46 protein-coding genes (2 of these 46 only partly in view) are annotated in these 57,671 nt (G+C 44.2%); 22 read left to right on the top strand and 24 right to left on the bottom strand.

Going from position 1 to position 57,671, the window contains the following annotated elements; all coding sequences use genetic code 11:
• Both IRJ18_RS18470 and IRJ18_RS18465 read left to right on the top strand, forming a co-directional pair.
• Positions 1 to 2,067: the 3' portion of an alpha-N-acetylglucosaminidase gene (locus IRJ18_RS18470; protein WP_228072943.1), read on the top strand. 144 nt of this gene lie to the left of the window's left edge; only the last 2,067 of its 2,211 coding nucleotides appear in the window; the start codon falls outside the window, past its left edge; its stop codon occupies positions 2,065 to 2,067.
• Between the two features lie 177 nt (positions 2,068 to 2,244).
• Positions 2,245 to 4,470: a PAS domain S-box protein gene (locus tag IRJ18_RS18465; protein WP_194107767.1), complete on the top strand. Its 2,226-nt coding sequence runs from the start codon at positions 2,245 to 2,247 to the stop codon at positions 4,468 to 4,470.
• Positions 4,471 to 4,538: 68 nt separating this feature from the next.
• Here IRJ18_RS18465 and IRJ18_RS18460 read toward each other — a convergent pair whose 3' ends face one another.
• Both IRJ18_RS18460 and IRJ18_RS18455 read right to left on the bottom strand, forming a co-directional pair.
• Positions 4,539 to 7,589 carry a glycoside hydrolase domain-containing protein gene (locus IRJ18_RS18460; RefSeq protein WP_228072942.1) on the bottom strand — a complete coding sequence of 1,017 codons (3,051 nt, stop codon included), beginning with the start codon at positions 7,587 to 7,589 and terminating at the stop codon, positions 4,539 to 4,541.
• A 22-nt stretch (positions 7,590 to 7,611) separates the two neighbouring features.
• Entirely contained in the window at positions 7,612 to 8,661 is a 1,050-nt protein-coding gene (locus IRJ18_RS18455) for a phosphotransferase enzyme family protein (protein ID WP_194107766.1), read from the bottom strand.
• 167 nt (positions 8,662 to 8,828) lie between these two features.
• Between IRJ18_RS18455 and IRJ18_RS18450 the strand changes: the two genes are divergently transcribed.
• On the top strand, positions 8,829 to 9,524 hold the full coding sequence (locus IRJ18_RS18450; RefSeq protein ID WP_194107765.1) for a VIT1/CCC1 transporter family protein: 696 nt from the start codon (positions 8,829 to 8,831) through the stop codon (positions 9,522 to 9,524).
• Between the two features lie 2 nt (positions 9,525 to 9,526).
• Here the strand turns inward: IRJ18_RS18450 and IRJ18_RS18445 are convergent, their stop codons facing one another.
• From IRJ18_RS18445 to dapF, 3 genes are all read right to left on the bottom strand, one after another.
• Positions 9,527 to 10,198, bottom strand: coding sequence for a cytochrome b/b6 domain-containing protein (locus tag IRJ18_RS18445; RefSeq protein WP_194107764.1), 672 nt, complete (start codon positions 10,196 to 10,198; stop codon positions 9,527 to 9,529).
• Positions 10,199 to 10,290: 92 nt separating this feature from the next.
• Positions 10,291 to 12,267, bottom strand: coding sequence for an alpha-L-arabinofuranosidase C-terminal domain-containing protein (locus IRJ18_RS18440; protein WP_194107763.1), 1,977 nt, complete (start codon positions 12,265 to 12,267; stop codon positions 10,291 to 10,293).
• Positions 12,268 to 12,378: 111 nt separating this feature from the next.
• Positions 12,379 to 13,167, bottom strand: a complete 789-nt coding sequence (gene dapF, locus IRJ18_RS18435) for a diaminopimelate epimerase (RefSeq protein WP_194107762.1) — start codon at positions 13,165 to 13,167, stop codon at positions 12,379 to 12,381.
• A gap of 197 nt (positions 13,168 to 13,364) precedes the next feature.
• Between dapF and IRJ18_RS18430 the strand changes: the two genes are divergently transcribed.
• Both IRJ18_RS18430 and IRJ18_RS18425 read left to right on the top strand, forming a co-directional pair.
• Positions 13,365 to 14,918, top strand: coding sequence for a Do family serine endopeptidase (locus IRJ18_RS18430; RefSeq protein WP_194107761.1), 1,554 nt, complete (start codon positions 13,365 to 13,367; stop codon positions 14,916 to 14,918).
• 135 nt (positions 14,919 to 15,053) lie between these two features.
• A complete protein-coding gene (locus IRJ18_RS18425) occupies positions 15,054 to 16,670 on the top strand; it encodes an ATP-dependent DNA ligase (RefSeq protein ID WP_194107760.1) in 1,617 nt (538 codons plus the stop codon).
• Positions 16,671 to 16,715: 45 nt separating this feature from the next.
• Here IRJ18_RS18425 and IRJ18_RS18420 read toward each other — a convergent pair whose 3' ends face one another.
• Positions 16,716 to 17,192, bottom strand: a complete 477-nt coding sequence (locus tag IRJ18_RS18420) for an Lrp/AsnC ligand binding domain-containing protein (protein WP_194107759.1) — start codon at positions 17,190 to 17,192, stop codon at positions 16,716 to 16,718.
• Positions 17,193 to 17,574: 382 nt separating this feature from the next.
• On the opposite strand from IRJ18_RS18420, the gene IRJ18_RS18415 reads away from it, so the two are divergent.
• The 4 genes from IRJ18_RS18415 to infB all read left to right on the top strand — a co-directional run bounded on the left by IRJ18_RS18415 (position 17,575) and on the right by infB (position 22,802).
• Entirely contained in the window at positions 17,575 to 17,991 is a 417-nt protein-coding gene (locus IRJ18_RS18415; protein WP_194107758.1) for a hypothetical protein, read from the top strand.
• A gap of 93 nt (positions 17,992 to 18,084) precedes the next feature.
• The gene (locus IRJ18_RS18410; protein WP_194107757.1) at positions 18,085 to 18,558 is read left to right on the top strand and encodes a ribosome maturation factor RimP; all 474 of its coding nucleotides are present in this window, start codon (positions 18,085 to 18,087) and stop codon (positions 18,556 to 18,558) included.
• 3 nt (positions 18,559 to 18,561) lie between these two features.
• On the top strand, positions 18,562 to 19,797 hold the full coding sequence (gene nusA / locus IRJ18_RS18405; protein WP_194107756.1) for a transcription termination factor NusA: 1,236 nt from the start codon (positions 18,562 to 18,564) through the stop codon (positions 19,795 to 19,797).
• 59 nt (positions 19,798 to 19,856) lie between these two features.
• Complete coding sequence (gene infB, locus IRJ18_RS18400; protein ID WP_194107755.1) at positions 19,857 to 22,802, top strand: translation initiation factor IF-2; 2,946 nt, start codon at positions 19,857 to 19,859, stop codon at positions 22,800 to 22,802.
• A 452-nt stretch (positions 22,803 to 23,254) separates the two neighbouring features.
• On the opposite strand, the gene IRJ18_RS18395 is transcribed toward infB, so the two are convergent.
• From IRJ18_RS18395 to ileS, 3 genes are read right to left on the bottom strand one after another with little or no spacing between them, the layout of a single operon-like run.
• Complete coding sequence (locus IRJ18_RS18395) at positions 23,255 to 23,860, bottom strand: lipoprotein signal peptidase (protein ID WP_194107754.1); 606 nt, start codon at positions 23,858 to 23,860, stop codon at positions 23,255 to 23,257.
• Complete coding sequence (locus IRJ18_RS18390; RefSeq protein WP_194107753.1) at positions 23,861 to 24,247, bottom strand: TraR/DksA family transcriptional regulator; 387 nt, start codon at positions 24,245 to 24,247, stop codon at positions 23,861 to 23,863.
• Positions 24,247 to 27,648, bottom strand: coding sequence for an isoleucine--tRNA ligase (gene ileS / locus IRJ18_RS18385; protein WP_194107752.1), 3,402 nt, complete (start codon positions 27,646 to 27,648; stop codon positions 24,247 to 24,249). Before ileS ends, IRJ18_RS18390 begins: the two co-directional genes overlap by 1 nt.
• 175 nt (positions 27,649 to 27,823) lie before the next feature.
• On the opposite strand from ileS, the gene IRJ18_RS18380 reads away from it, so the two are divergent.
• On the top strand, positions 27,824 to 28,006 hold the full coding sequence (locus tag IRJ18_RS18380; RefSeq protein ID WP_194107751.1) for a hypothetical protein: 183 nt from the start codon (positions 27,824 to 27,826) through the stop codon (positions 28,004 to 28,006).
• A gap of 65 nt (positions 28,007 to 28,071) precedes the next feature.
• Here the strand turns inward: IRJ18_RS18380 and IRJ18_RS18375 are convergent, their stop codons facing one another.
• Genes IRJ18_RS18375 through IRJ18_RS18355 form a run of 5 tightly spaced genes read right to left on the bottom strand, consistent with a single transcriptional unit; the run spans position 28,072 to position 31,208 of the window.
• Complete coding sequence (locus IRJ18_RS18375; RefSeq protein ID WP_194107750.1) at positions 28,072 to 28,848, bottom strand: SDR family oxidoreductase; 777 nt, start codon at positions 28,846 to 28,848, stop codon at positions 28,072 to 28,074.
• Positions 28,849 to 28,885: 37 nt separating this feature from the next.
• A complete protein-coding gene (locus IRJ18_RS18370; protein ID WP_194107749.1) occupies positions 28,886 to 29,362 on the bottom strand; it encodes a hypothetical protein in 477 nt (158 codons plus the stop codon).
• Positions 29,363 to 29,364: 2 nt separating this feature from the next.
• Entirely contained in the window at positions 29,365 to 29,826 is a 462-nt protein-coding gene (locus IRJ18_RS18365; RefSeq protein WP_194107748.1) for an SRPBCC family protein, read from the bottom strand.
• Between the two features lies 1 nt (position 29,827).
• A complete protein-coding gene (locus IRJ18_RS18360; RefSeq protein WP_194107747.1) occupies positions 29,828 to 30,646 on the bottom strand; it encodes a thiol-disulfide oxidoreductase DCC family protein in 819 nt (272 codons plus the stop codon).
• Positions 30,647 to 30,701: 55 nt separating this feature from the next.
• Positions 30,702 to 31,208, bottom strand: coding sequence for a GbsR/MarR family transcriptional regulator (locus IRJ18_RS18355; protein ID WP_194107746.1), 507 nt, complete (start codon positions 31,206 to 31,208; stop codon positions 30,702 to 30,704).
• Positions 31,209 to 31,429: 221 nt separating this feature from the next.
• Here IRJ18_RS18355 and IRJ18_RS18350 point away from each other — a divergent pair, with 221 nt between their 5' ends.
• The 8 genes from IRJ18_RS18350 (at position 31,430) to IRJ18_RS18315 (ending at position 41,776) form a co-directional block, all read left to right on the top strand.
• On the top strand, positions 31,430 to 33,292 hold the full coding sequence (locus IRJ18_RS18350) for a M61 family metallopeptidase (protein ID WP_194107745.1): 1,863 nt from the start codon (positions 31,430 to 31,432) through the stop codon (positions 33,290 to 33,292).
• Positions 33,293 to 33,296: 4 nt separating this feature from the next.
• Positions 33,297 to 34,589, top strand: a complete 1,293-nt coding sequence (locus IRJ18_RS18345) for a M20/M25/M40 family metallo-hydrolase (protein ID WP_228072940.1) — start codon at positions 33,297 to 33,299, stop codon at positions 34,587 to 34,589.
• 351 nt (positions 34,590 to 34,940) lie between these two features.
• A complete protein-coding gene (gene pdeM / locus IRJ18_RS18340; protein WP_228072938.1) occupies positions 34,941 to 35,606 on the top strand; it encodes a ligase-associated DNA damage response endonuclease PdeM in 666 nt (221 codons plus the stop codon).
• Between the two features lie 228 nt (positions 35,607 to 35,834).
• Entirely contained in the window at positions 35,835 to 36,614 is a 780-nt protein-coding gene (locus IRJ18_RS18335; RefSeq protein ID WP_194107744.1) for a succinate dehydrogenase cytochrome b subunit, read from the top strand.
• A gap of 31 nt (positions 36,615 to 36,645) precedes the next feature.
• Positions 36,646 to 38,580: a fumarate reductase/succinate dehydrogenase flavoprotein subunit gene (locus IRJ18_RS18330; RefSeq protein ID WP_194107743.1), complete on the top strand. Its 1,935-nt coding sequence runs from the start codon at positions 36,646 to 36,648 to the stop codon at positions 38,578 to 38,580.
• A gap of 88 nt (positions 38,581 to 38,668) precedes the next feature.
• Positions 38,669 to 39,451, top strand: coding sequence for a succinate dehydrogenase/fumarate reductase iron-sulfur subunit (locus IRJ18_RS18325; RefSeq protein ID WP_194107742.1), 783 nt, complete (start codon positions 38,669 to 38,671; stop codon positions 39,449 to 39,451).
• A gap of 412 nt (positions 39,452 to 39,863) precedes the next feature.
• On the top strand, positions 39,864 to 41,252 hold the full coding sequence (locus IRJ18_RS18320) for a LutB/LldF family L-lactate oxidation iron-sulfur protein (RefSeq protein WP_194107741.1): 1,389 nt from the start codon (positions 39,864 to 39,866) through the stop codon (positions 41,250 to 41,252).
• Positions 41,249 to 41,776 carry a dihydrofolate reductase family protein gene (locus tag IRJ18_RS18315; protein WP_194107740.1) on the top strand — a complete coding sequence of 176 codons (528 nt, stop codon included), beginning with the start codon at positions 41,249 to 41,251 and terminating at the stop codon, positions 41,774 to 41,776. The genes IRJ18_RS18320 and IRJ18_RS18315 overlap by 4 nt, the downstream gene beginning before the upstream one ends.
• Positions 41,777 to 41,778: 2 nt before the next feature.
• On the opposite strand, the gene IRJ18_RS18310 is transcribed toward IRJ18_RS18315, so the two are convergent.
• The 3 genes from IRJ18_RS18310 to uvrA all read right to left on the bottom strand — a co-directional run bounded on the left by IRJ18_RS18310 (position 41,779) and on the right by uvrA (position 47,710).
• Positions 41,779 to 43,287 (bottom strand): NAD(P)H-hydrate dehydratase, encoded by a 1,509-nt coding sequence (locus IRJ18_RS18310; RefSeq protein WP_194107739.1) that lies wholly within the window; start codon positions 43,285 to 43,287, stop codon positions 41,779 to 41,781.
• Between the two features lie 57 nt (positions 43,288 to 43,344).
• Complete coding sequence (locus IRJ18_RS18305; protein WP_194107738.1) at positions 43,345 to 44,670, bottom strand: TPR end-of-group domain-containing protein; 1,326 nt, start codon at positions 44,668 to 44,670, stop codon at positions 43,345 to 43,347.
• A 196-nt stretch (positions 44,671 to 44,866) separates the two neighbouring features.
• The gene (gene uvrA, locus IRJ18_RS18300) at positions 44,867 to 47,710 is read right to left on the bottom strand and encodes an excinuclease ABC subunit UvrA (RefSeq protein WP_194108279.1); all 2,844 of its coding nucleotides are present in this window, start codon (positions 47,708 to 47,710) and stop codon (positions 44,867 to 44,869) included.
• Positions 47,711 to 48,027: 317 nt separating this feature from the next.
• On the opposite strand from uvrA, the gene IRJ18_RS18295 reads away from it, so the two are divergent.
• Positions 48,028 to 48,849 carry an alpha/beta hydrolase gene (locus IRJ18_RS18295; protein ID WP_194107737.1) on the top strand — a complete coding sequence of 274 codons (822 nt, stop codon included), beginning with the start codon at positions 48,028 to 48,030 and terminating at the stop codon, positions 48,847 to 48,849.
• A gap of 16 nt (positions 48,850 to 48,865) precedes the next feature.
• Here the strand turns inward: IRJ18_RS18295 and tatC are convergent, their stop codons facing one another.
• The 7 genes from tatC to IRJ18_RS18260 form a co-directional block, all read right to left on the bottom strand.
• On the bottom strand, positions 48,866 to 49,726 hold the full coding sequence (gene tatC / locus IRJ18_RS18290) for a twin-arginine translocase subunit TatC (RefSeq protein WP_194107736.1): 861 nt from the start codon (positions 49,724 to 49,726) through the stop codon (positions 48,866 to 48,868).
• 54 nt (positions 49,727 to 49,780) lie between these two features.
• Positions 49,781 to 51,121 (bottom strand): acetyl-CoA carboxylase biotin carboxylase subunit, encoded by a 1,341-nt coding sequence (gene accC, locus IRJ18_RS18285; protein ID WP_194107735.1) that lies wholly within the window; start codon positions 51,119 to 51,121, stop codon positions 49,781 to 49,783.
• Positions 51,122 to 51,227: 106 nt separating this feature from the next.
• Positions 51,228 to 51,704: an acetyl-CoA carboxylase biotin carboxyl carrier protein gene (accB, locus tag IRJ18_RS18280; protein WP_194107734.1), complete on the bottom strand. Its 477-nt coding sequence runs from the start codon at positions 51,702 to 51,704 to the stop codon at positions 51,228 to 51,230.
• 240 nt (positions 51,705 to 51,944) lie between these two features.
• On the bottom strand, positions 51,945 to 52,934 hold the full coding sequence (locus tag IRJ18_RS18275) for a beta-ketoacyl-ACP synthase III (RefSeq protein ID WP_194107733.1): 990 nt from the start codon (positions 52,932 to 52,934) through the stop codon (positions 51,945 to 51,947).
• A 12-nt stretch (positions 52,935 to 52,946) separates the two neighbouring features.
• The gene (gene plsX / locus IRJ18_RS18270) at positions 52,947 to 53,885 is read right to left on the bottom strand and encodes a phosphate acyltransferase PlsX (RefSeq protein ID WP_194107732.1); all 939 of its coding nucleotides are present in this window, start codon (positions 53,883 to 53,885) and stop codon (positions 52,947 to 52,949) included.
• A 16-nt stretch (positions 53,886 to 53,901) separates the two neighbouring features.
• Positions 53,902 to 54,093 (bottom strand): 50S ribosomal protein L32, encoded by a 192-nt coding sequence (rpmF, locus tag IRJ18_RS18265; protein WP_194107731.1) that lies wholly within the window; start codon positions 54,091 to 54,093, stop codon positions 53,902 to 53,904.
• A gap of 20 nt (positions 54,094 to 54,113) precedes the next feature.
• A complete protein-coding gene (locus IRJ18_RS18260; RefSeq protein ID WP_194107730.1) occupies positions 54,114 to 54,638 on the bottom strand; it encodes a YceD family protein in 525 nt (174 codons plus the stop codon).
• Between the two features lie 183 nt (positions 54,639 to 54,821).
• Between IRJ18_RS18260 and IRJ18_RS18255 the strand changes: the two genes are divergently transcribed.
• The 3 genes in view from IRJ18_RS18255 to IRJ18_RS18245 are tightly spaced (each overlapping or abutting the next) and all read left to right on the top strand, a layout consistent with a single transcriptional unit that may run on beyond the window.
• On the top strand, positions 54,822 to 56,891 hold the full coding sequence (locus IRJ18_RS18255) for a hypothetical protein (RefSeq protein WP_194107729.1): 2,070 nt from the start codon (positions 54,822 to 54,824) through the stop codon (positions 56,889 to 56,891).
• A complete protein-coding gene (locus tag IRJ18_RS18250) occupies positions 56,891 to 57,628 on the top strand; it encodes an Imm49 family immunity protein (protein WP_194107728.1) in 738 nt (245 codons plus the stop codon). Before IRJ18_RS18255 ends, IRJ18_RS18250 begins: the two co-directional genes overlap by 1 nt.
• Positions 57,625 to 57,671, top strand: partial view of a hypothetical protein gene (locus IRJ18_RS18245; protein WP_194107727.1) — the start only. Its footprint extends 655 nt past the window's final position; the window shows 47 of its 702 coding nt (coding positions 1-47); the start codon lies at positions 57,625 to 57,627; its stop codon lies beyond the right edge, outside the window. Before IRJ18_RS18250 ends, IRJ18_RS18245 begins: the two co-directional genes overlap by 4 nt.

Below are 57,671 nucleotides of genomic sequence, written 5' to 3'. Positions count from 1 at the left end.
GCACAGCATCCCGATGCTTTTGAGTTAGAAAGCCGTGATCATAAAATTATTTTAAGAGGCAATAATGGCGTCGCCATAGCCTCGGCCCTTTATTATTATTTAACCGAATATTGCCATTGCCAGGTTACCTGGAACGGCACCAACCTTAAATTGCCGCGGGTATTACCCCAGGTAAAAGTCAAAATCAGGAAAGAAAGCCCTTATCAGTACCGGTATTATCTTAACTACTGCACATTTAATTATAGTATGAGCTGGTGGGATTGGGCACGTTGGGAAAAGGAAATTGACTGGATGGCCCTGCATGGCATAAATATGCCACTGGCGATAACGGGAGAAGAATATACCTGGTACCTGATATATAAAGAGCTTGGATTTACAGATGCGGACTTGAAAGGTTTTTTTACAGGGCCTTCTTATTTTTCGTGGTTTTGGATGGGAAATATGGATGGCTGGGGAGGCCCCTTGCCAGTACAGTGGATGAAAGATCACTTTGAACTGCAAAAGAAAATAATACAACGGGAAAGGGAACTGGGGATGAAACCTGTATTGCCTGCATTTACAGGCCATGTACCTGCTATTTTTAAAAACAAATTTCCCGGTGCGAAGCTTAAAGCCACTAACTGGAAAAATGGCTTCGCCGATACTTATATACTTGATTCTGCAGATCCTATGTTTGCCCGTATAGGTAAACTTTTTTTGCAAAAACAAACGGCATTACTGGGCACCGACCATTTATATTCGGCGGATACCTTTAATGAAAATGAACCACCATCTGATGCCCCTGAATACCTGGAAAAACTTAGCGCGCAGGTTTATGAGGGCATGCGCCAGGCTGATACGGCAGCTGTGTGGGTAATGCAGGGCTGGCTATTTTATAGTGACCGTAAGTTTTGGAAAGACGAACAGACCCGGGCTTTATTAAAAGCTATACCAAATGATAAAATGATCATATTAGACCTTGCCGCTGAAATTGAGCCCGTGTGGAAACGTACCGGTGCATTTTATGGCAAGCCCTGGATATGGAATATGTTGAACAACTTTGGGGCTAATACCAACTTGTTTGGCAGAATGGATGCGGCAGCGCATGCCCCGGCAGAGGCTTATAGCGACCCCAAAAGCGGCAACATGAAGGGTATCGGTTTAACAATGGAAGGCATTGAACAAAATCCGGTATTATATGAGCTGCAAACCGATAATACCTGGCGAAACCAACCTATAAACGTGGACACCTGGTTGCCACAGTATGTGCTGAACCGTTACGGTAAAAAGAATGAGCAAGCCTTACTTGCATGGGATATATTAAGAAAAACGGTTTATAGCGTACCTGCCGAGCGGTACATTCGTGATGGCGCCGAATCCATTATCCAGGGCAGGCCTACTACCGATAGTTTGACCCGGTGGGCCCGCACAACATTAAACTACCGGGCCCAGGACCTGCTGCCTGCCTGGAAAGCTATGGTAAATGCAACCGCCTACCTATCAGCGAGTGATGGTTTCAGGTTTGACCTGGTTGATGTAACCCGGCAGGTATTAGCTAATTATGCCCTGCCACTACAACGCAAAGCGGTATTAGCTTACCATCAAAAAAACAAGTCGCAGTTTAAACAATATAGCGGCGAATTTATTGAGCTGATACAAGACATGGATAAACTGCTTGCTACACGTAAAGAGTTTTTGCTTGGGCCATGGATTGCCGACGCACGGCGCTGGGGCCGGACACCAAATGAAAAGGCCCTTTATGAATTGAATGCCAAAGACCTGATTACCCTTTGGGGCGACAAAGATTGCCCGCTGAACGAATATGCATGTAAACAATGGAGCGGCCTGTTCAATGATTTTTACAAGCCCCGTTGGGAGCAATTTTTTACTGCAATGGAATTAGACCTGGCCGGCAAAAAAAAGTTAGACAGGGATGCATTTACCCGTCAAATTAAAAACTGGGAATGGGCATGGGTAAATACCCGGAAAGATTACCCCGTAAAGCCCGTGGGCGATGCTGTGGTAACCACCAGGTTGCTTTACCACAAATACTGGGAGAAAGCAAACAAACTGCTTACTGATTATTAACTGGCGCCTAAAGAATAATAGGTTCAAAAACCGCAATTTAGGATAACGAAATTAAGTGTGATGAAATTATTTTATATAATATGAAAACCCTATGAGGGAGCCCACCGTATAAACCTCTACTGGAATGATTTTTGTATCCTTGACAAGGATATTTTTATTAACTTCCTTTTTTCCAAAATGGGCACTCTTTCCGCATCGTTACAAAATATTATTGCTGTTTCTTCATTGCCTGTGGCGATCGTAGACACCCATATGCGCTATCTGGCTGTTTCAGAAAAATGGATCACGTATTATGGCCTTGAAAACGTTCCGCTTATTGGAAGGTCTCATTATGAGGTGTTTCCTGAAATTGAGGAACGCTGGAAAAAGATCCACGCCGAATGCCTGAGCGGAAAAGATCAAAAATGCGATAACGACCGCTTTGAACGTGCCGACGGCAGTGTAATGTGGTTGCAATGGGAAGTAAGGCATTGGCGTACAGATGACGGAAAAATCGGTGGGATGATGATGACCAGTGAAGATGTGAGTTATAAAACCCGCATATTTATGAACGAAAAGCGTTTTCAGCTTTTTATGGACGAACTCCCCGGGCTTTGCTGGATCACCGATCACAAAAATGTTCTTAAATATGCCAATAAATGCTTTTACGATACTTTCCATTTAACAGATGGGGTAATTGGTAAAAGCAGTAAAGAGATATTTGGTCAGGAAATTGCCAGACATTTTCAGGAAAATAATGAACTGGTATTAAATTCCGGGGAGGGGAAAAATTTCCACCAAACCATTAGGGATAACCAGGGGCACCCACAAGTTTATAAAACATATAAATTTCCGTTCACGGATGCTGAAGGTAACATGGTTGGGGCTGTGGCATTTAATATTACCCGGAACAAGCTTTTAGAGGAGGAACTATTTCAAAGCGAGACACAGTTTAAACTGGCCTTTGAACATTCCCTTATCGGCATGGCTTTAATTACGCCGGATGGTAAATGGAAAAGGGTAAACAAGAGCCTTTGTCAGATGCTTGGCTATTCCGAGAAGGACATGAAAAAAATGACAGTGCAGTCGATCACCCATCCGGATGACCTGGCCAATACCATAACCACGCTGAACGATCTGCGCGCCGGAAGGATAGAAAAGATTAAGCACGAAAAACGCTACCTGCATAAAGATGGTAAAACTATTTGGGTGGTAATTGCTGCAACTATGCTTTACGATAGTTCAGGGAAACCGCTTTATTACGTCTCACAAATAGAAGACATTACCAAAAGAAAGGAAATTGAAAACGACCTGGTGCTTAGCGAGAAAAAGTACCGCACCATTTTTGAAAATGTGCAGGATGTATTTTACCAGACCGACCAGAATGGTTTGGTAACTGAGATCAGCCCTTCTATCGAAAAATATTCCGGTTACCGGCGTAGTGAGATTATTGGTCAGCCGGTTGCAAACTTCTATTTTTATGTGCAGGACCGCGAGCGTATCATTGAAAGTTTGCGCACACAGGGATTTGTGATAGACTTTGAAGCACGGTTGAAAACCAAAGACGGCCAGTTACGCTACGCATCGGTTAATGCCCGGCTTGTCATTGAAAACGGGGTTATTATTTCCACCGAAGGCAGTATGAGGGACGTAACAACCAGGAAGTTCCACGAGAATGAACTTAAGGCCTTAAATACGCAGCTTACCGCATCCAACGAACAAAAAAATAATCTGCTCTCTATTATTGGCCACGATCTGAAAAACCCGATATCGGGCAGCCTGCAGTTATTGGACCATACTTTAACCGACTTTGAGTCGAGCTCTGCGGATGAAGTACATGCCTATCTGTCCCTGATGAAGCAGGAACTATCTAACGCCAACAACCTGTTGGAAGATTTGCTTACCTGGGCCAAATCGCAGTTTAATGCGGTTAGTTTTAATCCCGTAAAAATTGATGATGTAGCCGCTGTAGTTTATAAATGCATGCAGACTGTGCAGCCCATGGCCGTGAAGAAAAAGATATCCATTACTTCGCAAGTGCCTGATGGGTTAAGCCTAACGGCCGATATAGGCATGCTGGAAACCATTATTCGAAACCTGCTCTCCAATGCGGTTAAATTTACAAATAGTGGCGGCAAGATCGTCGTAGCCGCTATAGTCGATGGAAAAGACATCTTATTTTCTGTAACGGATGATGGCTGTGGCATACCCCAGGATAAAATTGGCGAACTATTCAATAAAAACACCAACTATACCACCTATGGAACCGCTGGCGAAAAAGGTACCGGCTTAGGGTTGAACCTCTGTCATGACTTTGCATTAAAACACGGCGGAAACCTTTGGGTTGACAGTAAGGAAAATGTAGGCAGTACCTTTTACTTTACCATACCTGTTTCGTTAAACGTATTAGACGCTACTGTTTAATTTTTGCGGGCCACACTGATGCGATCGATCTAATCTCTTGGCAGGTGAACGAAAAATTACAATACAGCCTACTTCACTACCAATATCCAGCCTTTTCCTTTAGGTACCCTTATCTCATCGTCAACGCCAAATCTCTTTGCCGGTTGGAAGTTGCTGATGCCGGGCGCGGTAATAGTTGCCTTCGCCCTATCAATACCTAAAGCTTTCCAGTCGATAGTTAGTTTGATAGACGTATCGTTATCGGCCCAGCTGGCAATGGCTATCATAGCTTTGCCTTGTTTTTTATAAACGGTAGCCAGCACTTTAGGATTATTTGTTTTTACAGGATTGCTATCTACCCAATAACCTATCATTTTAGTACCCTGCATGCCAAAGTTATCCCAGGCTTTCCATATAGGGCGTGGATCGGCGTTGTCACTCCAGGGCATGCGGTTGGTCATGCCGAATATCATGCCGCGCCATGGATTGCCACCGCCTTGCAGCATTTCGCCCATCAGGCCAAACGGAATACCCGAAACCTCGGTTAAAAAGAAATCAGGACTGTTTTTTTCATAATCAAAATACTCGCCAAACCATAGGCGGTTCAGGTAAGGGAAGTGCTCCATGTACAGGTTGGCGCTGTTGTTAAACCCATCGCTTTTATTGTATTGGTTAGCCGAATGCAGGTCGATAATACCCGGGTGACCGTTTTGCGTCAGTACGCGTTTAACTCGTTTCATGGTAATACGATCGAATGCTACATCATCCAGGTATATACCATCAATGCCTACGTTCTGTACCAGCCAGTTCATGCCTTCCACGTAATAGTTGTGCCAGCGGCTCATGCCGCTATTCACAATTGCAGCATCCTTAATTTCAGGGACGTACCAGGCAGCAATATAATCGTCACCCAAATGTTCCTGCAGCCACGAGTAACCACCGCCCTTTCCGGCAGAATAGATCTCGTGCCCAAGGCTGCGCATGGGGAAGGTTTCATAAGCGCTGTTGCTCAGTTCGCGCACGGTATTATATATTTTAACCTTTAGCCCTTTTTGATGCGCCTGGGTAATGTAGGCTTTCATAGCATCGTGCGCAATAAATGGATAGTTAATATAAGGGTTGATGGGCGTAGCATGATGAATGTTTACCACAGTGGCACCTGTAGCCTTAATGGTATCCAGGTTGTTGTATTTATGATAAAAGCGCGTTGCCCATTGGAAATCGGTATTGAGGGTATGGAAAGGCGTAACCAGTAAGGTGAAGTTGTAATATAGTACATCGCCCTTTTTCATGCTGCGCGGCCCGGTATAAGTTTCGGATAGCATGGTTTTCCCCTTAACGGTAACTATCATACCGCCCTTGCCGCCGTTCCCCCACGATGTGGGCAGCACCAAAGGTTTTTGCAGGTAAAAGTTGGTGTTTAGTGGCCGTACGTAATGCTCGTCGCGTAGGGAATATTGCAGCCCGGCATTTACCTCGCCAATCCATGCGCCGTCCTGATTTTTAGTAGCTACATCCCATTTCCATTTCACGGTATCAGGGCGCAAGCCTCCTTTTTGACCTAAGCCCATCAGGTATTTTGATGCGTTTTTATCAAAAGGGATATGGAATTTGGTGTCGTCAAGGTCTACATCTTCTAAAGCTTTTAATCTAACTGTATAAGTCATATAGCCATCAAACTCGATGCTACCGCTAACAAACATCTCAAGTTCTTTAGATTTACTTATGGCGTTCCAGGTAACCGTTCCAGGTGTTTTTTCCTGGAAAATAAAGCCATTTTTCATCGTATCAACACGAATGATATGACCACCCCCATCAAACCTAAAAACAGGTTCATCTGCGCCCTTTAACGCTATGTCCTTGTGTGTTTTAGCACTGACAATGTGAAAGTGAATATTTTCACCAAGTATATTCTTAGCCGTGTCGGACATACCTGTCATTTCCTGGTTAAAGAAGGATTGGATCTTATCCGGGAAACCGCTATTGGCCAATATTACTTTACGCCCCAACAGGCTGATCGTCTTGCCGTTAACTGTTAATGGTGTATATGGCGCTATCACATCGTTTTTTTGCGCCAGGGTGCTGTTTAACCAGGTTAAACGGGTTTGCTTTTGCGGCTCGTTCACCCCACCTTTTACAGCCATTTGCGGTTTTACAACTATGGTAATTTTAATGATAGTTGGGGGGGCATTATCAGCTTTAACATTTACTATACCGGTATAAGTACCAGCAACTGCTTGCATTGGTACATTAACCAGGCACCATAGTGCCTGTACATCACCTTTGCTTATGTTCACTGTATTACTTAGTGGTGTACCGTCGTACTTAGTTCCATCAGTATTCAAGCAACTCACACCTGCTGGTGGTATGGCATGGCCTTTATTATCGCTTAAAGGGTAAAAGGTTAATTTCACATTTTGCAGGTCCTGTTTGCTGGCATACACACCTAATTGATAACTGAAGTTTTCGCCTCTGAGCGCTGTACCTGTAAAACTCCCGGTGACACCTTTGGTAATCCAGCGCTGCGGCAGATCGTGCGGCATTTTAATGGGATGTTCGCGGTCTTCGGTGAAAACTAAGTAGGGTTTGTCCTGGTTCAGCGCTGTAATTTTTTGCACCTCGCGTGCGTTAGCAATCACTTCCATGGGATAAAAGCTATTCATAGCGTTTACCGATTCAAGATAAGTAACTGATGCCTGCCGTGCCTGCCCGGTTTTAGCCAACCATTCAGACGATGCAGTATTTTGCATTTTAGCGTAAATGGCATTGGGATAGTTAGACCCGGCCTTTACCTTGTAGGGCATATAATAAATATAGTACTTGCCTATACCCGATGTCGGTTCGAAATAAACTGTTCCGTTTTCACGGGATATATTTTCGGTTTTGACATTCAGTACGCGCTTATTAGTTTTCGCGTCAACCACAATAATGGCCTTGTCGGCCGGGTTGTCCCTGCGGCGCCAGTCTATTACTACTTTGGCAGCGGGCCCTTGCGCCTGTACATTCACTACGGCACGGTGGTTGCCCAGCGAGTCGGGGTTCCAGCTGTTATGGCCCGATATATATTTTTCCTGTGCAAATGTTGCCGTAGTTATTATACAAAAACTAAAAGCAAAAAGAAGGTTGATTAAACGGGCCATTATTATCTGTTATTATTTATTTTTATTTGATATTGATCAGTTTCTTAAATTTTTCTTCGGATTGTATATACCGCTCAAGCAGGGTTAGCTGGTTTTGCGCCCGTACTAAATTATGCCCCTGATAGTTGGTTGGATAATAAATGTCGCCGTTTAAAAAATCGGTTAAAAAGCGCAGCGCCTGCATATATATCATAAACTTACCGGCGTAAATAAACAGGCCTTTTTCGGCATCGGTCAATACATCGCCCATTTCCTGCATATAGCCTTTGTAAATAGCCGCGAAATTGGCCTCGTTAATTTGCACAAGATCTAAATCGCGTTCTTCTTCGGTCACGGGCGATAAATAAGTACGCATCATATCGCCTAGATCGCTAATAAAATATCCGGGCATTACCGTATCAAGGTCTATCACACACAAGCCTTCACCTTTATCATTAAATAATACGTTGCTTATCTTAGTATCATGGTGAATTACACGCAGGGGGATTTGCTTGTCTTGTACTATCCGGCGATAGGTTTCCGCGATATCGGCATTTACCGCTATGGCCTTAACCTCCTCAATTGTTTGACTTAACCTATCGGCCGGGGCATTTTGTAAGGCGGCATTGAATTGATCTACCCTTAAATTAAGATTGTGAAAATCGGGTAGCGTATATTGTAATTGCCCTGCATCAAAACCATTAAGCAACCGCGAGAATTTACCAAATTGTTTAGCCGCTTCAAATGCCTGTTCCGGGAATTCAAGAGCATCAACAGTATGTGAATTTTTGATAAAAGGTGACAACCGGTAATACTCCTCATCAATCACAGCCAGGTATTGCTTATTAATTGCGGGTAAAGGGGCAACAAAAAGATAATCAGGGTAATTGGTCTCGAAATACTTTCCCAACAGTACTAAGTTATGGGCAATGGCCTGCGGCGATTTAAACACATTTTTGTTAATGCGCTGCAGAATGTAAACATTATGCTTCCCGCTTACTTTCCAGGTATAATTAATCAGGCCCGAGCCAAATGGTTGTACGGAATAATCGGCGGGGGTTAAACCAAACGCAATTAATATAGCTGTTAGCATAGGTGTATAAAATTCAAACTTAATAATTCCTTTTAAAGCCAGAGGGGTTAGATTTAAACTATTTTCATTCGGGTAAGAAAGATTTGGGTTAATATCTATAACTTCAAGTCCATATAAGTAGTTAATAAATTAGTTTAGATTTATAATAGCATATTACAAGAGCAATAATGAGTACCCATCACGAACACCATGTAACCAGTTCAGAAACTATCAGGGATATTGTTATCGGTATGTCCGATGGTTTAACGGTACCTTTCGCATTGGCGGCAGGCTTAAGCGGGGCTATCAGTTCATCGGGCATTGTGGTTACGGCAGGTATTGCCGAAATTGTTGCCGGTTCAATAGCCATGGGGCTGGGCGGGTTTTTGGCCGGACGTACCGAGGTAGATCATTATAATTCTGAACTGAAACGTGAATATGAGGAAGTAGAGCGTGTGCCTGAACAGGAAAAACTGGAAGTTAAAGAAGTATTTGCCGAATTTGGCTTGTCAGAATCGCTTCAACAGCAAATAGCCGATGAAATGGCTAAGGACAAAAAAAAGTGGGTTGATTTTATGATGCGGTATGAGTTAGGGCTTGAAGAGCCTCATGCTAACCGGGCCACAAAAAGCGCTTTCACTATCGGGGCATCGTATATTGTGGGTGGCATTATCCCATTATCTCCCTACATTTTTATAGACCACGCGCCAACTGCCTTAAATTACTCGTGCATATTAACCATTATCTGCCTGTTTATATTTGGCTATTTCAAAAGTAAAATGACGGGGCAGCCAGCTTTAAGCGGGGCATTAAAGGTGGTGATAATAGGTGCATTAGCCGCCGGTGCAGCATTCGGGATGGCTAAACTGATCAACGGAAGATAATATTATTCTTTGCCTCCGTGGATCATATCGGATACGATGCCTTTACTTTCATTGCGTTCGGCCAAAAACACCCCAATTAAATGGATGGTAATAAATGCCAGCACAATATACATGCAAAAGTTATGCACCTCTTTAACGCTGTGCCTTATAGCTTTATAAGGGGCCATCAAATCTTCAAACGCTAAGAACAGCCCTGTAATAACCATGATAAAAAGCACGATATAGAATAAAACATATATCGCCTTAACTGTAAACTCGTGACGGGCGATCTCGCGGTTCTTTTTAGTGATTAAAAACTGCGTGTAGGCTAATTTTATCTTCCTGATAAATTTCTGATCGGCCAGCTGAAAAAACTCTAGTATTATCCGGAATAATAATAAAGCGGCCAGGCAATAGCCAAAATAAATGTGTATTTCCCAAACTTTATCTTCCAGTGCATGGCTTACGCCTTTGGCCTGTTCTACACTTACGGCTGCCCCACCTTTATTAAGCTCGCTTAACACAACAGGCGTTACGGTTTCGCGGGTAATTAATGTGGAATTGATAAGCACTGTAATAAGTGACCCGCAGATAACAATGGTGTTTAGCCAATGCCATAAACGCAGCGATGAAGAATTTTTTTTAATATGCTGTGGATGGGCAATGTCCTTGCGGGTGGGTTCAATAGCTGTCATTTTTATTTAATGTTAGATATTTAATAAAGCTATAAATAAAATAATTAACAACTTGTTTTGAACCCACTTTATAAAAACGGCAAAGCAACCAACTATTTTATCTTCAGCTTCAGCACATTTACCGAGTAGGCATCTATTTCCCTGTTAAAGTTTTTTGTCACCGCCGTAATTTCCTGTTTTACAGGGATAATTTTTTCCGGTTCATTTATTGAATTTGTATCCTGCGGCCCGCTGCCCTTTAAAACGGTCAAAGTAGCGCTGCTGTTAATTGCACCTGCCCCTTTAATATCAAGGTTAACTGTTTGGGCCTTGCCCGAGGCATTTACAATTTTGACATATAATATCCCATTTTTAGTATCCTGCGTAGCCACATAAAACATGGCTGGGATGGGCTTAGGCATCACGTTCCTTGCGCTGTCGCGCTTGTTGGGCGCACGGGTTTGCGTTGGGATGTTTTCACCCTGCATAGGTACTACCTTATCGCCCACATTGGTACTGAACATTTGTTGCGCGTAATACGATGGCGAACCATAGCTATTCAAAGCATTATACCCGATCAGGTCTGAACTCCATTGCATGGCGCCGGGGTTTACATTAACAAACAGCGGTGCATAGCACGACATGATCACATGGTCTGAATTACGTTCCATGCCAGTCATCCAGGCGGCATCGCCAAGGGCGGCATTCATATTAGGTGTTGGCGAACCTTCACGCGTTGCCCATTCGCCCACAAAAATTTTAGGGCTTTTACGGTCGTAATCATCATAATGCGCGGCATCTTCTTCCATCTCCCAGGCATTACGGTAGTAATGCTCATCATAAGCCTGCGGCACACGCGATTTGATGGGTGTACGCCTGCCCAGGCCATCTTTTCCACCTACGGTTGATATCAGTTGCAGTTGCGGGTATTTGGCTTTTATCGCATCGTAAAACTGGGTAAAGCGGCCGTCGTAACTGTGCGAAACGTCGAAGCCGTCCTCATTGCCAATTTCCACATATCTTAGTTTAAACGGCGCGGGGTGACCGTCTTTTGCGCGCACTGCGCCCCACTTGGTATTAACGCCACCGGTTACATATTCTATTTCTTCTAACGCCTCGTCAACAAAAGGTTTCAGGAAGGGCCCGGCATCCATATGGTCACCCTTTAAGGTGTAACCAGCGTAAACGGCCAATAAAGGTTCCATTTTCAAATCTTCGCACCATTCTAAAAATTCCAGCAGCCCCATCCCGTCAGATGCGCGGTATTTCCAGCAGCCGGGATGTCCCGGCCTGTTTTCCAGCGGGCCAAGTGTTTCTTTCCACGGGAAGCGGGTGGCAAACAAATCGCCCTCCAAAAAATTACCGCCGGGGAAACGCAGGAATTTAGGCTGCATATCGGCCATTTTTTGCATAATATCTATCCGGTTGCCATTGGGGCGGTTATTGTAAGTTGGCGGGAATAATGAAATCAGGTTAAACCAATAACTGCCCGCGTGCGAAGCGGTAATTACAAAGCGTGCGTCTGTAGTAGGTTTTGCGCTGGCCGTGGTGCTTAGCTTTAACGTATATTTTTTCCAGCCTCCTTTTATCAACGTGGTTGATGCTGTTGCATAAATAATGTTGCCATTATTGCTTTCAATAGCCGCGGTTAACTTGCCTTCTGCATCGTCACTCCGGGCGTAAAACGATGCAGTGTAGGTAGTTTGTGGTTTTACCGGAATACCCCAATAGCCACTGTTGGCTATACCTGCTTTGCCATTGGCATTGGTCACTACCAATTTAAGGCAGGTGGTTAACGCTTTATTGATGGGTTGTTTGCTGTCAAGTTCTATAGTAGCCCTGGCACCTCCGCTTTCCACTGCTGACCAGTTAGCAGGCTGTTTTGGGTCGTCTTTAAAAATGCGATTGCTAATTAGTTCGGCATATAAACCTCCGTCGTAGGAGTGGTTGATCTCTTCGGTCATTAAACCATATAACCGCGGACTGACATTTACGCCGGGTTTGGTCATATCAACAGTAAGCTTTACCTGTGCTTTTGCAATAGTAGCCACTACAAGGCATAAGGATAATATCCCGGCAAATTTTTTCATGATGGTTTACTTTGGTTTATAATTGTGTTTTTGACAATTATTATTTTTTACGAATTTATACAAAAAACAGAATTGTCCAAACAAAAAAATTAACGGAAAGGCATACGGGGATTATATTTCTATTTCGCCTTTAAAAACCTGCGTGGCGGGGCCTTCCAGATAAATATTAGTGAATTGATCGCCATTGCGGTCAAAGCGGATCTGCATGTGGCCACCCAGGGCTTTTATTGGGGTGGTGATATGCCCGGTTTGGTTATAATGCTTGGCCATAGCCAGTGCTACGGCTGTTACACCGGTACCGCAGGCAAAGGTTTCGTCCTCAACACCACGCTCAAAAGTGCGCACAAAGTAGCCGCCTTTTTCCATTGGTTCAACAAAATTTACGTTAATGCCTTTGGCTTTATAAGTATCGTTATTGCGGATGGCCTGCCCATCGTGGTAAACGTTTTTATTTTCTAAACCACCTGTCAGTTGCACATAATGCGGCGAACCGGTATTCAATACATAGGCTTCAGCGTCCCTGTCAATAGTATCTACATCTATCATTTGCAGGCTTACCCAGTTGCCTTCTTCTGAAATTCTGGCATAATGCGGGCCATCAACCGCCAAAAATTCAGTTTCGGAATCAATTACGCCTAAAAATTTAGCGAAGGCTACAATGCACCGCCCGCCATTTCCGCACATGCTGCTGGGTTGGCCGTCAGAGTTGTAATAAACCATTTCAAAATCAAAGCCTTCTTTGTTTTGCAGAAACATCATTCCATCGCCGCCAATTCCAAACCGGCGGTCGCATAAACGGGCAATCAAAGCCGGATCGTTATGATTTACAGTGCTTTGACGATTATCTACCAGCACAAAATCGTTGCCGGCCCCCTGGTATTTATAGAATGACAGTTTCACAATTCAATATTAAACAATTATCCGCTTTTGCGGAACACCGGGGGCTATAAACAGGTATAAATGACAGTTAGCTGGTTTTTTAACATTTTTTAACTAAATGAGGCTTAACTTATTGTTGACGATATAGTCTTATTGGTATTAAATTTGAACTATAAAACTGAGACCGATAAACTAAGTAAAGAAAAGGAATTTTAAATATGAAAAAATTTGGTTTAACTCTGTTAACCGCCTTTGCTGGCGGTGCACTGGCCATAGGGGCCTACAAAATTATGGAGAACAGGTACAATGATGGCCTGAGCTTTGAAGACAAACAAAAAGTTTATTTTACAAGTAACCCGTTATCATCTAATATTACCTCATCGGCGGGCGAAGTTGATTTTACGCAGGCTGCAGCAGTAGTGACGCCTGCTGTGGTTTATATCCGTACCACGTACGCGGCTTCACAAAGTGGTAGCGCTATGGAGGACATGTTTGGCCAGTTATTTGGTCAGCGTATGCCCCGGGGACAAAGACAACAGCGCGCGCCACAGGCTTCAGGCTCCGGTGTGATCATCTCTCCTGATGGTTATATTGTGACCAACAATCACGTGGTTGATAAAGCCGAAAAAATACAGGTGACCACGAATGACCATCGTGTTTTAGAAGCGAAAGTTATTGGCCGCGACCCTAATACCGACCTTGCTTTAATTAAAGTGAGCGCCAGCAACCTGCCAATTGTAAAATTAGGTAATAGTGATGATGTGCGCGTAGGCGAATGGGTATTGGCTGTGGGTAATCCATTTAACCTTACATCAACCGTTACGGCGGGTATTGTGAGTGCTAAAGGCCGTGGTATTGGCATTATAGGTACACAAAATGATGACGACGACAACCCTTTCTTTTCGCCATCACGTAATGCGCCTAAAAAACCTACCACCAATTCGGGTATCGAATCGTTCATTCAAACAGATGCGGCTATTAACCCCGGTAACAGCGGTGGCGCATTGGTAAACACCAAAGGCGAACTGATTGGTATTAACTCGGCTATTGCTTCGCATACCGGTTCATACGAAGGGTATGGCTTTGCTATCCCAATTAACCTGGCTAAAAAAGTATTAAATGATATTAAACAATACGGTTCGGTTAAACGCGGTTATCTTGGTGTAACTTATGTCGACCTGAGCAATAGCGACCAGGCTGAACTGGTAGGTGTAAAAGATAAAACCATTGGTTTATATGTAGATAAAGTATCTACCGGTGGTGGCGCCGAAGCTGCAGGTATCAAGTCTGGCGATATTATTACCAAAGTTGATGGCAACCTGGTAACCGAATCGTCTGATTTGACCGAGCATGTTGGCCGTATGCAGCCAGGTGATAAAGTAAAGATCACCGTTAGCCGCGATAACCAGGAGAAAAACTTTGTGGTTACGCTTAAAAGCGACCCGGGTACTATTAACAACGCCTTAGCCGCCACAAACCATCAGGAGTTTTTTGATAAAATGGGGGCTAACTTCCGTCCGTTAACACAGGCGCAAAAAGATCAGCACCATGTTAAATCAGGTGTAATGGTTACCGGTGTTACCCAGGGCGGCATGTTTGATGAATTAGGCGTAGCTTCAGGCTCTATTATTACCAGCGTTAACAAAACCCCGGTAAACAGCATTGAAGATATTGATAAAGCACTGGATGCCAGCAACCGCAGAGGTATACTGGTACTATCAGGTATTAATCCCGATGGCAGCACATTTAACAATGCGTTCCAGTTGCAGTAAATAAACACTATTGATTACAAATTTTGAAAGCCTTCCGGTTTACCGGGGGGCTTTTTTACTTTTTGTATGTCGGGAAACAAGTTCAGGGTGATGGTGCCATAAAACATATTTCCTACCAATTTGCTTTATATTAACATGAAAGCCTTTGCCCAGCTATTTCAGTCGCTTGATGAAACAAATAAGACCAACGAAAAGGTAGCCATATTAAAAGGCTATTTCAATTGCGTACCCGACGACGATAAAATGAATATGCTGGCGCTTTTTACCGGGCGCAAACCTAAGCGACCTATTAATTCAACATTAGTGCGCAACTGGGCTTTAGAGGCTTCGGGTATCCCCGCCTGGTTGTTTGAAGAAAGTTATCACGTAGTGGGCGATTTAGCCGAAACCATGGCCTTACTAATGCCCGCAGGTGAAAACAGCAGTAATAAAACGCTTACCGAATGGATAAACGAGATCAATAACCTGGGCGATAAAAGCGAAGAAGAACGCAAGGAGTGGCTTATCAATTCGTGGGCGATGCTGGATACGCAGGAACGCTTTGTGTTTAACAAACTGTTAACGGGCAGTTTCCGTGTAGGGGTGTCGCAAAACCTGGTTATAAAAGCTTTGGCAGATATTACGGGTATTGAAGCCCCCGCGCTCACCCACCGCTTAATGGGCAAATGGATGCCGGATACTTATACCTATAAACAGTTAACAGAAGCACAGCAGGCGGGGGACGATATATCGCGGCCGTACCCGTTCTTTCTGGCTTACCCGATACAGGAGACTTCTATCGTGCAAAAATCGGCAGATGAATTACAGTCGGCTTTAGGCGATGCAGCAAATTGGCAGGCCGAATGGAAATGGGATGGCATCAGGGCACAGCTGATCAAACGGAATGGCGAGATCTTTATTTGGAGCCGGGGCGAAGACCTGGCGACGGATAAGTTCCCCGAGCTGCACCCGTTTTTAAAAGAACTACCCGATGGAACGGTGTTGGATGGCGAGATATTAAGCTTTCGCGATGGCTTGCCATTGCCTTTTGGGATATTGCAAACACGTATTGGCCGCAAAAACCTCAGCAAAAAAATACTGGAAGATAGCCCGGTAGCACTTATTGTATACGATTGCCTGGAACATACTGGCGAAGATATCCGCCTGAAAACACAGACAGAACGACGGGAAATACTGGAGCGCTTACAGGCGGCAACATCATACCCGGAATTGTTTCGCATCTCGCCGGTAATAACTTTTTACGATTGGGAGGAATTGGCTGCGATACGTGCGCAATCGCGCGAAATGGTAGCGGAAGGTATTATGTTGAAACGTAAAGACGCTACCTACCAGGTTGGCCGCCGCAGGGGCGATTGGTGGAAGTGGAAGATCGACCCGCTATCTGTCGATGCTGTAATGATCTATGCGCAAAAAGGCCATGGCCGCCGGGCCGACCTGTATACCGATTATACGTTTGCCGTTTGGGATGGTGATAAACTGGTGCCATTCGCAAAAGCCTATTCGGGTTTAACCGATGCGGAAATAAACAAGGTAGATTATTTCATTAAACGCAACACGCTGGAAAAATTTGGCCCGGTGCGCACGGTAAAACCCGAACTGGTTTTTGAGATCGGTTTTGAGGGGATCAATAAATCAAACCGTCACAAATCGGGCGTGGCCCTGCGCTTCCCACGCATTTTACGCTGGCGACAGGATAAACCCAAGGAGGAAGCTGATACAATTGAAAGCTTAAAAGCGCTGTTGGGAGAATGAACCAATGATCAATCTCCCCGTATAGAAGCTTTTCGGTTTCTAAGACTAATCCAAACTTATTTGCCTGCGGATACTTTCCTCAAGCGATATAAAAGTTTCAGTGCGTTGTATGCCTTTTACGCTTTGTATCTGCTCGTTCAAAACCTCGCGAAGGTGGTTAGTATCGTGACATACAATTTTTGCGAAAATACTATAGCTGCCCGTAGTATAATGTAGTTCTACAATTTCAGGAACAGCCTGTAATTGTTTAACGGCATCATTATATTGCGACCCTTTCTCCAGGAAGATCCCCAGGAAGGCCGTTATATCATAGCCTAATTTTTGCGGGTTTACTTCCAGGCTTGCTCCTTTAATTACACCCATCTCCTCCAGCTTTTTCATCCGCACGTGTATGGTTCCGCCTGAAACGATCAATTCTTTGGCGATTTCCGTGTACGGAGTGGTCGCATTTTTCATCAGTATCGATAAAATCTGTATATCCAGATTATCAATTTCTAAATTTTGAGGTTTCTTGTGAGGCATAAATTTTAATATCGCTATTGAAATACAAGTTTAATTAAAATAAAAATAAAAATAAAATATTTTTATTGAAATATTTGCAAGAAATTATCAAATGCCTTTACTTTGTATCAAGCAAACGATAAAACGGGAGCGCGTTCTTTAAAAAAACATAATGTTGGGTGGTGAAATTTTTGGCAGACACACCTCCTTGTCCCGGTGGCGGAGATTATGGGAAATCAGGCAACTGACTAACCACTCTGTGAAGGTTCGATCCCTTCCCCAACAGCTCTTCTCATAATTTAGGTTTATAATTGGTTAGTAAAGGCCCCTGCCCATCAGGGGCTTTGCTGTTTTTATAGGTTTTGTAAATCGTACTTAAAAAATTGAACTATCTTTATTGTAAATGAGAAAATGCATTTGGCTTATCGCGATCTTATTAACCGCCTGTCAGCACAAGGCGGCGACAATTACGCTTAGTGTAAATAAAGCGCAAGGCGATGTAAAAGTCACCGGCATAGCGCAGGAAATTTTGTATACGCTTAAAGCAGATAGTGTCACTAATGCCATGCTGCAAAACCTGTTCCCCATATCGGCAATGCCCGCTGATACGGAGATGAAGAATTATCAGCGGCCTATAAGAGGCGAATATCAGGTATCAGATAACGGCATCACCTTCAAGCCCGATACACCATTTGTTATCGGTAAAACCTATTTTGCCCGTTATTATATTTATAGTGATGAGGTTAACCGCTTGCAATTGCTGCAGCAAAAAACAATGCCGGGCACACCAACCTATACCGAATTGATTTTTAAGTATTAAGCACTTGAATTTATAAATAAATGCACTATATTTGCATTATAATACAGGAGAGGGGGCTATAGTCCCCTCTTTTATTTTGCCGAATTAGCGGTTATGGATATTGAAAAAAAGATAAGGGAACTGGCCGAAGAGAAGATTGCCGAGATAGCAAGGCCGGATATTTTTGTGGTTGATGTGAAGTTTAACCCGGTAGGCAACAGGGCCGTTATTTTGCTTGATGGCGATAAAGGCGCGGGCATTGAAGAATGCGCACAGGTGAGCCGGTATGTAGGTTTCAAATTGGAAGAGGAAAACGTGATTGAGGAAGCCTATAACCTGGAAGTATCATCGCCGGGGATTGATACGCCACTGATGCTGGTGAGGCAATACACCAAAAACATAGGCCGTACGGTAGCCGTAAAAATGCCCGATGGTATTAAAAAAGAAGGCAAATTACTGGCAGTTAACGCGGCAGATATTGTAATAGAAGAACAAATAAAAGAAAAAGGGAAAAAGGCGACACTTGCAGAAACCAGCATCCCAATGGATCAGATAATGGAAATTAGAGTTTTAATATCATTCAAATAAGAGATGAGCAATATTAATTTAATCGAGTCTTTTCAGGAGTTTAAAGACTTTAAAAACATCGACCGCCCGACGATGATGAGTGTGCTTGAAGATGTTTTCAGAAGCATGATCAGGAAAAAATATGGCACAGATGAGAACTGTGACGTAATTGTGAATACGGACAATGGTGACTTGGAGATTTGGCGCACACGTGTGGTGATGGAAGACGGTTTCAGTGAAGATGATGACCTGGAAATTGAACTTGCCGAAGCTAAAACGCTTGACCCCGATTTGGAAGTAGGCGATGAGTATGTAGAGCTGATTACCCTGGAAAGTTTTGGACGCCGTGCTATTTTGGCTGCACGCCAAACGCTGGTATCTAAAATTTTAGAATTAGAGAAAGACGAGATATTTAAAAAATATAAAGACCGTGTAGGTGAAGTAGTGAGCGGCGAGGTTTACCAGGTTTGGAAAAAAGAAACTTTGGTACTGGATGATGAAGGCAACGAGCTTTTATTGCCAAAAACCGAGCAGATCCCTGCCGATTACTTTAAAAAAGGCGACCATGTAAAAGCGGTTGTGCATAAAGTGGATATGCTGAACAGCAATCCTAAAATTATCATTTCGCGTACAGCGCCCGAATTTTTACAGCGTTTGTTTGAACAGGAAGTGCCTGAGATTTTTGATGGCCTGATTACCATTAAAAAGATAGTTCGCGAACCTGGAGAGCGCGCTAAGGTAGCGGTAGAATCGTACGATGACCGTATTGACCCGGTAGGCGCTTGTGTGGGTATGAAAGGTTCACGTATACACGGTATCGTTCGCGAGTTGAAGAACGAAAATATAGATGTTATAAACTATACTAACAATATTCAGTTATATATCCAGCGTGCGTTGTCGCCGGCAAAAATCACTTCTATTAAATTAGATGATGAGAAAAAAACCGCGGCCGTGTACTTAAAACCCGATCAGGTATCGTTAGCTATCGGTCGTGGCGGGCATAATATCAAGTTAGCAGGCAAGTTAACCGGCTACGAAATTGATGTTTACCGCGAAGCTGGCGAAAACGAGGAGGATGTGGATATTGAAGAATTTTCAGACGAGATTGAAGATTGGATCATTGACGAGTTTAAACGCATTGGCCTGGATACAGCAAAATCTGTACTGGCCCTTAGCGTTGGCGAACTTGTTAAACGTACCGACCTGGAAGAAGAAACCATTAAGGATGTGTTATCAATTCTGCAGGCCGAGTTTGAATAACAGTGATTTCCAACTAAAAAATCGTATTTTTGCATAAATAAGACGAGAAACACTAATAAATGTCAGAAGACAAATCAATAAAATTAATAAAAGCAGTAAAGGAACTGAACATTGGTATGGGTACCATTGTCGATTTCTTAGCGTCCAAAGGCTACAAAGTTGAAAAACAGCCTATGGCCAAGCTGGATGCCGACATGTATACTACCTTGTTGAAGGAATTTGCTGCGGATAAGATCATTAAGGAAGAAGCGAAACAGATCGCCATTGGGAAGATCAGGAGGGAAGATACTGTTTTGCCGGCATCCGATAAACCATTTGAAAGCCACCGTTCAAAAGAATTTGAGAACGAGGAAATTCTGATAAAAAACACGGGGCATACTGCGCCACCGGTTGAAAAACCAAAGCCGCAACCTCAGCAAGAACGTGTTGAAGCCGCATTGCCGGGTGTAACTGTGGTAGGGAAAATTGACCTTGATAATATTGGCAAAAAACAGGTTGAAGAAAAGCCTGCTGAAGCGCCTAAACCAGCGCCAACTGCCCCAAAAGCAGAAGAGCCAGTAAAAGTGGAAGCGCCCGTTGAAGCACCTAAACCAGCGCCAGCTGCACCAAAAGCAGAAGAGCCTGCAAAAGTGGAAACACCAGTTGAGGCACCTAAGCCAGCGCCAGCTGCACCAAAAGCAGAAGAGCCCGCAAAAGTGGAAACACCAGTAGCTGCCCCAAAAGCAGAAACGCCAGCAGCGCCGGCAGAAGAAGCAACCGAGGACGACGAAGTGATACGTGCGCAGGCACAACGCTTAAGCGGCCCAACCATTATTGGTAAAATACAGTTGCCGGTTGACCCAAGCAGGCGCGGCGGACCAATAGCTTCGTCATCAAATGCGGCTAATAATGCCGATAACAAACGCAAGCGTAAGCGTAAAGAAGGCGGTGGTAACCAACCACAACAAGGTGGTGGTCAACCGGGAGCACAAGGTGGCAACAGGCCGGACAATCGCCCGCCAAGGCCAACTACTAATACACCGGGACGCCCTGATTTCAGGAACCGCACCCCAATAACCAATGGCCCTGCCGGTGGTGGTTCAAAAGAAGAACCTACAGAAAAAGAGATACAGGACCAAATTAAGGCAACCTTAGCCCGTTTAAGCGGTGCAGGTAAATCAGGCAAATTTGCCCAGCGTGCGAAATTCCGCCGTCAAAAACGTGATGATGTAGCCGCATCGGCCGAAGAGGATGCACTGGAAAGAGAATTACAATCGAAGGTATTAAAGGTTACCGAGTTTGTAACTGCTAACGAACTGGCTTCCATGATGGACGTACAGGTTACGCAGATTATCAGTACCTGTATGAGTTTGGGCATGTTTGTTTCCATTAATCAACGTTTGGATGCAGAGACTCTGACTATTGTGGCCGACGAGTTTGGTTATGAAGTAGAGTTTGTTAAACCACAGGACGAGGAAGCCAGTCTTGACGAAGAAGATGCACCGGAATCATTGATCCCGCGCGCGCCTATCGTTACTATTATGGGCCACGTCGATCATGGTAAAACATCGTTACTGGACTTTATACGTAAAACCAACGTAATTGCCGGTGAGGCGGGTGGTATCACCCAGCACATTGGTGCTTATGACGTTGCCTTGGAAGATGGCCGTAAGATCACCTTCCTGGATACACCGGGTCACGAGGCGTTTACCGCCATGCGTGCACGTGGCGCCCAGGTAACAGATATTGTTATTATTGTAATTGCTGCAGATGACAGCGTGATGCCGCAAACCCGCGAGGCCATAAACCACGCGCAGGCTGCCGGTGCCCCTATCATATTTGCATTCAATAAAATAGACCGCCCGGGTGCTAACGCCGATAAGGTACGTGAGCAATTATCTGCCATGAATATTTTGGTAGAAGAATGGGGTGGTAAATATCAAACACAGGAAATATCGGCTAAAACCGGTTTAAATATCGACTTATTGTTAGAAAAAGTATTGCTGGAGGCCGAATTATTAGAGCTGAAAGCTAACCCTAACAAACGTGCCGTAGGTACCGTTATTGAGGCTGCTTTAGATAAAGGCCGTGGTATTGTAACCACCATATTGGTACAAGCCGGTACTTTAAAAGTTGGCGACCCTATATTAGCAGGGTGCTACAGCGGACGTGTTAAAGCGTTAACAAACGCCCGCGGCCAGCGTATAGACAGCGCAGGGCCATCAATGCCGGTACAGGTATTGGGTATGCAGGGCGCCCCTACTGCCGGCGATAAATTCAATGCGCTGGAAAGCGAACCTGAAGCACGTGAAATTGCCAACAAACGTTTGCAATTACAGCGTGAACAAGGCTTACGTACACAAAAACACATTACCCTTGATGAGATCGGCCGTCGTTTGGCTATCGGTAACTTTAAGGAACTGAATATTATAGTTAAAGGTGACGTGGATGGTTCGATAGAGGCGTTATCTGACTCTTTACTGAAACTATCTACCGACCAGATACAGGTGAATATCATATCGAAAGCTGTTGGTCAGATCTCGGAATCGGATGTATTGCTAGCTTCGGCTTCAGATGCGATCATTATTGGTTTCCAGGTACGCCCATCAGGCGGTGCGCGTAAACTGGCCGAGCAGGAGCAAATTGATATCAGGCTGTACTCTATCATCTACGATGCGATCAACGAGATCAAAGCGGCGATGGAAGGTATGCTTGCACCAACGTTTGAAGAGAAAATTGTTGCTAACGTAGAGATACGCGAAACCTTTAAAATTACCAAGGTGGGTACAATTGCCGGCTGTATGGTACTGGATGGCAAGATCACCCGTAACAGTAAGATCCGTATCATTCGCGATGGTGTGGTTGTTTACACCGGCGAACTGGCTTCACTGAAACGTTACAAAGACGACGTGAAAGAAGTAAGTGCAGGTTACGAGTGCGGTTTGAACATCCAGAACTTTAATAATATTGAAGTAGGTGACATTGTTGAAGCTTATGAAAATGTGGAAGTAAAACGTAAGTTGTAATATAGCTAAAAGCGTAAGGCAGCAGCTTTACACATATCATAAACAAGAAAGACGTTTAGTTACAAGAGCCCCCATATATACACTATTTGGGGGCTTTTTTATGAGAAAAAAAAGTAATTAATGTCAGTTTGATATAAAACACAATATGTCATTTCGAACGAGGCACGAGGAGAAATCTTATATATGCGATAAGTGAACCGTAGAAGATTTCTCTTTCGCCCCTTCGCACATTCAGTCCGCGCTCTATCGAAATGACATAGTTTTTTATCGATTTACGATAGCCTTTTTTATCGAACTCATGTAGTTGAGCACTTTTTTTATGATGGATTTGCTTACCTGCGTTGGGCTTAAACCAATCTGCGCAGCCAGGAAGCCATAACTTCCTCTCCTGCCAAACAAAAAAGCCGCTTAACGCGGCTTTAGTATTTTCATTTACTTTCAGAGGGTAGGGACTATTCCTCCACTACTTCGCTATTCAAATTACTTTCCTCTATCACTTCATGTTTAAAGTAGCGTTTTTGCCATATCAGGATAGCAATTACGCCCACTGAAATAGAGGCATCGGCGAAGTTAAATACTGGTTGGAAAAACTCGAAATATTGCCCATGCCAAACCGGGAACCATGATGGATAAGTGCCGCGGATGAGCGGGAAGTAGAACATATCTACCACACGGCCCTGGAAAATAGGGGCATAGTGATAAATAACACCATAAAATGTCGAGTCGATAATATTACCAACCGCGCCTGCAAATATCAGGGCTACGTTAAGTATCAACCCACGATGATATTTATGCTGGATAAGATAAACTACCCCGTAACCAATAGCAACTACCGCCGCAATGCGGAATATGGTTAAGGCCAGCTTGCCGGTTATCCCGCCAATTTCCCAGCCGAAGGCCATGCCATTGTTTTCGGTATAATGCAGCATGCCGCGGTTACCTAAAAAATGAATTTCCTCGCCAATATACATATGCTTCCTCACCCAGATTTTTATAACCTGGTCGATAATGATGATCAGCGCGGCAATTAAAAAAGGTTTCGTATACGCAGCCTTCATTTAGTATTGCTTCATTTTGGCTTCCATGCTTAGCGTAGTATGCGGTACAGCACGTAAGCGTTCTTTTTGTATCAACTTGCCTGTTTCGCGGCAAATACCATAAGTTTTATTCTGAATGCGTACCAACGCAGCCTCTAACTGCTCTATAAACTTCTTTTGGCGGGCCGCTAACTGGTTAATTGATTCCTTTTCCAGCGTGGCCGATCCGTCTTCCAGTGTTTTATATGTTCCGGCGGTATCATCGGTACCGTTAGCGTTAGGACTGCTTAAAGATGAAGCCAGGTTATTTAGCTCTTCTTTAGCAATACGTAATTTTTCAAGAATAATCTCTTTAAATTCCTGTAACTCGGTGTCTGAATACCTGGTTTTTTCGTTCTCTTGTTTCATTATATTTTTGTTATAGCAATAATAATTTCGTTCCCATCAATCTCGGTCTTTTCACCATTAATCAACTCATTGTCAAATAGTACGGTATCTGCTAAAATTTCGGCGCAAATATATGATAAATTATTGTTCACCGCTTCGCGCAGTAATTCTGCATTTCCTAATCTCACATTAATTCGGTCTGTTACCTCAAAACCACTCGCTTTACGCTGATTTTGTACCCGGTTGATCAGCTCGCGCGAGATACCTTCCTGTTTCAATTCGTTGGATATGGTAACATCTAAAGCTACGGTTAGTTTTCCCAAATTTGCAACCTGCCAGCCTTCAACATCTTCGGCAATGATTTCTACATCACTTACCAATAACTTATACATCTCCCCTTCGCCATAAACAAGCACCTTGCTACCTTCGTTTTCAAGTTTGGTAATTCCTTCTTGATCAAGTAAGTTAATGGCCTCAGCCACAGCCTTCATGTCCTTACCAACCTTGGCGCCAAGCGCTTTAAAGTTTGGTTTAACTTTCTTTTTAATAAAGCCGGCGGCATCGGTAATGTACTCGATATCCTTAATATTAGTTTCAGATAAAATTAATTCTTTTACCTGCTCAACCTGCTGTTTAAAGGTTTTATCGAGGATAGGTAATAAGATCTTGCTCAATGGCTGACGTACGTTAATACCCACCTTTTTACGCAGCGATAACACCAGCGATGAAATATCCTGTGCCATTTGCATACGCTCTTCCAGGGCCTGATTCACTAATTCAGGTTGATAAGCCGGGAAATTGGCCAGGTGCACTGATTCAAAGCTTTCTTTTTTGGTGGCGCTGTTTAAATCGGTATATAAACGCTCGGCAAAGAACGGCGCTATTGGCGACATTAATTTGGCGATAGTTACCAAACAAGTGTACAACGTTTGGTAAGCTGATAGTTTATCTTCGTTACTATCCGAACGCCAGAAACGGCGGCGGCTTAAACGCACGTACCAGTTGCTCAGGTGTGCATCCACAAAATCCTGTATGGCGCGGGCAGCTTTGGTAGGCTCGAAATCGGCATAGAAATCGTCCACCTCCTTACTTAAAGTATTTAGTAAGGATATGATCCACTGGTCAATTTCAGGGCGGTCGCTTATCGCTATCTCGGCTTCGCTGTAATTGAATTTATCAATATTTGCATACAGCGCGAAGAACGAATAGGTATTATAAAGTGTACCGAAGAATTTGCGGCGCACTTCATCCAGCCCTTCAATATTAAATTTCAAGTTATCCCATGGCGATGCGTTGCTGATCATATACCAGCGGGCGGCATCGGCGCCGTATTTCTCTATCGTTTCAAACGGCTCAACGGCATTGCCTAAGCGTTTAGACATTTTGTTGCCGTTCTTATCCAGCACCAACCCGTTTGATACTACGTTTTTAAACGAGATGCCTTTATTGCCCACTTTGGCATTAACGGCTTTTACCTCGTCGCTGGCTTCGCTTAGCATAACGGCTATGGCGTGCAGGGTAAAGAACCAGCCGCGGGTTTGATCGACACCCTCGGCGATAAAATCTGCCGGGTAAGCGTCAGTAAATTGCTCTTTGTTCTCAAACGGGAAGTGCCATTGCGCATAAGGCATGGCCCCGCTATCAAACCAAACGTCGATCAGGTCGGGCTCGCGGAACATTTTATTACCGTTGCTTGATACCAGCACCACATCGTCCACATATGGGCGGTGCATATCAGCCAGGCGGAAATCTTTCGGCATAAAACCTGCTGCCGCGGCGGCGTCAATTTCTTTGTTCAGTTCTTCTATCGAACCAATACATTTCTCTTCCGAACCATTTTCCTCGCGCCAGATAGGCAGTGGCGTGCCCCAGTAACGTGAACGCGACAGGTTCCAGTCAACCAGGTTTTCCAGCCAGTTGCCAAAACGCCCGGTACCGGTAGCTTCAGGTTTCCAGTTGATGGTTTTATTCAGTTCGATCAGCTTATCCTTAACCGCGGTTGTTTTAATGAACCAGCTATCCAGCGGATAGTATAAAATTGGTTCATCTGTACGCCACGAGTGCGGGTAGCTGTGCTCGTATTTCTTAACGTCGAACGCTTTATTATCAGTTTTAAGCTTGATAGAGATGAGTACGTCTGTCGGTTTAAAGCCCGGTGCTTCACGTTCTTCTTTGCTGTAGTATTCTTCTTTAACATATAGGCCGGCAAAGTCGGTCACTTCATCAACAAACTTACCTTGCTTATTCACCAGCGGTACTTCCTTGCCCGTTTCATCCAGCACCATTACGGATGGCACATCGTTCTCTTTACAAGCCCTAAAGTCATCCGCACCAAAAACAGAGGCGGTGTGTACTATGCCTGTACCATCTTCGGTAGTCACAAAATCAGCCGGGATCACGCGGAAAGCTTTAGCTTCCAGTTCAGCATTGGTTACATAAGGCATCAACTGGTGATAACGCAGGCCCAATAGGTCTTTGCCTTTAAATTCAGCTTTAACCACCCATGGGATAACCTTATCGCCTTCCTTATAATCGGCAAATGAAGCGTTCTCACCTTCGGCTTTAAAGTATTTTGGTACCAGCACTTTAGCCAATACCACGCTTACCGGCTGGAAGGTGTAAGGGTTGAAGGTGCTGATTTTTACGTAATCGATATTTTCGCCCACGGCCAGCGCGCAGTTTGATGGCAGTGTCCATGGGGTAGTCGTCCAGGCCAGTATTACGGTGTCCTCACTTGCATTTTCAAACAAGGTTGGCATTAGCGGGTGCTGCTGGTCGTTCTTCAAATGGAATTGGGCCACAATGGTGGTGTCCTTCACCATTTTGTAAGTACCCGGCTGGTTCAGCTCGTGCGAGCTTAAGCCGGTGCCCGATTTTGGTGAATATGGCTGCACCGTATAACCTTTGTACAACCAGCCTTTATTGTAAAGCTCCTTCAGTATCCACCAAAGGGTTTCAATATATTCGTTTTTGTAGGTGATGTACGGGTTTTCCAAGTCGACCCAATAACCCATCTTTTCGGTCAGGTCGTTCCATACATCGGTATATTTCATTACCTCCTTGCGGCAGGCTTCGTTATAATCTTCAATCGAGATCTTTTTACCGATATCGTCCTTGGTAATACCCAGCGATTTTTCAACCGCCAGTTCAATAGGCAAGCCGTGCGTATCCCAGCCGCCTTTGCGTTTTACCTGGTAGCCTTTCAACGTTTTGTAACGGCAAAAAATATCTTTAATGGCGCGGGCCATCACGTGGTGAATGCCCGGCATACCGTTGGCAGAGGGCGGCCCTTCATAAAAAGTATAAGGGTTGGTTGCCGGCCTGCTGCTGATGCTTTTTGCAAAAATGTTATTCTGTTGCCAGAAGTTAAGTACGTCTTTACCCGTTTGCGATAAGTTTAATTGCTTATATTCCTTGTACATCAGTGTATTCGCCTCAAAATTTGAGGTGCAAAAATACGGATTATTAAGTTAAAAATATATATTGCAGCATGATAAATCCGATAAAACGCGCTATTATTATCGCGTGTACAGCCATAATTTCGGTTATTGTTTTAATAGTTGTTGTTGCAGCACAACGGCCAAAGTTTTCAAGATCATGAATGATAAGGTCAGGCGCGTATTAGCATTGCTGGCCATTGCGGCAGCACTGTTCACCATATCCGAAATTTATACTGCCTCCTGGATGCTATGGGTACGCGGCGCAGCGGCAGGTATGGCGCTGGCTGGCATTGTTGGTGTTGTATTGATCATCGCCGATGAATTGAAGGAGAAAAAGTAATTAAGCAGAAAGCTAAAAGCAGGATTATTTAGCTTTCTGCTTTAGCCTTTTACCTTAAGTTCCTATTAAAAAATCCCCCTGCTTGCACCTCCATCAACCTGTATGGTAGTCCCGCTAATGTAAGCGGCTTGTTCTGAAGCCAGGAAAGCCACTAATGCTGCCAGTTCTTGGGGTTTACCAATACGACCTAAAGGGATAGATTTAGCTTTCTCTTTCATTACCTGTTCAGGGTCAGCATCTTTTGGGAAGGTGTGTTTAATACGGTCGGTTAATATTAGCCCTGGTGCTACATTGTTAACGGTAATGTTATAAGGGCCAAACTCATCGGCCAGCATTTTGGCCATGCCGACAACCCCCATGCGCATGCTGGTGCTCAACACCGAATTGGCCAGTACCGATTTCACCGACCCGCTGATGATATTGATAATCCTGCCTCCGCCTGCTTTTTGCATGTAGGGCAACACTTGCCTACTGGTGTGTGCAAAGCTGAGCAGGTTCAACTCAAATGCTTTTTGCCATTGGGTATCGTCCAGGTTTTCAAACTTATCAAACGGCGGACCGCCGGCATTGTTCAGTAAAATATCTACCCGGCCAAATTTCGCAGCGGCCTTTTCAATAAAAGCGTTCAGTTCATCGCCTTGCGATACATCCACCGCCATTGCAATAACTTCGTTTCCGGTTTGCTGCGCGATATCAGCGGCGGCTTTATTGATCTCCGCTTCATCACGCGAGCCAATGATCACTTTCGCCCCCTCGGCAGATAAGGCGGTGGCAATGGCCCGGCCTAAACCTTTACTGGCAGCTAATACTATGGCTACTTTATTGGTGAGTTTTAAATCCATGTTTTAAAGGTAGAATATTGCTATCAAAACTCATTATTTATCCCATTTGTTCTAATCTGCGCGTAGCCTTATAAGCCAACCAAAGCGGAATAATCCCAATAACTCCGAAAGAACAATCTATCAACCGCCAGAAAATAGGGATATGTCTTACCCCGCCGGCAATAAACGCCAGCGGGAAAATGAGCACGCAGGCAATCATCCCGAACTGGATAACCCAAATGTTTTTCACAGGGTTTTTCAGCGGACCGATAAAAACTATAACAATAACCAAATGAGCGAAGGCCAGCCAATCGGTGCCGTAGCTTAAGTATGGATAGTGTTGATTTACAAATAGTAAGCAATTGTATATCGTAGTTATCCAATGATGTAACGCGGGCGTCCCGTGTAAATGATCTTTAACTAAGCCCAGTTCCGTTTCCAGCGGGAAGGCGGTGATACCGCTTAATGTCAGTCCGATAATGATGATCCAAATGCAAACCCTGATGCGCTTTTGTAGTTGTTCAATCTTTCCCATTTTTACAGATTTTTAGCGTTTTCTGCCGTTTCTTTTATGGTTTTATTCCGTTTTAACAGTAATTGGGTTAGGTAGGCCTTCATCATTAATTTATCGGCCAGCCTGCCCAGGAAACCAAGGGGCGATTCAAACTCAAAGTAATCGGTCATGATGGTGTATTTGCCCGATTGCTGGAAAGTATGCAGGTGCTTTAATTTTTTGAAAGGGCCTTTCACTTGCTCGTCGGTAAAAGATATAGCGTATCTTAACTCGGTGATCTTGCTGGTCATTTCCATCGCTATCCCAAAGTGTCTGGCCCGCCAGGTAACCGTTTCGTTCAACCCTATCAATCCATCGGTTATACCGGCCACGGCTTTTTCGCCGGTGTGCTGCATAGAAGTTTTATGCAGATCGATACTCCGCGCCAAATCGAAGCAAACTTCCACTGGTGCATTAATGCTGGTAATGAGTTTAATAGTTGGCATTTCAGTTAAGGTAAAGGATCAAAAACAAAAGCGCCAGCCTGTATACTGCCCAGGTAATAGTAAGTAACCAGCCTAAACCTAATAGCCTGGTACGGCGGATGTGCTCTAAAAACATCAACCCAGCCACAGCCAAAAACCATAAAAGGCAAACTATTGGCGCTATGGCCATAAACTTCGCCATAATAATCACCGGCAGTAACAGTAAGGCGACGCCGAAAGATATCGTCATCATATTGCCCAGGTAGTCCCAGCGTTTAGCGGGACGGTACAGGGTAATTACAATGCCCTGGAAAAGTACCTGTCCGCTACAGATCATATATTCGCGGTAGGGTCTGCCCAATGGCACCAAGCCTGTTAAATGACCTGCATAATGGGTCAGTATAAAACCTACGCTCAGGCTGGTGAATAGTAAATAGGCTAATCTGTAAGTTAAATTGAAGGTTGGCTGCAAACCGGTTTCCTCGGCATAGGCCGGTATAATTACCCGGCGGTTGTAGGAAATAAAAGCATAAAACTTACTCATCAGCCAAATAAACGGCCTAAATTTAAACAGCGGACCAAATACCGGGAAGGCGTTGCCAATAATTTTGAAAAGACTATGGATGCCGTATTTCACTTCGCCGGTTTGGGTGTTAACCAATGCAATCTCGTTCATAGCACGCTGCCTGTCTACCAGTGGACAGGCAGCTTCGGGCATTTGCTGGTAGGGTGTGCGGCCTTGTTTGTCCAGCATCCCCGTGGCTACAAATGCCTTACTGTATAAATTGCACATGGGGCATTCGGCATCGTAAAGTATGGTGTATCCGGCTAAAGTTTTCATTGTGATATTATTTATTGTATTTTCAGGAAAATATGAAAGATTGATGCAAATTTTTTTACTTAAATATTTTGAAGATAGAACCCCAAAACCAGTTCTCTTCAGCTTTTAACATGGTCTCTAAAGTTTTATTTACGTTTTTAGCCAGTTTGTTAATATCAATAACCGATGTTTTAAAAGTTTTGTAATCAGCACTTTTCTCGTCGCCTTTAACTTCCTGCAATTCGTTCAGTAATTTAATAATAGGGTCAAGCTCGCGCTTTTTGCGTTCCTGCGCTACCTGGCGGGCAATGGCCCAGGTGTCTTTTTCGGCAAAAAAGTATTCTTTGCGTTCACCCGGACGGTGTTGCTTTTCAATCAAACCCCAGCTGATCAGGTCGCGCAGGGTCATATTGGCATTACCGCGGGAAATGCTTAGCTGCTCCATAATATCTTCGGTCGTCAGCGCTTGCGGACTAATCAGCAGCAAAGCATGTACCTGGGCCATGGTGCGGTTAATACCCCACTCGCTTCCCAGTTTCCCCCAGGCCTCAATAAACTTTAGCTTTGCTTCTGCCAGTTCCATATACAAAAGTACACAACTTTTTTAATTTTCAAAATTTATTGAAAGTTTATTTTTTATTATCGACCGCGACTTATAAGCTCAACATATCGGAAGATTGCTTCGTTCCTCGCAATGACTTAATGGTGGTACTACAAAATCTATGTTACAAACCTTGCCCGGGGTATTACTATTTACCAATTAAATAGTAATTTGACACTTTATTTTATCAGGCATAATTTTATATGAAAAAACTTTTACTAAGTATGGCTGCCGTATTTATGGCGGTGGCGGCATTTGCACAAAATGAGATCTACTACTCTGTATCATTCCCAAATGCCATACATCACGAAGCGGAAATAAGCTTACGCATAGGTAATTTGCCGCTGTCTCCACTAAGGGTACGTATGAGCCGATCATCAGCCGGGCGCTATGCCACCCACGAGTTTGGCAAAAACGTTTACAACGTGCATGCGGTTGATGGCAACGGCAAAGCACTAACCGTTAAACAAATTGAAGGCGATGTTTGGGAGATCAGCGGTCATGGCGATAATGTAAAAGTAAGCTATACCCTTTTTGCCAATTGGACAGACGGCACCTATGCCAGTATAGATCCCAGTCATGCGCATCTGAACATGCCTGCAGCTATGATGTGGGCAGTAGGGTTTGATGCCCGGCCGATACATATCCAATTTGATGATTTTGAAAAATATGGCTGGCAGATAGCAACCCAATTAAAACAGGAAACGCAGAATTCCTATTTTGCACCCAACCTGCAGTATTTAATGGATAGCCCAACCGAGCTATCAAACTATAAAGAGAACAGCTGGGAAGTTAAAAACCCTGATGGTAAAAAACTGGGCTTGCATGTGGCTATCCACTCGGACGATAGCCAGCCTGTGATAGATAACTTTGCCAAAATGGTACAAAAAATTGTACTGGAAGAACAAGCCGTTTTTGGTGAATTGCCAGTGTATGATTTTAATAACTATACCTTCCTGGATGATGTTTATCCCACCAATTCGGGAGATGGTATGGAACACCGGAATTCAACCTGCATTGTGCACCCGGCCGACAAAATTGAAGGTAATGAAAGCCGTTTATTGGGCACTTACGCGCACGAATATTTCCATAGCTGGAACGTAAAACGCATCAGGCCAAAATCATTAGAGCCATTTAATTTTGAGCACGCCAACATGAGCAGTGAACTTTGGTTTGCCGAGGGCTTTACCCAATATTACGGCGAACTGATGCTGGTGCGCGCGGGTTTTGTTACGCCCGAACAATATACCCGCACGGCCGCAGGTTTAATAAATTCGGTATTAAATACACCCGCCGCGTTAAAATATACGCCGGCGCAGATGAGCCGGTATTCAGTTTTTGCTGATGCAGGCGTTTCTATCGACCCTAATAATAACACCAATATATTTACCAGCTATTACTTTTATGGTGGTGCAACGGCATTAGCCCTCGACCTGCGTTTACGCAGCGAGTTTAACCTTACGCTTGATGATTATATGCAGGCCGTGTGGCAAAACCTGGGCAAGGTGATGAAACCTTATACTATTGCCGATCTGCAAACCGTGTTGGGCAAAGTAACTAATCCCAAATTCGCCGCCGATTTTTTTAACCGCTATATTAATGGGATAGAAAAAAACAATTACGAAGCCTTATTAACCAAGGCAGGAATGGTGCTGCGTAAGGCACAACCAGGCAAAGCCTGGGCAGGCTCGTTCGGAGGTTTCCAGGGCCGTGGCAGGGCTGGGCAGGCACGTACTGCTAATGCAGCCACGGGCATTCCAATTGTTAATAGCACAGCGCAAGGCTCGCCTATTTATAAGGCAGGTATTGATGCAGGGGATATTTTACTGAAAGCCGATGGTAAGGAGCTGACTGATGCCACTACGCTGCAGGATATCCTTGTCGCCAAAAAACCGGGCGATAAGATCAGCATCAGCTATAAAAACCGTACCGGCATGCACGAAACCGAATTGACGCTGGAAGAAAACCCGGCGCTTGAGGTAGTGACCAATGAAAAAGCAGGAAAAGAATTAACTAAAGATCAGGCCGCTTTTCGCAGTGCCTGGTTATCAACCAAAGTGAAATAAAACCATGATGAAGAAATACATTTTAGCAGGCGCTATGCTTGCCGCCGGACTTGCAAGCCAGGCCCAAAACGTTAACAAACTGATAGATCAGAAAGATGTTGAACGAATTATCGCGACATTATCTGACGATAATATGCAAGGCCGCGCCATATTTACGCCCGGTATTGATAAGGCCGCTAAGTTTATTGAAGGCGAATTTACAAAGATTGGCCTACAGCCATTAGCGGGGGAGAGCGGCTTTCGCCAAAACATACCTATGAAGCGTACCATACCCGGTAAAACAACGGTAAATATTAATATGTCATCGGTGCCATCAGCCAATGCTTATGCTATTGCCAATACCTCGTTTAGCTGGAGCAACGATGCGGATGTACAGGTAATAAAAGAAACTGCCGATAAAAACTACCAGCAGGACATGCGTGCCATAATGATGAGCGGTAAAAAAACATTGGTATTGTTAGACCCTGCTTTTGAAACCCAGTTTAAGGCGGGCCGTGAAAGGGCCATGAATGGTAATAGCAGGCCAGGGGCACAGCCTATAGTTTTTGTATTGGGTAAAATTGATGATAACATCCGCTCGTTTGAAGTTAGCTGTAACATAAAATCTGAAGATGTGCCTTTGTTCAACGTTGCAGGGATGATCCCCGGTAAAAGCAAGCCAGATGAGTTTGTGGTTTTTTCCGGCCATTACGATCACCTTGGGGTTAAGCCGGGCATGAAACCTGATAGCATATATAATGGTGCCGATGATGATGCATCGGGCACTACCGCTGTTATTGAGCTGGCTAAATACTACAAGAAGCTTAATAATAACGAGCGTACCTTAATTTTTGTAGCCTTTACCGGCGAAGAATCGGGCGGCTACGGCGCGCGCCATTTCACTACTACGGTTAATGCCGATAAAGTAGTGGCGATGTTTAATATCGAGATGATAGGTAAGCCATCAAAATGGGGACAAAACTCGGCTTTTATAACCGGGTACGAACGCTCGGACTTTGGCCAGATACTACAAAAGAACCTGGAAGGCACTGACTTTAAATTCTATCCGGATCCGTACACCAAAGAGAACTTATTCTACCGCAGCGACAATGCCACACTGGCCCGTTTAGGCGTCCCTGCACACACCATTTCTACCGACCAGATAGACATCGACCCGGATTACCATAAAGTAACCGACGAACTTAAAACACTTGATGTGGCCAACATTACTGCCGCTATCCGCGCCATCGCACTAAGCTCGCGCACTATTGTATCAGGAAAAGATACGCCTACAAGGGTAGCTAAGCTGGAGCGATAGTTTCCATTAATATAAAGAAAAGCCGCAAGTTGATTGATGACTTGCGGCTTTTCATTTAGGGGATAATCTTAGTCTATTGGTCCTACTATCTCTCTGTCACAGGAAATCGCTTTTAAACTTTCAGTTCGTTTTTGAGGCTAAAGTCCTTTTTACTTTGTCTTAACCAACCATAAATGGGACGGCAATGAAATGTTTACCTTTTTTTATTGCCGTTGGCTTCAGCCAACGGGATAAGCCCGAATTATAAGATGGCTTTAGCCTCAAATTTACCGATGCTGATTTAAAGCGATGTCGCTTTTCTCCATCATACTTGTGCTAATTTTTTTAGTGTAAAATCTTATCTTTGCTTTTATGACAATGACAACTGGCGGGATGGAGATTGAGCTGCTGAACCAACACCTTTTACTTTTACCACAAAAAGCCATTTACTGGAAAGAGGAAAAAGCCTTGATAGCGGCCGACGTACACCTGGGTAAGGTTGGTCATTTCCGTAAAGCCGGCATCGCTGTTCCGCGCGATATGGAGCAGGACGACCTGGCCGTTCTGTCCGACCTGATCCACGAACACCGCCCGGAAAAGATCATCTTTTTAGGCGACCTGTTTCACAGCGATATGAATAACGATTGGGAATGGTTCGCTATGTGGCGCAGGCATTTTGTCAAACTGAAGATCATCCTTATAAAAGGCAACCACGATATTATCCACGACAGGCATTACCTTGAACTGGATGTAGAGCTGCATAAGCAATTGCTTGTTGGTCCCTTCCTGATGCTGCACCATCCCTTAACCGAAGAAAAACTGGAAACCGCCGAAGGCTATGTTTTTTGCGGGCATATCCATCCGGGCGTAAGTCTGTCGGGCCGGGCGCGCCAGCATATTACCCTGCCGTGTTTTGCCTTTGGCGATAAACAGGTGATCCTGCCCTCTTTCGGGAAGTTTACCGGCAAAGTTGCCATGCGCTATAGCGGGAACGACCAGATTTATGGCGTGTTGAAAGATAAGATCATAGCCATTTAAATAGAACAACTCAGCGTAAGTATATTGAGGATTCGTTTAAATTCAGCGCGTTTACTTTTGTCTCGAGTATAAACGCATTTAATAACCCCTATCTCTTTAAATCCATCAAATTTTTTTGTCCCAAATTAGAACGTTTCTAAATAGACAATAATCTGACAATAGGTGCAAACGCTTTCTATCTTTCGGCATATTATAAATAATTTTGCGCCAATAAAATATGATTATTCAATGAGCGAATTTAAACAAACCTTCAACTCGTCGATTGGTAAAAAGCTGATCATGGCTTTAACAGGCTTGTTTCTGTGTACCTTTTTAATTGTGCACCTGGCCGGTAACCTGCAGCTGTTTCAAAACGATGAGGGATACGCGTTTAATGTGTATGCTAATTTCCTTACGCATTTCCCGCCAATTGAGGTAGTAGCCTACATTTTGTATGCCTGTATTGTAATCCATGCGTTGTATGCGCTGATACTGACAGTAAAAAACCAAAAGGCACGGCCGGTAAAATATGCGACAGTTAACGAGTCGCCAGCCTCATGGTCATCAAAAAACATGGGCCTGCTGGGATCTATCCTGTTGTTATTCATTGTAATACACATGGGCGATTTTTGGTATAAATACAAGTTCACTGATACCGTGGGCTTTAAAGAATACCGTACCAACGTACTAACTAATCAGCGCACGGTGACCGACTTTATACCGCAGGTAAAAGATTTTGAGCACTCTTTCACTACCGAGAATGATGTGGAGATTGTACGTGTAAAAGACCTGCACACCAAAGTATCGGCCAGTTTTAGCCAGTGGTGGTATGTGGTTATTTATGTAATTGCTATGGGCGCGTTGTCGTTCCACCTGTTACATGGTTTCCAGAGTGCGTTCCGCAGCTTAGGCTGGGTGCATCGCAAGTATACCCCAATAGTTGAACAAATTGGTATATGGCTGTTCGCGGTTATTATCCCATTGGGTTTTGCCGCTATGCCGGTAGTTTATTTTTTCATGCATAAATAAGCCTTAGCTTATCTACATAAAATAGAAAGAAATGAGTTTAGATGGTAAAGTGCCTCAGGGCCCATTAGCTGACAAATGGAGCAAGCATAAGTTTAACCTGAAACTGGTTAACCCTGCCAACAAGCGTAAATATGAAATTATTGTAGTAGGAACCGGTCTGGCAGGCGCTTCGGCAGCAGCTTCACTGGCCGAACTGGGCTATAATGTAAAAGCATTTTGTTTCCAGGATAGCCCGCGCCGTGCGCACTCAATTGCTGCGCAGGGTGGTATTAACGCCGCTAAAAACTATCAGAATGATGGTGACAGCGTATTCCGTTTATTTTACGATACCATAAAGGGCGGCGACTACCGTGCCCGTGAAGGTAACGTGTACCGGTTGGCCGAAGTTTCAGTAAATATTATCGACCAGTGCGTGGCGCAAGGCGTACCTTTTGCCCGCGAATACGGTGGCTTGCTGGATAACCGTTCATTCGGTGGCTCGCAGGTATCGCGTACGTTCTATGCCCGTGGCCAAACAGGACAGCAATTGCTGTTAGGGGCGTATTCAGCGTTAAACCGCCAGATACATGCCGGTAAAGTAAAAATGTACACCCGCCATGAAATGCTGGACGTAGTGGTAGTTGACGGACAAGCCAAAGGTATTGTAACGCGCAATATGATCACCGGTTCAATTGATACGCATGCCGGTCATGCAGTGTTATTATGTACAGGTGGTTATGGTAACGTGTTTTACCTGTCTACCAATGCTATCGGCTCAAACGTAACCGCGGCATGGCGTGCACACAAACGCGGCGCTTATTTTGCCAACCCTTGCTATACACAGATCCACCCAACCTGTATCCCGGTAACCGGTGATCATCAATCGAAACTGACCCTGATGTCGGAATCGCTACGTAACGATGGCCGTGTTTGGGCACCGAAAACAGTTGAGATAGCGGAGAAATTACAGAAAAAACAAATAACCGCTGCCCAGGTAGCTGAAGAAGACAGGGACTACTTCCTGGAACGTAAGTATCCGGCGTTTGGTAACCTTGTTCCGCGCGACGTGGCTTCACGTAATGCCAAAGAAATGGCTGATGAAGGCCGTGGTGTAGGTGCATCGGGCTTAGCGGTTTATCTTGATTTTGCTGACGCGATAAAACGCCTGGGCGAGGATACCGTGAAAGCTAAATACGGTAACCTGTTCGATATGTATATCCAGATCACCGACGAGAACCCTTATAAAGAACCAATGCGCATTTACCCGGCGGTACACTATACCATGGGTGGCCTTTGGGTTGATTATAACCTGCAAACCTCGGTTCCTGGCTTATTTGCTTTAGGCGAATGTAACTTTAGCGATCACGGTGCTAACCGCTTAGGTGCTTCGGCGCTGATGCAGGGTTTATCCGATGGTTACTTTGTGATCCCTTACACTTTGGGCGATTATCTGGCTAAGATTGGCCCGGCTAAAGTGGATACTAATCATCCTGCTTTCGCGCAAACCAAACAGGATGTAATTGATCACGTAAACAGGTTGATATCATTAAAAGGTACTAAAACAACTAATGAGTATCACCGTGAGCTGGGCCACATTATGTGGGAATATTGTGGTATGGCGCGTACCGAAGAAGGCTTGAAGAAAGCTAAAGAAATGATACAGGCCCTAAAAGCTGATTTCTGGAAAAATGCGATCATCGTTGGTAAGAACGAGGAAGTAAACGCATCGTTAGAGCGTGGCGGGCGTGTAGCCGACTTTATTGAACTGGGCGAACTGATGGTTGACGACGCTTTAATGCGCCGCGAATCATGCGGTGGCCACTTCAGGGTTGAATCGCAAACCGAAGACGGTGAAGCTTTACGCGACGACGAAAACTTCGCGTTTGTAGCCGCCTGGGAATTTATGGGCGAAAATCAACCTGAAAAATTGAATAAAGAAGAATTAGTGTTCGAGGCGGTACATTTATCGCAAAGGAATTACGCATAATTAGTGATGAGTTGTGAGTGATGAGTTTTTATTAACTCGGGACTCCATACTCAAAACTCAATACTTAAAACTCAAAACTCAATAAACAATGAGTGGAAATATGAAACTGACGCTTAAAGTATGGCGTCAAAAAGATGCACAAAGCGCAGGAAAAATGGTAACCTATCCGGCCGAGAATATCTCGCCTGATATGTCGTTCCTGGAAATGCTTGATGTGGTTAACGAAGGTCTAATCCACAAAGGAGAAGAGCCTATCCATTTCGATCATGATTGCCGCGAAGGTATCTGCGGAATGTGTTCGTTATATATTAACGGCCGTCCGCATGGGCCTAAAAGGGCTATCACTACCTGCCAGTTGCACATGCGCAGCTTTAAGGATGGGGAAACCATTACTATTGAACCATGGCGCGCAGCAGCCTTCCCGGTAATTAAGGACTTGGCTGTCGACCGTTCAGCGTTCGACCGTATCCAGCAAGCCGGCGGTTATATTTCGGTAAACACCGGTGGTGTACCTGATGCTAACTCAACCCCAATCCCGAAAGTAATTGCTGACGAGGCGTTTAACTCGGCTACGTGTATTGGCTGCGGCGCTTGTGTGGCGGCTTGTAAAAATGCATCGGCTATGCTGTTTGTGTCGGCAAAGATCACTCAATTAGGTTTATTACCGCAAGGCCAGCCCGAGCGTTACCGCCGTGCTCAAAGCATGGTCGCCCAAATGGACGAGGAAGGCTTTGGCAGTTGTACCAATACCGGCGCCTGCGAAGCGGAATGCCCTAAAGAGATCAGCCTGACAAATATCTCGCGCATGAACAACGATTACCTGAGCGCTAAACTGTTCAGGGAGGAAGAAGTTCATCATACAGGCGAATAATAATCAAACATTTGTAGAGACGCAATACTTTGTGTCTCCTGTATATTTAAAAGGCTTAGCACTGCGCTAAGCCTTTCTTGTTTCATCCCCCCTTAAGAAAAGGCAGATTACACCAAACGTTCCGATGGAACGTAATAAATGCTGGATTACATTGCTACCAGCCAACCGTTCCTATGGAACGGTCTCATTTTTCATCCCGTAAGGGATGTCTGGTGGGTAGCAATAAGAAAAAATTTTAACGTTCCATCGGAACGGTTGGTAAATTGGCCAATATACCTTTTCGTCTGCTATTTCTCTTCATAGAGAGAAGACAGGTAATCATCTGCCGCTACGTTATAGGGTACCTGCATGGATACACACATTGTTAACAAATACTGCATCTATTAATTCTATAATTCCCTAATTTCGCTACATGGGAAGTACCGCAGCCGAATTCTTAGCAGATGCCGAAGAAAAAGCCTTCGACGAAAGGCACCGCGCTATTATCAACAACAATATGGGCAAATACCACACTGCTGTTCAGCGGGGTTTATCGCGTATAGCAAACCTGGAAAATGCCAAAAAGAAAGGCCATGTAATCAAATGGCGGGTAATGGAAAACCTGGATAAGTTTCTGCCCGAATTTGAGGCTAATTTCCAGCGGCGCGGCGGTAAGGTAATTTGGGCTAACGATATAGAAGAGGCCCAGCGCGAGATACTGAACATTATTCAAAAAAGCGGCGCTAAATCTGTCATCAAATCCAAATCCATGGTGACAGAAGAAATCCACCTGAACGAGTTTTTAGCAGAGCATAACGTGGAAAGCCTGGAAAGCGATTTGGGCGAATACATTGTACAACTGCTGGGGCAGAAACCTTATCATATAGTTACCCCGGCAATGCACCTAAGTAAAGAGGATATTGCCAAGCTATTTAATGAAAAATTTGGCACGCCCATAGATGCGACCCCTGAACAACTAACCCTGAAAGCCCGCGAACTGCTGCGCGAAAAATATTTACAAGCCGATATCGGTGTCAGCGGTGCAAATTTCCTGATAGCCGATACGGGTAGTATTGCCGTAAGCGAAAATGAGGGGAACGCCCGGCTTTGTACTACCTTTCCTAAAATACATATTGCCATAGTGGGTATCGAAAAAATGATCCCATCGATGATGGACCTCGACCTTTACTGGCCAATGCTGGCTACCCATGGCACCGGGCAAAATTTAACGGTTTATAACACCATATTAAGTGGCCCGCGCCAGGCCGATGAAACCGACGGCCCCGAAGAAATGTATGTAATACTGCTGGATAACGGACGTACTAATCTGCTGGCCCAAAAAGAGCAGCGCGAAGGTTTATACTGCATACGTTGCGGGGCTTGCCTGAATGCCTGCCCGATTTATAAAAATGTTGGCGGCCATACCTATAATACACCCTATAGCGGCCCTATCGGCTCGGTAATTACGCCGCACATGCGGGGCATGGAAGAGTTTAAGCACTTAAGCAATGCATCAAGCCTGTGCGGGAAATGTTCGGAAGTGTGCCCGGTTAAAATAGAGATACATAAAATGCTGCTGCTTAACCGTCGTGATAGTGTCAAGGATGGCTTAGCACCCAAAAAAGAGACCTGGGGCTGGGCGGCCTGGAAAAAAGGCATGCTGAGCCGTAAAAGCATGGATTTTTTTAGCGGCAAGATGAAAAACTTTTTTATGCGCACCTTCTTTAAAAAAGCGTGGGGCGATAGGCGGGAAATGCCTGAAGTAGCTGAAAAATCATTCTCCACTTTGTGGAAGGAAAAGCACAAAGAACTGCCGGAATGAAAAAAATAATATTGAATGTAGCCGTAACACTTGATGGCTATCTTGAAGGCCCAAATGGCGAATACGATTGGTGCTTTGCTGACCAGGATTACGGCATGACCGAATTTTTTGGTAGTATAGATACTATTTTCCTTGGTCGGAAAAGCTACGAGTTGATTTTGAAGACAGGTGATATCAATGCCTTTCCGCAAACCAAATACGTTTTCTCGGATACCCTGGACCCGGCACTGCACCATGCGGTAACTGTAGTTAAGAAGGACGCGTTCAAAGCAACCGTAACCCATATAAAAAACGAAACGGGTGGCCACATCTGGCTGTTTGGTGGCAGCGACCTTATCGCATCTTTTATGCAGGAAATGATGGTAGATGAGTTTTTACTTTCCATCCACCCTATTTTATTGGGCGGCGGTAAGTTGCTGTTTAGCGAAATGGCAAACCGTGTTGGCTTAATACATACCGATACCCAAACTTATAGCAGCGGCTTAGTGCAGGTACGCTATGCCCTTAAACCTGTATCCAACTAATATTATACCGCTATTAAGCGTGCCATTGTCCCGGGCAGTTGCTGTATCAGTTTACCTGGCAATACCACTGTCATACGGTTGGGCAGGGCCAGTTCATCGCCCGCCTTACCATGAATATATGCGCCAATAATACATGCCTGCTCCGGGCTGTATTTTTGTGCCAGCAACGATGTAAGGATGCCGGTAAGCACATCGCCCATGCCACCGCTGGCCATAGCCGCGTTTGATGTGGAATTAAAATAGACTTTCTCATTAGGCGAGGCTATAATAGTATAGGAGTTTTTTAGTAGAATATAAATCTGAAGTTCGGCGGCTTTAACAATAGCGGTTTGTATCCGCGCCCACCAACTGGTATGCTCACCAAACAGACGGTCGAATTCTTTCATATGAGGTGTAACGATGCTACCAACCGGCACCTTTTTCCATAATTTAGGGTTGGCGGCCAACATGTTCAGCGCATCGGCATCTATAACTATTGGTTTTTTAAAGTTTTCAAGTGCGGTAGTGAAAATATCCAGCGCCAGCTTATCCTTGCCCAAACCGGGGCCAATACCAATAGCGCTGAATTTATCCCAGGCAATATCCGGCTGCTTTTTCCCATCGCGCACAATTGCCATAACCTCGGGCTGATAGGTATTTAAAGCGGTCAGGCCGCTTTGGGGGACGCAAGCTGTGGTCAAACCAGCACCAGCATAAGCACACGCAGAGGCGGAAAGCAATGCTGCGCCCATAGTTTCGGGCTGACCGGCAATAATTAAAGCATGGCCAAACGTTCCTTTATTACTGAACCTTAGCCGCGGCTTTAGTAAATGACGAATATCTTTTTCCTCAATAAACTGGTAGGGCGAGTTTAATGAGCGGATAAAACCTTCATCTAAGCCAATATTAACCACCTCCCAGCAATCCATATGCGGACCAGATTCCGGCAGTAGAAAGGTTAATTTGGGTTGCTGAAAGGTAATTACCAGGCTGGCTTTTAATACCGGCGCATCAGCAGGGATTTCGCCTTCGGTAAATAATCCGGTAGGTACATCAACCGCTACTACTGTTTTGTTTAACCCGTTCAAATAGCTTACTAAACGGGCGTAATCATCTTTAAGCGGTTTGTTTAAGCCACTGCCTAACAGGCCATCAATAATGATCTGCGCCTTTTCTTCAGGTAATTTATCACCGGGTAATAGTTCCGTATAAGGTACGTCTGTTGATTTTAGCCGCTCCAGGTTGGCATTAAAATCATCTGACGATTTTTTGCTGAACCGTGCAATTACTACATTAACATTTGTGTACTTATGCTGCTGCAGCATACGGGCAATGGCTAAACCATCGCCGCCGTTATTGCCGGTGCCGCAATAAACACTAATACCTTGTTTTTTATCAGGAAAGTGATTGATGAACCAGCCCACAAATGCTTTCGCCGCGCGCTCCATCAGATCAATTGGAGAAATGGATTCGTGCTTAATGGTATAAGCATCCGCTTTGCGGATATCGTCGGCAATAAGTAGTGGCAGCATATCAGCATAAAGTTAGCATTTATGCTTTTTGTTTTTAATCCTAATTATGGTGAATAGCTAATTCAGTAACATCTGAAATTTTGTGTTCCCTTTCAAAAAATCAAAACTTGCTTCGTTTCGCATTTGCCCTTTATTGGCAAAACCATGTTTTACTGCTTGTTCTAAATAATAAATGGCATTGTCCTCGTCTTTAGTACTTGCAGCTAATAAAGCATGTCGGTAAAACACTTGTGGGTTATCGGGTTCAAATGCTTCAGAAACAGTGAGCAGCTCGGCAGCGGTATCATATCTTTTGGCGTTTAAGTAATTCCCAAAGCTTTCGGATGCGTTGGCGGTAATAAAAGCCTTTTGCCGGGCTATATAATTGCTATCCGCAGCTTTGTGTGAAAGCAGCATTTTGTTAAGTGAAGCTAATTCACTTTTCCACCAACCCTTTGATTTAATTTCTGTATTGTTCCTGCCCATGATCTGCTGAAAAGCCTCGGCTATTTTTTGCTGGTAGGCGTTTTCCTTAAGGGTTAATTGTTTGGCCTGACCCACTTCATCCTGATAAAGTTTTGATGCTTCCAGTTCTTTTAGTTTTTCACTATAGGCCGCATCGGGTGTGATAGCGAGATATTGCCGGTAAAGACTGGCCTTAGTAAGAACCGAACTGGCTTTGCCAATTAACTCATCTGTAAGCGTTTTGTATTTAGGCAAAAGATCATCTGAAGCAGATTTGCGGTGCAGCAGGTACGACCACAACAGTTGACTGTAAAAAACATCTTCAGGCGGCCAGCGGTGCGGGCCATTAAAAGTTTGCAGGTTACTTACAGATGCTGTTGCCTGTAGTTGTTGTATAGCTTGTTGCATCTCCACGTAGTTGAAATCCTGCGTCCCGGCTATTCCGGCAAATGTCCAGTTGAGCTTAGTTTCAGGGATAGGCTGACCAAACCCCGCGCCGCAGGCAATTACCCCAGCAATACCGTTGGCTTGCAAAGCAATGGTAGTAGCTATCCGCGCCCCGCCCGAAAATCCGGTGAGGTAAATATGACTGTTATCAATACTATACTTTCTAAATGCATCGGTAAACAGGGCATTTGCCGCGTTGAGGGACACATTAATTGGTCCATTGCGACTGTTATTTGATGCGATGATGATAAAGCCATAGTCAGCAGCGGCTTTTTTATAAAGTCCGGCAGCAAATTTCCCCCTCGCGGCAGGATCGAACATAAACAGTACTGGGTATTTTTGGGTTTGGCTGTAATTCGATGGCAAACAAACGCTGTAGGATTGCGTGCTATCGGCATTACATTTAACGGTGAGGATATCGCCGGTTTGAGCGGAAACAACTCCCGATTGCAGGAATAATAGGGTAACTAACAACCGGATGCGTTTCTTCATAATTCAGCTAATCTGAATAAAGTTACGAAGATTGCATTAGGTGGGAATAAGTGAATATCAACAATGAGGGGTATAAAGAAAACGGTTTTAGAAAGTTGTCATTGCGAGCAATAGCATGGCGATCTCGTAGTATGCTATCAAACAATGAGATTGCCACGTCACTACGTTCCTCGCAATGACAAAAAAGGAGATGGGCTTACAATCCCATCTCCTTTTTCAAAAACAACCCGGTAAAGCTTTCCTTCACCTTACACAAACCTTCAGGCGTGCCGCTGAACAGTATTTTACCGCCGCCTGTGCCACCTTCAGGGCCAAGGTCAATTACATGGTCGGCTACTTTAATTACGTCAAGGTTATGTTCAATTACCAGTACCGTGTTCCCTTTATCGACCAGTTGGTTCAGTACGCCCAGCAGTACGTTAATATCTTCAAAGTGGAGGCCAGTGGTCGGCTCATCTAAAATGTAGAACGTGTTCCCGGTATCTTTTTTTGATAGCTCGGTAGATAGTTTCACGCGCTGTGCCTCGCCGCCTGATAGCGTGGTTGATGCCTGGCCTAAACGGATGTAGCCCAGGCCTACATCCAGCAATGTTTTCACTTTGCGATAAACAGAAGGGATATGTTCAAAGAACGCCGTAGCATCTTCTATACTCAGATCCAGCACATCGCTGATGGATTTGCCGCGATAGCGTACTTCCAGCGTTTCGCGGTTGTACCTGCGCCCGCCGCATTCCTCGCAAGGGACTTGTACATCCGGCAAAAAGTTCATTTCTATAACTTTCATACCCGCGCCCTGACAGGTTTCGCAGCGCCCGCCTTTTACGTTGAAGCTAAAACGGCCGGGTTTGTAGCCACGGATCTTCGATTCCGGCAACGCTACAAACAGGTTACGAATATCAGAAAATACCCCGGTATAAGTAGCAGGGTTCGACCGCGGTGTGCGGCCAATTGGGGTTTGGTCTATCTCAATTACTTTATCAATATGTTCCAGCCCTTCCACTTTCTCGTAAGGCAGGGGTTGTTTCTTGGCACGGAAAAAATGATGGTTCAGGATAGGGTATAAAGTCTCGGTAATTAAACTGGATTTACCACTGCCCGATACACCCGTAACGCCAATTAATTTTCCTAACGGAAAATCAACACTTACTTTTTTTAAATTATGCCCGGTGGCTTTTTTAAGCGATAATGTTTTACCATTCCCCTCACGGCGTTTCTTTGGGACGGTAATTTCACGCTCACCATTCAGGTAGCTGGTGGTGAGGGTATGTTTCAGCATCAGCTCAGCGGGGGGGCCTTGTGCAACAACTTCGCCGCCGTGTACGCCGGCTGCCGGGCCCATATCTATTACATGGTCGGCCTCCAGTATCATATCCTTATCGTGCTCCACCACTAAAACAGTATTGCCCAGATCACGCAGGTTTTTCAGGGCTTTTATCAGGCGGTCGTTATCGCGCTGATGCAGGCCAATGCTCGGCTCATCCAAAATATACATTACGTTCATCAATTGTGAACCTATTTGTGTAGCCAAACGGATGCGCTGTGCTTCACCGCCTGAGAGGGTGCGGGTGGTGCGGTCTAAGGTCAAGTAGCTTAAACCTACATCCAACAGGAAAACAATGCGCGCACGGATCTCTTTCAAAATCTCGCGGGCTATGGTATTCTGGCGTTCGCTTAACCGGTCTTCCAGGCTGGTGAACCATTGCTGCAATTCGTTAATATCCATGCAGGCCAGCTCGAAAATGTTTTTGTTGTCTATCTTAAAGTTCAGCGATTCCTTTTTCAACCGGGCGCCTTCACACGTCGGGCAGGTTTTCAGCACACGGTAATTCTCCATATCGTCCATACCTTCTTCACCGCGGCGTTCCTGCTGTTCTTCCAGCATGCGGATAATCCCGTCGAACGTAATCTGGTAGTTCTGTACGTTCCACTTGTTGTATTCCACCGCTACGGTAATCATTTCATGACTGCCGTTAAGGATAATATCCAGCGTTTCTTCGGGCAGTTTTTCAATCGGTGTACTCAGCGCAAAATCGTATTTCTTACCCAAAGCCTTCAACACCTGGAAGATCCAGGTATCGCGGTATTCGCCAATGGGAGCCAGGCCGCCATTCATAATGCTAAGCTTAGGGTTAGGGATAACCGAATTCTTATCTACCTCGAAAATATAACCCAAGCCATCGCATTTATCGCACGCGCCATAAGGCGAGTTGAACGAAAATGTATTAGGCTGCGGCTCATCGTATGATATCCCCGATACCGGGTCCATCAGGTACTTGCTATAATAGGATACATTATTATCCTTATCGGCAATACGGATGATCCCTTTAGCCATTTTCAGCGCGGCTTGTACCGATGTGTACAGGCGTTTGCTGTCGGCTTCGCTTACCACCAGGCGGTCAACCACAATATCAATATCGTGTATCTTATAGCGGTCTACCTGCATTTTTGGCGTGATATCGGCAATGGCGCCATCCAGCCATACTTTAAGATACCCTTGTTTGCGTATCTGTTCAAATAGTTCGCGGTAGTGACCCTTACGGCCTTTTACCACCGGAGCCAAAATATTTACCGGCTGACCGTCAAATTTTTCCAGCAAGGCCCGCATAATCTGGTCCTCGCTCATGCGCTCCATCTTTTCGCCGGTTACGTAGCTGTAAGCATCGCCTGCGCGGGCATATAGCAAGCGCATAAAATCGTATATCTCGGTAATGGTACCCACTGTAGACCGCGGGTTTTTGCTGGTGGTTTTCTGCTCGATAGCAATAACTGGGCTAAGGCCCGAAACCTTATCTACATCGGGTCGCTCCATACCGCCCATAAACTGGCGCGAGTAGGCCGAAAATGTTTCCATATACCGACGCTGGCCCTCGGCATAAATGGTATCAAACGCCAGCGACGATTTGCCGCTGCCACTTAAGCCGGTAATAACTACCAGCTGGTTGCGCGGAAAAGAAACGTCGATATTTTTTAAGTTATGTACCCGTGCGCCAAAAACTTCAACTTCGCTTTGTTCGCCCAGGTCTATAGGTTTTTCACTCATTTGTATGTTGGTACCCATTATATTTTAAACCCGGTTTAAAGGGCTTGGTTTGTGTAGACTGGAATCAAAAATTAAAGCAACTGTCAGACGTTTGTTCAGCCTAAAAACAAATTGCTAAAAATTTACGCAAAGATAAAGAAAAAACGCATGCAAAGGTGGTAAGTGTGTCAGGATAAGGTTAATATTTGGTGGGTGAGCGTACAGAGATGTCTTCATCAATATGGCGTGCGGCATATTTATTCGTCGGCCGCATATAGGGTATGTTTCTGGACTAAACTTTATTTGCTATATTGTATATCCCCATCATTTATCCATATATGAAAAAAGCATTATTATTCACTACTATCATACTCGCCGTGGTATTACAATACAGCAAAGCGCAAACTGTACCCGCAGATACCAGTCACTATATCACCATTAATCTTGATATTCCCCAGTTGCAGCGCAAGCGCGATGTGCAGATATTATTGCCTGCGGATTATTATCGCAGCAAAAGAAGATACCCGGTAATTTACATGCAGGACGCGCAGAATATTTACGATAAAAAACATGGCAGCCCGGTAAGCTGGGGGGTGGATTCGGTGCTGGAAAGTTTGCCAATGAATGAGCAGGTAATTATTGTAGGAATAAATCACGGTGGAAATCAGCGGATAGCGGAGTACAGCCCGTACAAAACAAAATATGGCCCTGCTGATGGGCCGGCTTACATCGAGTTTTTAGTGCACAACCTTAAACCCTATATTGATACCCATTACCGCACAAAACCAGATGCTAAACACACCGCAGTAGCCGGCAGTTCAATGGGTGGGCTGATAGCTTTTTATGCTGGCATAAAATATCCGGAAGTGTTTGGAACAGCCGGGGTGTTCTCCCCATCGTTATGGATAAACCCGGAGGTGGACCAGTTTGTGAAGGAGCATAATATCTCAAAAAGGTCGCGCTTCTTTTTTGCCTGCGGGGACCAGGAAGGGAACGAAGCCCATGATGTGTTAAAGATGGATTCACTGTTGCGTACAAAGAAAAACGTAACCCGCAAAAACTTACCCGAACCGGTAATATTGAAAGGCCAGCAACATAACGAACGTCAATGGCGCCTGGAATTTCCCGGCTTTTACAGATGGTTTATTAAGGATTTGTAGTATTTAACACCCCGTGTTATGCTTCGGCTGCTTTTTTAAGCTTTCGCTTTTCAACAGCAGCGGCTACCAAAATACTTACCTCATATAGTACAAATAACGGGATACTCACTACGGTCATGGTTAACATATCCGGAGTTGGTGTTACCACGGCGGCAATTATCAGGATGATAACTATGGCATAGCGGCGGGTACTGCGCATTAGGTGCGGTGTCATTACCCCAAGTGAAGCCAGTATGTATATCAATATCGGCAATTCAAATACTACGCCTGTAGCCAGTGTTAATGTTGCTACCGATGAGATATAAGAATCGATACTAAACAGGTTTTGGATACTTGCGCTGACCGTATACGTAGCTAAAAAGTGTAATGACATGGGGGTGATTACATAATAGCCAAACAGCACGCCCAGGAAAAACAGCATGGTTGCATAAAAAACAAATCCGGTAGCGGCTTTGCGTTCTTTTTCGTGCAGGGCAGGCTTAACAAAACGCCATATTTCCCATAGCAGGTATGGTATCCCTAAGGTAATACCGATCATTAACGATGAATTGATTTGCAGTGTGAACTGACCGGCCATTTCGGTATTGATCAGTTGTATACTGAATTTACTGAAACAAAAGTTACGGCCTATGGCATTGCCCACGTTACACATGGTGCGGTAAGTCCAAAAGCTTTCCCTGCTGGGCCCCATAATAATGGTGTCGTATATCCAGTCGTAATAAGCAAATACAAAACCGGTGATGATAACGATAGCGATAGATGCGCGAATAAGGTGCCACCTTAATGCCTCCAGGTGGTCAAAAAACGACATTTCTGCTTCAAGGGTTTTGCCCTTATCCTTAATTGCCTTAATTAACTTATCGCTGCCGTCGCTCATGGAAAAACCTTGTTTTTAGGGGTATCTACGTATTATTTGCTTATAAAGGTTTTGCTATTCGCTGTATTCAAATGTGTCCATGAATTTGGTAGTAAAGTTACCTGCACGGAAGTTAGGATCCTGTAACAATTTCAGGTGGAAAGGTATGGTAGTTTTTACCCCCTCAATTACAAACTCGCTCAGCGCGCGCGACATGGTACTCAACGCCTCTTCACGGGTTTGGGCAACACATATCACCTTGGCTATCATACTATCATAATTCGGTGGGATAACATACCCGCTGTACACATGCGTATCTACACGTACACCATGGCCACCCGGCGAATGGAAATTGGTAATTTTACCTGGCGAAGGGCGGAAGTTATTATTCGGGTCCTCTGCGTTTATACGGCATTCTATAGCGTGCATTTGCGGCTCGTAGTTTTTGCCCGAGATAGGTACGCCCGAAGCCACCTTAATCTGTTCTTTGATCAGGTCGAAGTTGATCACTTCTTCCGTAACCGGGTGCTCTACCTGGATACGGGTATTCATTTCCATGAAGTAGAAGTTGCGGTCTTTATCAACCAAAAATTCTATAGTACCTGCGCCTTCGTATTTCACAGCTTTAGCGCCTTTAATGGCAGCTTCGCCCATACGCTTGCGTAGTTTCTCGGTCATAAATGGCGATGGCGCTTCTTCCACCAGCTTCTGGTGACGGCGCTGGATAGAACAATCACGTTCGCTCAGATGGCAAACTTTGCCGTATTGGTCGCCTACTACCTGTATCTCAATATGGCGCGGGTCCTGTACGTATTTCTCCAGGTACATACCATCGTTGCCAAAGGCAGCGCCCGATTCTGCACGGGCTGAATCCCAGGCCGCTTCAAACTCTTCGTCCTTCCACACAATGCGCATACCACGGCCACCACCACCGGCAGTTGCTTTTAATATAACAGGGTAACCTATTTTCTTAGCGATATCTATACCCTGCTTAACGCTTTCTAACAAACCTTCAGACCCCGGGATGCATGGCACACCGGCTTTCTTCATGGTAGCCTTAGCCGAAGCCTTATCGCCCATGGCGTTGATCTGATCGGTGGTTGCGCCAATAAACTTAATTTTATATTCCGCGCAAATGGCCGAAAACTTAGCGTTTTCAGACAAGAACCCATAACCCGGATGTATGGCATCGGCGTTGGTCAGCTCGGCTGCGGATATGATATTGGGGATATTCAGGTAGGAATCGCGGCTGGCAGGCGGGCCAATACAAACAGCCTCGTCGGCAAAGCGCACGTGCAGGCTGTCGCGGTCGGCAGTGGAATATACAGCCACCGTTTTAATACCCATCTCCTTACAAGTACGAATGATGCGTAAGGCTATTTCACCACGATTAGCTATTAATATTTTTTTAAACATGTTCTTTTGGATTTCACCGGTGTTTTATGATTTCACCGATGCTTTTCAAAAATTAATTAATAACGTCACAGATTGGTGTAATCTCACCAAAAATCTGTGAAATCAATTAAATAGGCTCTACTAAAAACAACGGTTGGTCATATTCAACCGGCGAAGCGTTATCAACCAATACTTTTACAATACGGCCCGATACTTCTGATTCTATTTCATTAAACAGTTTCATAGCCTCGATAATGCACAACACACTGCCGGTGCTTATCTCGTCGCCTACGTTAACAAAAAATGGTTTCTCTGGACTTGCCGAACGGTAGAATGTGCCGATCATTGGTGATTTTACCGTAATGTATTTCGACGTGTCGGCAGCAGGTGCAGCCGCGGCTGGTGCTTCAGCAGCAGTGCTTGCGGCCGGCGCGGCAGCCATAACTTGTGGTGCTGGTGCGGCCGCAGGTAATGTAGCGGTTACATAAGTTGGCTCCTGGTTGGTTTTTATTGTGATCTTGAAATTTTCCTGTTCAATAGAAACTTCGTTTACGCCTGATTTTGAAACGAAACGTATAAGGTCCTGTATTTGCTTAATATCCATAGTTTGATGTAATGGTTTTTAGGAATAACAGTGTATTAGGTTAATATGCAATTGTTGTCCCGAAACTATCGGGATACAAATATGCAGATGTTTGTTAAATATGCAAATGTGCTTATGTGCAAATATGCAGATGTTTATCTATTAATAATTAAATAACAATGCTTTATTAATAATGTTCAGGCTAATAAGCTTATGATGAGATAATTTGCATATCTGCACATTCGCATACCTGCACATTGTTTAATATGCCCATTTTAAATAAATAGAGCCCCAGGTAAATCCGCCGCCAAAAGCAGCTAAAATAATATTGTCGCCCTTTTTAAATTTATCTTCCCATTCCCATAAACACAAAGGGATGGTGCCGTTAGTTGTATTACCGTAACGCTCTATATTAATGATCACCTTATCGCCGGTTACCCCTGTGCGGTTAGCTGTGGCATCAATAATACGTTTATTAGCCTGGTGAGGTACCAGCCATGCTATGTCATCTGCCGTAAGGCTGTTTTTCTCCATCACTTCGGCAGCTACATCTGCCATATTGGTAACCGCAAATTTAAATACGGCCTGGCCTTCCTGGTAAGCAAAGTGCTCTTTAGCATCAACCGTAGCGTGCGATGCAGGTAATTTTGACCCACCTGCTTTTTGATACAGGTATTGTGAACCGGAGCCATCACTTTTCAGGATAGAATCCAGAATACCATAACCATCGGTATTGGGTTCAAGCAGAGCGGCGCCGCAGGCATCGCCAAAAATAATACAGGTGGCCCGGTCTTCGTAGTTAACAATCGACGACATTTTATCGCCGCCTATAACCAGTACTTTAGTATGTTTTCCGCTTTCAATAAACTGTGCACCGGTAGCTAAGCCGAAAAGAAAGCCTGAACAGGCCGCCTGCAGATCATACCCCCAGGCGTTTTTGGCGCCAATTTTATGGGCCAATATATTTGCCGTAGCTGGGAAAACCAGATCGGGAGTGGTAGTGCAGAAAATGATCAGATCTATTTCGTCGGCAGTAATGCCGCGTTTTTTTAGCAAACCTTCAACAGCCGGAACGGCCATATCTGAAGTTGCCAGGCCTTCGCCTTTTAATATGCGGCGTTCTTTTATACCTGTACGACTGGTGATCCATTCATCGTTGGTATCCACCATGGTTTCCAGCTCCTGATTAGTAAGCACATACTCTGGGGCGTAGCCGTGCACCGCAGTTATAGCGGCATGAATTTTACTCATTTAATATATAATTTACTGAAAAGCCTGTTTTACTTTATCAACCAAACCGCTCACTACCATATCGCGCGATAGCAGCACCATATTTTTTATAGCCTCGGGGCTTGATATACCGTGCCCTACCACTACCGGTGCGTTTACCCCCAAAATTGGGCTACCGCCGTATTGTTCGTAGTTAAACCGGTCAAAAAATTCGTCTTTTAACCCTTTTTTAAGGGTAATCACATAAAAAGATTCGGCCATTTTTAATATCACGTTCCCGGTAAAGCCATCGCACACATAAACATCGGTACCTTCGCTAAACAGGTCGCGCCCTTCCACATTGCCAACAAAGTTAAACAGCGGGCTTTCTTTCATTAAAGGATAGGTGGCCTGGCAAAGGATATTGCCTTTTTCTTCTTCTTCGCCAATGTTCATTAGCGCAACCCTGGGGTTTTCAATGCCATAAACGTTTTGCGCAAACAAACTGCCCAGCACGCCAAACTGCACCAGCACTTCGGGCTTACAATCGGCATTGGCGCCTACATCTAACAAAATACCCAAACCGCCTTTCAGTTTGGGTACAATGGTAGTCATGGCGGGACGCTGTACGCCCGGAATGGTTTTTACGCTGAACATGGAACCTACCAGCATAGCACCGGTATTACCTGCAGACGAAAAAGCGTCGATCTTGCCATCTTTTAAAAGCTGGAAGCCAACGCTAATGCTTGAATCGGGTTTTTGTACAATGGCCTTGGTAGGGTGTTCGCCCATACCTATTACTTCGGTTGTGTTTACAAACTCGAAGTTATCGGCACTAAAATTATTTTCCTGAAGAATGCCCAGGGCCACCTGCTGGTCGCCTATCAGCACAAGTTTTTGACCTTCAGCCAGTGTTTTACAGGCTGCAATAGCCCCTAAAACAGTTGCTTTGGGAGCGTAATCGCCGCCCATAATATCTAAGCCAATCTTCATTTACAGAAAATTAAACTTAGGCTACGGCAGCTTTCTCGATAAGTAATTTACCGTTGTAGTATACGTTTCCGTCAACAGTATAAGCTCTGTGAGGTAAATGTACCGCGCCAGTAGTTGCACAAGTTGTTAATGAAGGCGCTTCAGCTTTGTAGTGTGTACGGCGTTTAGCGGTCCTCGATTTCGAAAATTTCCTTTTTGGATGTGGCATAATTTCTTGTTATTATATTCTTATTTAATGTTTTTGAGCGCATCCCAACGCGGGTCTATCTGCTGCTCGGGTTGTTCATCACCTGCCGATAGTTTAGTTAAACGATCAAGCATATCCTTATCACAGTAAGGGGTATTCCCCTCGTTGCCGCAGGTAGCTATAAATGGCGCTGCGACGTTTATATATTCATATATTAACCCTGCAATATTGATCTCGTGATCATTTTTTGTCAGGGCAATAACTTCCTCATCCTCATCAACAGGCTCGTCGCTAAACTTAGCGATCTGCTGCTCTTTAATATCCACCTGCTGCGGATAATCGGCCAGGCACTTATCGCAGGTCAGCTGTATATCCCCGGTGATATGGAAGTTCAGGATCAGCATTGTTTCCTGTTTTTCCAACTCCACCTTACACTGCAGGTTTGCCTTTTTTACCAGCGAGTATTCAAACTCATCAAAAAAAGCATCGGTGATCACATAGTCAAACTCGTGTTTCCCCAGCTTTAAGCCGGTAAATGGAATGGCATATGTCCTCAGTGATTTCAATGAGCAATATTTAGCCCGCAAATGTAAGGAAAATATAAATACCTGTAAAGGGTAAATGTTAATAAAGTTTCAGGGTGTGGGGAAAGGGGATTATGCTCTTCATATTACTTATTAAAAAATAAATAAATAATATAACATTATAATTTCATACCCGTATAAGGCATAAACATAACCTTATACACAATGAATCATCCTATCCTGAAACGCTGTAAAAAGCAAATCCTTATTTTTATTGTTACATTTTTAACAATCAGTGTAACCTCTTGCATTAAAGAAAAAATCCGTGTAGGAAATACTCCTGCTCCAATATCATACGCCGACAGTTTGCAGGGCATAAGTGAACAAAAAGTAACTGCTGATGAAATTAATGGATGGTTTGCCAAAAACCAGGCTTTTAAGCCCGGGCCTGTGTTTTTAAACCAAGCAGAACAAGCTATAATTAATCAGCAGCATATTATTAAAATACCATTAGGTACCAATTCAGCCCTGTTTTTTTCTAAAAGCAATGGTCTATTACAGGTTTTTGCTTATAAATGGCTAAAAGAAAAGCCTAACGAAAAACTATTTACGGGAAAAATAGCATCCTATAGTTTTCAAGATAAAACATTACGCATGTTAAATTATACTGCTGGAAAATTGCAGGGGGTATTTGCTAAGCCTTTAAAAAACAATTCTTCTCTGAATTTAAAAACGCAAGGTGTAGATGAGCTGTTAGCAAGGTTTTGGTGCTGGCTTAATGGAGGGGCCTGGGTTGATCAAAATGATTTAATTAATGGGGGATCGGCAGGAGCAGACGGAGAAGTAGCGAAAACAGGATGCGTTTATAACGGTAATGATTTGTATGACAATACAAATGCTACTGTAGATCTGAACGGCTATTTTTGGAATAAAGATAGCAATGGAAATTACAGTATAGGGCCGGAATCATTATATCCTACAGGAAGCAACCCCGCCGGAGGGGGCGCTAACTGGGTTTCAGTTTGGATTATTGACCCGGCTAATGGCTGTGTTATAAATCAAAATGACGGCGGCGGTAATTCTCTTAGCGGTGACGGCTTAGACGATGGCAGCGGCCCTATCGATTGTACTGTGCCTGGCGGGCATTGGGAATATTATCCGTTGGTTTTGCCGACAACCTTATCTGACCAAGAACCACAAGATAATGATTATTACACCGACCTGGAAACTAATATAACCTATCGTTTTGGCGATATCGAAGACTTTTTTGAAAACAATCCGGACATAGTTTACAATCTTAATGAGGAGAACTTTGACCAGATTAATTATCCGGGCAACCCTATATTTCTGACGTTGACGTTGGGCCACGCAGTCGGTATAGAGGCTGCTACACTACGCGTAATTAATCCCACTTGGGGCGAGGCACATATTTGGGCTGTGGCAACCTGGGATGTTATTCATAATGGCGTGCATTTAGGTTTGGATGTAGTTGGGCTGGTACCGGCATTTGGTACCGTAACAAGCCTTGTAAATGGAGGTATTTACTATATTGAGGGAGATAAAATTAATTGCGCCATAAGCGTGGCGGCAGCTATCCCTTTTGAAAGCTGGATAGTAATAGGCGGCAAATGGGTACGGGCGGGTACAGCTTTAACAGTGCCGATAACTGAAAAAGCTGTTAAATATGGTATTAAAGTAGTTATAGTTGGCAAAGATGTACGTTTTATAAAGGTTGCTGTAGAGGCCTTTGATTATGCGGCTTTAAAAGCAACAGCCTATATAAAACCTGCAAGCGCTACACTTACCAACCTAAGCCGTACCTTGATTGATAAATATGGCATAAGGGTACTCCCATCTGAAACAACTCTAAAAAACATGGTGGAAGATATAAGGTTAGGTGATCCCACTGGTGAAAAAACCGAACAATTAGCTCATAAATTATTGGAGAAAGACGGTTATGTAAAATACGATGCTAAATTTGGCAGCAATAATGGCTTTGATGGCGTTTATATTAAAGGAGACCCTGCTAACCCAACCGATATTATTATTAACGAAGCAAAGCAAATGAATACGGCAGGGAGTATTAAATTGAATGCAGCAAATAATGCAACGGGGTTAAAATCGCAAATGAGTGATGATTGGATTGAGCAAACGATTACCAGTATGGAAAACAATACGAGTGTTAGTACTTTAGGAAACACGTTACGACAAAATTATTCGAAAATTACTAAAACAGTAACTGCAGTGGATAAATCTTCAGGTGAAATTGTTGTTCTTAAATTGGATAAATATTAATGGATAAGCTTGAACATTTGAAAATCAGTTATGCCAATAGAATAAATAACGAACGTATTGGTTTAAATAAACTGTCAAATAATGAAGACCCTTATTACATTATCCCCTTTTTCGAAGGTGACAATGTAGTATATGCTTTGTATGCCATGTACATTGAGCACGATTTTGCCAAAGCAAGATCGTGCTTTTATAAGGCAGCACGCATAAGGGAATTTATGACCATAACTTATGATCGGCGATTTATGGATACCGGTATATATGACTTGGCTAATGCCTTTCTATCTGATAATTCTGCAATTATAAATCGTGTATGCCATTTAAGAAATAAAGTTATTAATGAAACGGATATGGGTTACCAGATATGTAATGCCGCTCAAAATATTCTTTTAAACAATTTTGATGAGCTGGATTTAAACATAGGCCGGATAGAACGATTTTTAAAGCTTCCTCGATTTGCGCCATTGGCTGGGTTAAAAGACTATTTTAAAGGGTTTCTGCAAAATGATAAAGACAAAATAACACAAGGTCTGAATGATTTATTGGCCGCTCGTAAAAAAAGGAACATTGACCCTTTGATAAGCAAGTTTTTTTCTACAGATACTGCCGGATATTGTAAGCTCGCATGGCTAAAAGGCTATGAAATTGATTTGCAAAGCCCGTTTGTACCCGTAGAATTAATGCGGATCGAGCCACTTAAATATTACGAAGATTATGATTTTTTAAACGCCACATCATGAAAATAATTTTAGCAATCTTAATATGTTTTACCGGTGTAATGTG

Origin of the sequence: Mucilaginibacter boryungensis, from assembly GCF_015221995.1 — a bacterium.
Lineage (GTDB): Bacteria > Bacteroidota > Bacteroidia > Sphingobacteriales > Sphingobacteriaceae > Mucilaginibacter > Mucilaginibacter boryungensis.
The sequence above is the reverse complement of the archived record's forward strand: the minus strand, read 5'-3'. Positions and strand labels throughout refer to the sequence as shown.

Coding starts and splice junctions, on each gene's coding strand:
- rpmF (WP_194107731.1), bottom strand. CDS start 54,093: ATGCCACATCCAAAAAGGAAATTTTCGAAATCGAGGACCGCTAAACGC.
- IRJ18_RS18375 (WP_194107750.1), bottom strand. CDS start 28,848: ATGGATTTAAAACTCACCAATAAAGTAGCCATAGTATTAGCTGCCAGT.
- IRJ18_RS18370 (WP_194107749.1), bottom strand. CDS start 29,362: ATGGGAAAGATTGAACAACTACAAAAGCGCATCAGGGTTTGCATTTGG.
- IRJ18_RS18395 (WP_194107754.1), bottom strand. CDS start 23,860: ATGAAGGCTGCGTATACGAAACCTTTTTTAATTGCCGCGCTGATCATC.
- IRJ18_RS18360 (WP_194107747.1), bottom strand. CDS start 30,646: ATGAAAACTTTAGCCGGATACACCATACTTTACGATGCCGAATGCCCC.
- IRJ18_RS18250 (WP_194107728.1), top strand. CDS start 56,891: ATGGATAAGCTTGAACATTTGAAAATCAGTTATGCCAATAGAATAAAT.
- uvrA (WP_194108279.1), bottom strand. CDS start 47,710: ATGAGTGAAAAACCTATAGACCTGGGCGAACAAAGCGAAGTTGAAGTT.
- IRJ18_RS18450 (WP_194107765.1), top strand. CDS start 8,829: ATGAGTACCCATCACGAACACCATGTAACCAGTTCAGAAACTATCAGG.
- ileS (WP_194107752.1), bottom strand. CDS start 27,648: ATGTACAAGGAATATAAGCAATTAAACTTATCGCAAACGGGTAAAGAC.
- nusA (WP_194107756.1), top strand. CDS start 18,562: ATGAGCAATATTAATTTAATCGAGTCTTTTCAGGAGTTTAAAGACTTT.
- IRJ18_RS18330 (WP_194107743.1), top strand. CDS start 36,646: ATGAGTTTAGATGGTAAAGTGCCTCAGGGCCCATTAGCTGACAAATGG.
- IRJ18_RS18325 (WP_194107742.1), top strand. CDS start 38,669: ATGAGTGGAAATATGAAACTGACGCTTAAAGTATGGCGTCAAAAAGAT.
- IRJ18_RS18350 (WP_194107745.1), top strand. CDS start 31,430: ATGAAAAAACTTTTACTAAGTATGGCTGCCGTATTTATGGCGGTGGCG.
- infB (WP_194107755.1), top strand. CDS start 19,857: ATGTCAGAAGACAAATCAATAAAATTAATAAAAGCAGTAAAGGAACTG.
- IRJ18_RS18335 (WP_194107744.1), top strand. CDS start 35,835: ATGAGCGAATTTAAACAAACCTTCAACTCGTCGATTGGTAAAAAGCTG.
- IRJ18_RS18440 (WP_194107763.1), bottom strand. CDS start 12,267: ATGAAAAAATTTGCCGGGATATTATCCTTATGCCTTGTAGTGGCTACT.
- IRJ18_RS18460 (WP_228072942.1), bottom strand. CDS start 7,589: ATGGCCCGTTTAATCAACCTTCTTTTTGCTTTTAGTTTTTGTATAATA.
- IRJ18_RS18445 (WP_194107764.1), bottom strand. CDS start 10,198: ATGACAGCTATTGAACCCACCCGCAAGGACATTGCCCATCCACAGCAT.
- tatC (WP_194107736.1), bottom strand. CDS start 49,726: ATGAGCGACGGCAGCGATAAGTTAATTAAGGCAATTAAGGATAAGGGC.
- IRJ18_RS18420 (WP_194107759.1), bottom strand. CDS start 17,192: ATGCCTCACAAGAAACCTCAAAATTTAGAAATTGATAATCTGGATATA.
- IRJ18_RS18390 (WP_194107753.1), bottom strand. CDS start 24,247: ATGAAACAAGAGAACGAAAAAACCAGGTATTCAGACACCGAGTTACAG.
- IRJ18_RS18315 (WP_194107740.1), top strand. CDS start 41,249: ATGAAAAAAATAATATTGAATGTAGCCGTAACACTTGATGGCTATCTT.
- IRJ18_RS18320 (WP_194107741.1), top strand. CDS start 39,864: ATGGGAAGTACCGCAGCCGAATTCTTAGCAGATGCCGAAGAAAAAGCC.
- accB (WP_194107734.1), bottom strand. CDS start 51,704: ATGGATATTAAGCAAATACAGGACCTTATACGTTTCGTTTCAAAATCA.
- accC (WP_194107735.1), bottom strand. CDS start 51,121: ATGTTTAAAAAAATATTAATAGCTAATCGTGGTGAAATAGCCTTACGC.
- IRJ18_RS18415 (WP_194107758.1), top strand. CDS start 17,575: ATGAGAAAATGCATTTGGCTTATCGCGATCTTATTAACCGCCTGTCAG.
- IRJ18_RS18425 (WP_194107760.1), top strand. CDS start 15,054: ATGAAAGCCTTTGCCCAGCTATTTCAGTCGCTTGATGAAACAAATAAG.
- IRJ18_RS18355 (WP_194107746.1), bottom strand. CDS start 31,208: ATGGAACTGGCAGAAGCAAAGCTAAAGTTTATTGAGGCCTGGGGGAAA.
- pdeM (WP_228072938.1), top strand. CDS start 34,941: ATGACAATGACAACTGGCGGGATGGAGATTGAGCTGCTGAACCAACAC.
- IRJ18_RS18465 (WP_194107767.1), top strand. CDS start 2,245: ATGGGCACTCTTTCCGCATCGTTACAAAATATTATTGCTGTTTCTTCA.
- IRJ18_RS18310 (WP_194107739.1), bottom strand. CDS start 43,287: ATGCTGCCACTACTTATTGCCGACGATATCCGCAAAGCGGATGCTTAT.
- IRJ18_RS18365 (WP_194107748.1), bottom strand. CDS start 29,826: ATGCCAACTATTAAACTCATTACCAGCATTAATGCACCAGTGGAAGTT.
- IRJ18_RS18380 (WP_194107751.1), top strand. CDS start 27,824: ATGAATGATAAGGTCAGGCGCGTATTAGCATTGCTGGCCATTGCGGCA.
- IRJ18_RS18295 (WP_194107737.1), top strand. CDS start 48,028: ATGAAAAAAGCATTATTATTCACTACTATCATACTCGCCGTGGTATTA.
- IRJ18_RS18430 (WP_194107761.1), top strand. CDS start 13,365: ATGAAAAAATTTGGTTTAACTCTGTTAACCGCCTTTGCTGGCGGTGCA.
- IRJ18_RS18275 (WP_194107733.1), bottom strand. CDS start 52,934: ATGAGTAAAATTCATGCCGCTATAACTGCGGTGCACGGCTACGCCCCA.
- IRJ18_RS18305 (WP_194107738.1), bottom strand. CDS start 44,670: ATGAAGAAACGCATCCGGTTGTTAGTTACCCTATTATTCCTGCAATCG.
- IRJ18_RS18345 (WP_228072940.1), top strand. CDS start 33,297: ATGATGAAGAAATACATTTTAGCAGGCGCTATGCTTGCCGCCGGACTT.
- IRJ18_RS18455 (WP_194107766.1), bottom strand. CDS start 8,661: ATGCTAACAGCTATATTAATTGCGTTTGGTTTAACCCCCGCCGATTAT.
- plsX (WP_194107732.1), bottom strand. CDS start 53,885: ATGAAGATTGGCTTAGATATTATGGGCGGCGATTACGCTCCCAAAGCA.
- IRJ18_RS18410 (WP_194107757.1), top strand. CDS start 18,085: ATGGATATTGAAAAAAAGATAAGGGAACTGGCCGAAGAGAAGATTGCC.
- IRJ18_RS18255 (WP_194107729.1), top strand. CDS start 54,822: ATGAATCATCCTATCCTGAAACGCTGTAAAAAGCAAATCCTTATTTTT.